We start from the raw sequence: 55,685 nt of genomic DNA on the forward strand, positions 1-55,685 counted from the left end.
AGCAGCCCGGGCGGGCGTCCTCGCGGCACCCGCCCCCGACAGGATCGGCAGCGATGACAAACCCGGCCGCGGCACCCCGCGCTTGACCGTCCCAAACGCCGCAGGCGCGCTCGTTCCCGGCCGATCCTGCGGATCCTGCACGGCCTGCTGCCGCATCCTGGAGATCAAGGCGCTGGCCAAGCCGGCGGGAACCCTGTGCCGGCACAATTCCGGCCGGGATTGCGGGATCTACCCCGAGCGTCCCGAGGCCTGCGTGCAATGGCACTGCCTCTGGCGTCGGATCGGCGCCCTGCCGGACGCATTGAGGCCCGATCGGGCGGGCGTCGTCTTCGCGCTGGAGCGTCGCAGTCCCGGCTCATCCCCAGACGCCCCGGAGGCCGCCTGTATCGTGGGTCGTGCCCTGGACGGCGCGGACGCGTTCGAGCGCTGGGAGGCGGTCGAGGCCTTCGCGATGTTCGTTCGGGAGGGTTCGTTGCCGGTGTGGAAGACGCATGACCGGCACGCGACCTTGCTCTACCGGGGTCCGGCGGTCGCCCATTCGTCCGGGGACGAGGCGTGACACGCCCCCCCGCGCCCGGATCCGATCACCGGGCAGCGGGGGGTCGTGGATCTCACCGGCGCGAGCCGATACGCAACGCGGCTCGCAGGACCGGTGATAGCCGGCTCCGGTTAGCCAAAGCGCAAGCGGATGCGCGCGCCTCGGTCCCGGATCGGGAAAGCTCAGTCGGCCTTGAGGTTGGCCGCGCTCTCCTTGCCGCTGCGCCGATCGGCCTCGACGTCGTAGGAGATCTTCTGTCCCTCGATCAGGTTGCGCATCCCTGCGCGCTCGACAGCCGAGATGTGGACGAACACGTCCTTGCCGCCATCATCGGGCTGGATGAAGCCGTAGCCCTTGGTCTCGTTGAACCACTTCACGGTACCGGTAGCCATAGAGTTGTCCTAGTCGTCTCCGGCTCGCCAAAGCGACGTGCCGCAGGGGCCGAACGAGCCGGCTTGGCCGACTGTTCCCAAAGTTCCGCACGCGCGTGGCGGCCGAGCCATCGGAAACCGCCCGTCACGGCGGCGCCCGCCGTCGCAGCCGGCCGCTGCGCGAGGTGCGCGACAGGCCGTGCGGCGTCTTGTTCCAGCGCACCGGCGCGCGGACCAGCTCGATCAGGGCGAGCCACGCCGCCAGGCTGACGAGCAGGAAATAGACCGGCATCCAGGGGGCCGACTGCGCCAGGTCGCCCCAGCCGCGCCGGGCGCAGCCGATCAGGGTCGGCAGCACCATGGCGGCGAACCCCACACCGAACAGCGTCATGGCGACCCCGGCCACGAGGTTGTCCGGGAAGGACGGGGCGGCCGGAATCTCCGCGACCAAGTAACGCCAGGCGGCGTAGGCGAGGCAGACGGGGTAGGCGAGCGCCGAGGCCACCGTGCCGGGCACCAGCGCCGCCGCGCAGAGCGCCTCCAGGGTGCCGAGGCGGCAGGCGTTGGCCAGGGGGCGGCGGCCATGGGCGAGGCTGGTCTGCATCAGGCCCTTCAGCCAGCGGGTGCGCTGGGCCAGCCAGGGGCCCAGCCGGGCCGGCGCCTCCTCGATCGTGGCGCTCGGCAGGTCGCCGACCGCGTAGCCCGCCAGGGCGAGCCGCATCCCGAGATCGGCATCCTCGGTGACGTTCCAGGGGTCCCAGCCGTGCAGCGCCCGCAGCACCCGGGTGCGCAGGTGCATCGATGTGCCCCCGAGGGGGACCGGCACGTCGAGGCGCGCGAGCGCCGGGTTCAGCACGTCGAACAGGCCCGCGTATTCCAGCGCGAAGGCCCGGGCCAGACGGGAATCGCCGGCATTGTCGATCACGAGGCGGCCCTGCAGGCAGGCGGTCCTTTCGGGCAGGCGCGCGAACAGCGACGCGGCCAGCCGCAGCTGCCCGGGATCGGGCACGTCCTCGGCGTCGTAGACCGTGAGCAGGGCGCCGCGGGCGAGCGGCAGCGCGGCATTGAGCGCCCGCGGCTTGGTGCGGGGCGCCCCCGGCGGCACCGTGATCACCTCGAATCGGGCCGGCAGGGCGATCGGCGCCAGGGCGGCCGCGGTCTCGGCGTCGTCCGCCTCGATCAGCAGCTTGATGTCGAGCTTCGCCGGCGGATAGTCGAGGGCAGCGAGTCCCCGGATCAGGTCGGGCACCACCGCCGCCTCGCGGTGGAGGGCGACGAGCACCGTGTAGACCGGCAGGTGGGCGTCGGCGAGCAGCTCGACGGCCTCGGCCGCCACCGGCGCCGCGATGATCGGCGCGGCGAGCCGGACCGTCGTCATGGCCAGGAACAGGGCCTGCCCGGTCAGGGTCACGGCACGGGCGAGGGGCGCCGGCAACACCGCGAACAGGCAGAGCCCCGCGATCAGCACGAGGACGAGGAGCAGCAGCCACCGGCTCGCCGGCTCGGAGGGCACGGACCGTTCGGGCGCGTGCCGCCGCAGATCCTGCGCGGCGTGATCCGCAACCGCCCCCGGGATCGCGGCGAACACCGCCTCGCGCAGATGCGTCGGGCTGGTGATCGCCGGCATCGCGGCGCGGCGCGGCCCGTCGAGCAGCTCGGCGATCAGCCGGCCACGGGGCGCCAGCACGCAGGCGGCGCCAGATCCGAGGGCGAGGGGCGCGAGCCCGGCGACCAGGCTGTCGGGGAAGCGTAGACCCAGGCCGAACGGGATCGGACCGCCGAGGAACGGGGCGCCGAGGCGTCGGGCCAGGGCGCGGTAATAGGCCGTCTCCTCCATCAGCCCGGCATTCAGCAGCGCGGTCGCCGCATCGGTCCCGGCGGCGGCGGCGTCCCGGGCCGCCCGGGTCAGGAGGTGGGCGTCGATCCCTTCGGCAAGCAGGAACGCGATCTCCGGCGGAAGGGACATCCTCGGGGCGATCGCGGCCGTGGGCAGGCGCTGCACCGACATGCCGACGCTCCCCCGGCAGCCCCAGGACGTGGTAGGGCAGGACGTGATAGGGGAGGGGCGTGAGCCAGACCCCGTTCCCGCCCTCCGAGAGGAGCATCGCCGCATTTCCGCCGTCAAGGGCGGGCGGAGCGCGATCCGCACGCGCTTTCGCCGTGCTCGCCTTGGCTGCGCTCGCCGCTCTCGTCTGGACCGGTCCGCTGCCCGCCCGTGCGGCGGCGACCGCCGCGCCGCAGGAGGCGACGCCCGCCGTGACGGTCCCGGATTTCTGGAATCCGCGCAGCCGCGGCGAGCGGATCGAGGCGCCCCAGACCGGCCGGGCCGTTCGATTCCTGACCGACGACGAGTTCCCGCCGCTGCACTTTGCCGGCACGGACGGCAACCCGACCGGCTTCGTGGTCGAGCTCGCCCGGGCGGTTTGCGAGAAGTTGACGATCACCTGCACGGTGCAGGCGCGCCGCTTCGACACCCTGCTGGACGCCCTGGACAGCCGCCAGGGCGACGTGATCGCGGCCGCCATCCCGCTGACCGCGCCCCTACGCGAGAAATTCCTGGCGACGCGCCCGTATTTCCGCTGGCCGGCGCGCTTCGCCGCGCGGGCCGACAAGGGCCTGCCGGTCCCCTCGGCGGCGGCGCTCGCCGGCCGCAGCGTCGGGGTGATGGGCGGCAGCGCGCATGCGGCCTACCTGAAGGCGTTCTTCCCCAAAGCCGTCCCGAAGGAGTTCCTCGACCTCGCGGCCGCCGAGGGCGCGCTCAAGCGCGGCGAGATCGACTACCTGTTCGCCGACGGCCTCAACCTCGCCCTCTATGTCGGCGGCCAGGAGGCGGAGAATTGCTGTGCCCTGATCGGCGGCGCCTACCTGGAGAACCGCTATTTCGGCGAGGGCATCGGGCTGATCACCCGCCCGGAGGACGCCGCCCTCTCCCGGGCGCTGGACGACGCGCTCCAGCGGGTCTGGGACGACGGGAAATACACCGAGCTGTACCTGCGGTTCTTCCCGGTGAGCCCGTTCTGAGGGCTTTCTTCCCGGCAGCGAGTCGGGGATCCTGCACCGCGCGGGGTCTCTCCGACAGGATCGAGGCATGACGGATCTGCTCGACAAGGCGGTGGCGCGGGCAAAAACTTTTGCCCCGGAAGTGCAGGACGAGATCGCACGCCTGATGCTGGCCTTCGTCGATGAGGACGCGCCGCTCTACCGGTTCACCCCGGAGGAGGAGGCGGAACTCGACGAATCCGAGGCAGCGGCTGCGCGTGGCAAGTTCGCGACGGAATCGGAGGTGCGCGCCATCTGGGCCAAATATGGCCTGTGAGGCTGCGCTCACCCAGCCCGCGGCATCGGAACTCGGCAAGGCTCTGGCCTACCTTGACCAGAAGAACCCGCAGGACGCGCGCAAGGTCCAACTGCGGCTTCGGGCGGCCATCGACCTTCTCCTGCGACATCCCTTTGCAGGCTCCGTGACGGCCCGGCCCGGTGTCCGACGTCTCCGGGTACGCCCATCCCCCTACGCGATCACATATCGCGTCGCGACGGATGAGATCGTCATCCTCGGCGTCCGGCATGCCGCGCGCCAGCCACAGTCCTGAAGGCCCACAGTCGCCCCGAACGCCGCCGGGACACCGGATTGCGCCGACGGGCGTTCCGCTGGGGCTCGAACCGCTCTAGGGTGCGCGATCCCAGCGTACCCTCAGTCCCCAGATCATGCCCGCCGCACCTGCCCTGACCCTCGACCCCGACCTGATCGAGGCGGCCGCCACCGCCGCCGCCTGGCCCTTCGAGGAGGCGCGCAAGCTCGTCGCGCGGCTGGAGAAATCCGGCACGACCGAGGTGGTGTTCGAGACCGGCTACGGGCCGTCGGGGCTGCCGCATATCGGCACCTTCGGGGAGGTCGCCCGCACCTCCATGGTCCGCCACGCCTTCCGGGTGCTGACCCGGGACGCGGTGCCGACCCGGCTGATCGCCTTCTCGGACGACATGGACGGGCTGCGCAAGGTCCCGGACAACGTGCCCAACCGCGAGATGCTGGCCGCGCATCTCAACCAGCCGCTCACCCGCGTGCCGGACCCGTTCGGCACCCACGACAGCTTCGGGGCGCACAACAACGCCGAGCTGCGCCGCTTCCTGGATGCCTTCGGGTTCGCCTACGAGTTCCGCTCGGCGACGGACTGCTATCGCTCGGGCGTGTTCGATGCGGCTTTGATGCGCGTCCTGGAGCGCTACGATGCCGTGATGGAGATCATGCTGCCGTCGCTGCGCGCGGAACGCTCGGCCTCCTATTCGCCGTTCCTGCCCCTGCACCCGGTCACCGGCCACGTCATGCAGGTGCCGATCGACGAGGTGCGGGTCGAGACCGGTACGCTGGTCTGGCGCGATCCCGCCACGGGCGAGCGCTACGAGACCCCGGTGACCGGCGGCCACGCCAAGCTGCAATGGAAGCCCGACTGGGCGATGCGCTGGGTCGCGCTCGGCATCGATTACGAGATGGCCGGCAAGGACCTGATCGATTCGGTCAAGCTGTCGGGCAAGATCGCCCGGGCGCTCGGCGGCGAGCCGCCGGACGGGTTCAACTACGAGCTGTTCCTCGACGAGAAGGGCCAAAAGATCTCGAAGTCGAAGGGCAACGGCCTGACCATCGACGACTGGCTGAAGTACGGCACGCCGGAATCTTTGGGTCTGTTCATGTACAACAAGCCCCGCGAGGCCAAGCGCCTGTTCTTCGACGTGATCCCGCGCAACGTCGACGAGTATATCGGCTTCCTCGACCGCTATTCCGGCCAGGACGCGAAGCTGCGCCTCGGCAACCCGGTCTGGCACCTGCATGCCGGGAACCCGCCCGAGCCGGAGCGGGTCGAGGGCGCGAGCCTGACCTTCGCGATGCTGCTCAACCTCGCCGCGGTGGCCAACACCGAGGATCCGGCGGTGCTGTGGGGCTTCATCCGCCGCTATGCGCCGCAGACCGGGCCGGAGACCCATCCGGGGCTCGACCGGCTGGTGGTCCACGCTCTCAAGTATTTTTCGGATTTCGTCCGGCCGGCCAAGACCTACCGGGCGCCGACGGAGGAGGAGCGGGCGGCCCTCGATGACCTGTCGGAGACCCTGGCGGCCCATGCCGGCTCCACCGATCCGGAGGCCCTGCAGGCGGCGGTCTACGAGGTCGGGCGGCGCCACTTCCCCGATACGTCCGGCAAGGCCAAGAGCCCGGACGGGCGTCCGGGTGTGTCGCAGGCGTGGTTCACGAGCCTGTACAACGTGCTGTTCGGCGAGGCGCGGGGGCCGCGCTTCGGCTCCTTCGTGGCCCTCTACGGGGTGGCGGAGACCCGGGCCCTGATCGCGTCGGCCCTGTCGGGGGCCCTGGTGGCGGAGCACGCCGCCTTCGTGGGCCGCCCCGCCGAAGGCGTCGCGTGAGCGCGGTGGTCGTCGACAGCATCGCGGCGCTGGAGGCGATCTACGCGCCGTCCCTGGCGCCCGCCTCCGTGGCCAAGGTCACGGCGACGATCATGCCGGACTACGCGGCGCTGATCGCCGCCGCGCCGTTCGCGGTGCTGGCGACCAGCGGCCCCGAGGGGCTCGATTGCAGCCCCCGGGGCGACCGGCCGGGCTTCGTGCGGGTGGCCGGCCCGCGCACGCTGATCCTGCCCGACCGGCGCGGCAACAACCGGATCGATTCCCTGCGCAACGTCGTGCGCGACCCGCGGGTGGCGCTGCTGTTCCTGATCCCGGGCTCGGGCACGACCTTCCGGGTGAACGGCACCGCCGTGATCTCGGCCGACCCGGATCTTCTGGATTCGTTCCGCGTAGACGGGCACGCGCCGCGCACGGCCCTCGTGATCACGGTCGAGGCGGCGTATTTTCAATGCGCCCGGGCGATCGTTCGCGCCCGGCTGTGGGAGCCCGAGGCCCGGGTCGATCCGGCGGACCTGCCGAGCCCCGGGGCGATCCTGGCCGCGCTCACCGCGGGGGAGGTCGGCGGCCAGGCCTACGACGCGGAATGGCCGGGGCGGGCCGCCAAGACGATGTGGTGAGGACGGCCGATCCGGTCGCCAAAACTACGCGAGACCGAGGAACAGCGCGAGGGAACGCGTCACCGCCAGCAGGGTCGCGTCATCGAGGCGGCCGATCGACGCCCCGACCTTCTCGCGCCTCACCGACATGCCCTTGTCGATCTGGATCTGAGACGGCTTGTTCAGGCCGTTCCCCGGCGTCGGCTGCACGGTCAGCCGGATCAGCGGCGCGTCCACCAAGGTCGCCGACAGCAGGAGGACCGTCACGGTGCCGGTCTGCGCGAATGCGTCGGACTGGATCACGAGGGCCGGACGCGGTTTCCCGAAATCGCCCGCCCTAGCGCGTTGATTCGCATCGTCCTTTTCCGAAAGCCGGAGGCCACCTTTCGGAACGATGCTTTAGCCACGGTGACGAGATCGCCGCGCCTCACGACTCGGCTAGGTCGTCCAGATCCGCGAGGGCGGCGTCGAGGATGGCGTTCAGCTCAGGGTCGGACGCATCGGCTGCCGCCACCAGCCGCGATTGCCGCCGGCATTCCTCGGCGAAGCCCGGCCGGCTCGTGTCCGGCACCCAGAACTGCACCGGCCGGAGCCCCGCCGCGCGCAAGGCATCCCGATGCTTCCGAACCTGCTGAGCGATGGGCGTGGCCATCGATGCCCCCCTGCGTAACAGGAAGCAGATGGGATGACGCCGCGAGGAACGTCAAGGCGAAGCGGGCAACCCCGACACGTCGCCGTCACGGCGCGCCGAGCGACGCGGCCGGGCCTGGTTTCACCCCACCAGGGCGAGACCGGCTTGGGAAAAATCCTGCGTCTCGGTCTCGGGGATCACGTCGACCTCGACCTTGAGGCGCTGCTTGCCCGAGCCGCTGACGATGCCGTCCACCGGCGCCACGTCGCCGTAGTCGCGGCCCCGGGCCACCACGATGTGGTCGTCCCGCACCGCCACGCCGTTGGTCGGGTCGAGGCCGAGCCAGCCGTTGCCGCACCAGACCGCCACCCAGGCGTGGCTCGCATCCGCGCCGAGCAGGCGCGGCCGGCCCGGCGGCGGCACGGTCCGCAGGTAGCCGCTGACATAGGCGGCCGGCAGCCCCATGCCGCGCAGGCCCGCGATCATCACGTGGGCGAAATCCTGGCAGACCCCGGCCCGGAGCGCGAAGGATTCGGCGAGCGGCGTGCGCACATTCGTGGCCTTGGCGTCGAACCGGAAGTCGGCGCGGATGCGCAGCATCAGGTCGTAGGCCGTCCCATAGGCGCTGCGGCCCGGCATGAAGCTGGCGCGGGCGTAGTCGGTGACAGCGGGGACGAGGGGGACCCGGCCGCTCGGGAACAGGAAATGGACCGGCGCCCGGCCGCGGAGGTCGCACCCGGCCACCACGGCGTCGCGGACCCGCTCCCACGGCTGGCCGGCCTCGGGCTCCGGCGGGACGCGGCGCTCGACCCGCACGGTGGAGAGCGCCTCGACGCTGAAGGTGGTGTGGGGGGTGTCGAGGGTGATCGCCACGGCCTCGATCCCGAAATAGTCACGCCGCATCACCGCGGTGGTGGGGCTCGGGTCGATGGTCACGGCGCTCGCCAGCACGCTCTGGCCCTCGCCGTCCTGCGGCTTGAGCCGCAGGGCGCAGCGGGCGAAGCGCACCGGCTTGCCGTAGCGGTAGGTCGTGCGGTGGCGCAGCGTGTAGATCATCCCGGCGGCCGCGCGATTTGACGTCTGTCGCAGGCATCATAGGCCGAAAGGATCACCGGTCTTGCGGCGATCCTGACGCAGGGCCGAGAATCCCACCGGGAATCCAAGCCGGAATCCACGGGGTCCATCATCACGCCAGACCCGTCAGCTTTTCCGGGCGCAGCGCGTTCGGCCCGGCCGGAAAGTAACGCACCGCGATGCCGTCGGCGAGGCGTTCGAGGTCGGTCTCCAGGGCGGTGAGGCGCACGGCGTCGAAATCGGCGGCCTCGCCGCTGCGCAGCTCCGCCAGGATCCGGGAAGCGATGCGGCGATGCGGCTCCGGGATGCCGTCGGCCGACAGGGCCGGCAGGTCGTCGAGGTGCCGGGCGATCGCCTCCGCCTGGAAGGCGATCGAGCGCGGGTTGTAGGGGTCGAGCAGCACCATGTCGCGGACCGGGTCGAGGGCCGCGCCCTGCATGTAGCGCCGGCCGTAGCTGATCTGCGAGTCGCTGAGCGAGAGCATCACCCCGAGGCAGCCCGGGGTCGCCTCGTCGTTGGCGAAGGACAGCGCGAAGGTGCAGGTGTTGATCGCCCGCTCGACGCGCCGGCCGAGCTCGACGAAGTGCCAGCCCTCCGCCCGGCTCATGTTCTCGTGGGTGAGCCCGGACAGGGCGGCGAGCTGGCTCAGCGCCCGCTCGGCGCGGCCGGCGAGCTGCGACTCGGTGAAGGCCCGGTCGGTGTCCAGCGACACGATCTCGATCAGGTCGGCCAGCACCCGCCAGGCCTCGCCGGAGAGGCGGGCGCGGAGCGCGGCGGCGTTGCGCCGGGCCGAGACGATGTGGGCGCGGGCCGAGCCCGAGCGCTCGCGCCCGGTCAGCGCCTCCTGGGCGAGCCGGGCCGTGGGCAGGTCGGTGGCGCCGGTGGCGCCCCATTCGTAGAGGAGCGCCCGCAGGGCCAGGGCGGCCGGCGTGTCGAGGGCCCCGGAGATGTCTGCCCCCACGGCGTCGCCGACGCTGCGCAGGTGCGCCAGGACCAGACGGATCACCGCCTCGGCGCGTTCGAGGTAGCGGCCGAACCAGAACAGGCCGTCGGCGGCACGCGACGGCAGGTGGCCGCCGACCCGGCGCACCCGCGGGGCCGCGTGGGAGCCGATCAGCGGCGCCTCGACGGGGCTCTCGGACAGCACCCACAGGTCGGCCGAGCGGATGCCGAGCCGCATCTCGATCGGGTCGACGTCCTCGCGCTCCGAGACCCGGCAGAAGCCCCCCGGCATGACCTGCCAGCCCGCGGGCGTCCGGGCCGCGAAGACGCGCACCACGAAGGGGCGGGGCACCAGGGAGAGGCCGTTGTCGCCGCGCTCCCAGCCCGGCATGGTCGAGAGCGGCGCGGCCTCCTGGGCGACGTAGTCGAACGGCCGGTCGCGCAGGGCCGCCACCACCCGCGCCCGCTCGGCCGCCAAGGCGTGCGGCGCCAGCATCGCGTCGCGGCCGGCCCCGCGCTGGGGCGTGGCTGCCGGGCGCAGGGTCAGGCTGTCGAGGTTCGCCTGGGCGTGGGCCAGGCCTTCGAGGTCGCCGCACCACCAGGCCCGGGGATGCCCGAGCCGCAGGGGCGCGCCCAGCAGCCGGCGGGCGATGCCGTCGAGATACGGGGCGAGCGCGGCGGATTCGACCAGCCCGGAGCCCGGCATGTTGGCCATCACCAGGGAGCCGTTGCGCAGGGCCTCGATCACCCCGGGCACGCCCAGGCGCGAGGCCGGGTTCAGCTCGAGGGGGTCGAGGTAGTCGGCGTCGATCCGCCGCCACAGGGCGTCGGCCCGCTTCAGGCCCGAGACGGTGCGCACGTGCAGCGCGCCGTCGCGCATGACGAGGTCGTCGCCCTCGACCAGCATCAGGCCGAGATACCGGGCCAACGCCGCCTGCTCGACATAGGTGCTGCTGTAGGGCCCCGAGGTCAGCAGGCAGATGCGCGGGTCGGAGCGCTCGGCCCCGAGCGCCAGCCCATCGCGAAACGCCTGGAAGAAGGCCGGCAGGCGCTCGACGTGGAGGTCCTGGAAGAAGTCCGGGAAGGTCCGGGCCAGGACCATGCGGTTCTCCAGCGCCCAGCCGAGGCCCGAGGGCGCCTGCGTCCGGTCGGCCAAGACCTGCCAGCGCCCGTCCGGCCCCCGGCCGAGATCGGCGGCGTAGAGCTTCAGGTAGTGGCCCCCGGGGGGCGCGACCCCGTGCAGGGGGTGGAGGAACTCGGGCGTCCCGGCCACGATCGCGGCGGGCAGCAGCCCGTCGGCGACCAGGCGGCCCTCGCCGTAGCAATCGGCGAGGATCGCCTCCATCAGTTCCGCGCGCTGGACGATCCCGGCGCTGAGGTCGCGCCACTCGGCGGCCTCGACCACCAGGGGCAGGCAGTCGAGCGGCCAGGGATGCTCGCGCTGGTCGCCGGAGATCCGGAACGAGATGCCGGCATCCCGGATGTGCCGCTCGGCCGAGACGAAGCGGGCCAGGATCTCCGGCTCGGTGAGCGCCCCGAGATGGTCGAGCAGGCGCGGCCACGCCCCCCGGGGGGCGCCGTCGCCGCCCAGGAACTCGTCGGGACGGCCGGAGACGGGCCGATAGCCCGCGGTCCAGCGCGCGACGCGCTCCTGCGGGCTCTCGCCCGCCTCGGTCCGGGCGGCGCCGGCCGCGAGCGCCGCCTCCATCACCGGGCTCCGGTCATGTCGGGGCCGGCGTGCGCAGGTCGAGGGTCAGCGGGAACTCGGGGTTCGTCTCCGCGCGGGGCATCTCGACCCGGCCCGGCGTGTGGCCGAGGGGCTCGAAGCGGGCGAGGCGGCGCCCCTCCGCCTCGTAGGCGTTGACCGGGTGGGTCTCGTAGTTCCGTCCGCCCGGGTGGGCGACGTGGTAGCGGCAGCCGCCGAGCGAACGCCCGCTCCAGACGTCGAGGATGTCGAAGGTCAGGGGCGAGTGCGCCGGGATCGTCGGGTGCAGCGAGGAGGCCGGCTGCCACGCCTTGAAGCGCAGGCCCGCCACGGCCTCGCCGCCGCGGCCGGTGCCGGTCATGGGCAGCCGGCGCCCGTTGCAGGCGATGACGTGCCGCTCGGGCACGAAGCCCTCGACCTTGACCTGAAGCCGCTCGACCGAGCTGTCGACGAAGCGCACGGTGCCCCCGCTGGTCCCTTCCTCGCCCATCACGTGCCAGGGCTCCAGCGCCTGGCGCAGCTCCATCCGGACCCCGCCCTGCTCGACCACGCCGAAGACCGGGAAGCGGAACTGGGCCTGCGCCTCGAAGGCGACCGGGTCGAAAGCGTAGCCCGCCGCCCGCAGATCCTCCAGCACCCCGAGGAAGTCGGCCCAGAGGAAATGCGGCAGCATGAAGCGATCGTGGAGGTTCGTGCCCCAGCGGACACAACCCCCGGTCTGCGGCTCGCGCCACAGCCACGCCACAAGGGCCCGCAGCAGCAATTGCTGCGCGAGGCTCATGCGGGCGTCCGGCGGCATCTCGAAGGCCCGGAACTCCAGGAGGCCGAGGCGCCCGGTCGGACCGTCCGGCGAGTACAGCTTGTCGATGCAGATCTCGGCCCGGTGGGTGTTGCCGGTGACGTCCACCAGGATGTTGCGGAACACCCGGTCGACCAGCCAGCGCGGGATGTTGGGCGCGTCGGCGGCCGGGATCTGGGCCAGCGCGATCTCCAGTTCGTAGAGCCCGTCGTGGCGGGCCTCGTCCATGCGCGGGGCCTGGCTGGTCGGACCGATGTAGAGGCCGGAGAACAGGTACGAGAGCGCCGGGTGACGCTGCCAGTAGAGCACGAGGCTCTTGAGCAGGTCGGGCCGGCGCAGGAACGGCGAATCGTCCGGGGTGACGCCGCCCATGACCACGTGGTTGCCGCCGCCGGTGCCGGTGTGGCGCCCGTCGACCATGAATTTCTCCGCGCCGAGTCGGGTCTGCCTTGCCTCGGCGTAGAGGTCGGTGGTGATCGCCACCGCCTCGCGCCAGGACGCGGCCGGGTGGACGTTGACCTCGATCACGCCGGGATCGGGGGTGACCTTGATCAGGCCGATCCGCGCATCGTAGGGCGGCTCGTAGCCCTCGACATGGATCGGCAGCCTCAGTTCGGCGGCGGCCGCCTCGAGGTGGGCGGCGAGTTCGAGATACTCGTCGGCCCGCTGGGTCGGCGGCATGAACACGCGCACGATCCCGTCCCGGGGCTCGATCGCCAGCGCGGTGCGGACCGCGACGCCGGTGATGCCGGCCCCGTTGACCACCGTCGCGGCCTTGGGATCGTCGGGGAGCGGCCCGCGGGGCTCCAGCGGGTCCTGCGGCTGGTAGTAGGGATAGTGCTCGGGCGGCACGTAGGGCAGGGACGACAGGGGCAACCGGAAGCCGAGGGGCGAATCGCCCGGCACCAGGAAGGCCTGGCCCCGGCGGAACGCCCACTTCTCGGAGATCCAGACCCGGTCGGAATCGCCGTCCTTGCCGGTGGGCAGGCTCGCCAGCGGCAGGACGTAGCCCGCCGGCTCCCCGAGGCCGCGGGCGTAGACGCGCCGGATCCGGGCGTCGAATTCCACCGAGCCGGACTTGGCGGCGGCCGGCGTGACGTTGACCGGCAGGTCAGCCGCCTTCTTCTCCCAGAGTTCGCCGTCCTCGAAGGTCGGGAACACGTAGTCGGACAGACCGAGCCGGCGGGCCAGCGCGTCGGCCAACGCCTTGGCCTGCGCGATCGTGGCGGTCCCCTCGGACCCCTCGCCCACCTCCGGGGCGATCAGGGCCGGGTCGCTCCAGATCGGCTTGCCGTCCTTGCGCCAGTACAGCGCGAAGGCCCAGCGCGGCAGGCTCTCGCCCGGGTACCACTTGCCCTGCCCGTAATGCAGCAGCCCGCCCGGGCCGAACCGGTCGCGCAGGCGCCGGATCAGCGTGTCGGCCATCCGCCGCTTGGTCGGGCCGACCGCGGCGATGTTCCATTCCGGCGCCTCGAAATCGTCCACCGACACGAAGGTCGGCTCGCCGCCCATGGTCAGGCGGACATCCTGGGCCACGAGGTCGGCGTCCACCCGCTCGCCGAGCGCGTCCATGGCCGACCAGACCGTCTCGGAATACGGCTTGGTGATCCGCGGCGTCTCGGCGACCCGGGTGATCCGCATCTCGAAGCCGAACTCGGTCTTGGCCGGCTCGGCCGCCCCCGAGATCGGCGCGGCCGAGCGGTAATGCGGGGTCGCGGCGAGCGGGATGTGGCCCTCGCCGGTGAGCAGCCCGGAGGTCGCGTCCATGCCGATCCAGCCGGCGCCCGGCAGGTAGACCTCGGCCCAGGCGTGCAGGTCGGTGAAGTCCGCCGACGCGCCGGCGGGGCCGTCGACCGCGGTGGTGTCGGGCACGAGCTGGATCAGGTAGCCGGAGACGAAGCGCGCCGCGAGCCCGATCCGGCGCAGCACCTGCACGAGCAGCCAGGCCGAATCGCGGCACGACCCGCTCTTGAGCCGCAGCGTCTCGGCCGGCGTCTGCACGCCCGGCTCCAGGCGCACGCCGTAGGCGATCTCGCGGGCGATCAGGCCGTTGAGAGCCACCAGGAACAGCACCGTGCTGGGCTCCTCGGGGAGCCGTGCGAGCAGCGCCTCGATCTCCGGCCCGTCCGCGTCCACGGGCATCAGGTAGGGGGCCAGCTCCTCCGACAGGTCCGGCTCGTACGAGAAGGTCCGGATTTGCGCGTAATCCTCCACGAAGAAGTCGAACGGGTTGATCACCGCCATCTCGGCGGTGAGGTCGACCTCGATCTTCAGCTCGTCGGTCTTCTCCGGGAAGACCAGGCGGGCGAGCCAGTTGCCGCTCGGATCCTGCTGCCAGTTCAGGAAGTGGTTGGCGGGCGTCACCCTCAGCGCGTAGGCCGGCACCTTGGTGCGCGCGTGCGGAGCCGGGCGCAGGCGCACCACCTGGGGACCGAGGCTGATCGGCCGGTCGTAGCGGTAATGCGTGACATGGTGCAGGGCGGCTTTGATCGACACGATGGCTCCGTCTGAAGGATCGAATGCGGTCTCGTAGCCGGCACCGGGCGCCGCGGCGGGTCGATCGCCGAGCCCACCGCGCGGTTATGTGCCAAGGATGGGGTCACAAGCAATTTTCGTGCGGCGCCCTCCGCGTCCGCGGAGCGCCGCCGACCTTGGCCGGAACTTTGCCGGTCGCGCTCATTTGATCGAAAGGTGGGCCGGTTACCGGTCCGGGACCGCGCGATGAAGCTCTTCCAGTGCCAGGCCTGCGACCAGCCGGTCACCTTCGAGGCGACCGCCTGCGAGAGCTGCGCGCGCAAGCTGGGCTATGTCTGCGCGGCACACGAGGTCTCGGCCCTGGAGCCCATGGGCCTCTCGGCCCATCCGGCGATGGGCGGCGCCCAGACCTTCCACGCCTACGCGGATTCCGGACGGCGCTACCGCTACTGCAACAACGCCCTGTCGGGGGCCTGCAACTGGCTGGTGCCGGAGGACGATCCCGACATCTTCTGTACCGCCTGCCGGCACAACCGGGTGGTGCCGGACCTGTCGCAATCCTGGAACCTCGCCCGCTGGCGCCAGATCGAGGCGGCCAAGCGCCGACTGTTCTACTCGCTGCTGCGCCTCGAACTGCCCCTGGCGACCCGGGCCCAGTACACCGACGGGCTGGCCTTCGATTTCCTGGTCGATCCGTCCGAGAGTTTTTCCTACGGGCCGCCGGTGCTCACGGGCCACATCAACGGCCTGATCACCATGAACATCGCCGAGGCCGACGACGTCGAGCGCGAGCGCCGCCGGATCCTGTTCGGGGAGCATTACCGCACCCTGCTCGGCCATTTCCGGCACGAGATCGGGCATTATTTCTGGTACCTGCTGGTGATGAACGGGCCGACCATGGGCGCGTTCCGGGCCCTGTTCGGGGACGAGAGCCTGAACTACGTCCGCGCCCTGCAGGATCACTACGCCCACGGCGCCCCGGCCGAGTGGGAGGATTCCTACGTCTCGGCCTACGCCACCGCCCACCCGTGGGAGGATTTCGCCGAGACCTTCGCGCATTACCTGCACATCGTCGACACGGTGGAGACCGCCTCGACCTTCGAGCTGCACGTGCGCCCACGCCTGCGCAACGCCACCACGGCGCCCACGGTGATCGATTTCGACCCCTACGACACCCACGACCTCGACCGGCTGATCGAGGCGTGGCTGCCGCTGACCTACGCGATCAACTCCCTGTCCCACAGCATGGGCCAGCCGGCGCTCTACCCGTTCAAGCTGACCCCCACGGTGATCGCCAAGCTCGCCTTCGTGCACGAGCGGATCTACGCCTCCCGCTCCGGAACCCTGCCGGATCCCGGCGAGGCAGGGGCGGAGATGCTCCGCGCGGTGATTTTGGGTTTGCGGCAGAAGGTGGCGGCGCCGACGGTATGAGTGCCGGACGGTCGGCCGAAGTGTTAACGCCGAACTCTCTTCGCGGGCGGCGGGAGTACTTTACCGTCCGGCCGACCGTAAACCTCTGGCGTCGCCGCAAGCACGTCCCTCGCCTCTGGTGCCAACCAGGGGAGATCAGCGGCCATGAAAGCCGCCGCTGCCTGCTCGATGTCGGGCAGGCGTCGATGCGCCTGCCTGAGGATACGGCCGCGGGTCACCTTGCGGTTGGTCACCGTCGGTTCCGTCACGGGCGCAGCTTTCGGCACTGAGATCACCTCCGGACCATATGATGAGAGTCAGCCAGATCGGGCGCAAGCGCAAAGCCTTGCCTTTTGTACAAGGGGATAAGGTCCGGGTCGACGTGATGAAGCCGTAGCTCCGGCACACCGATCAGCTGCCTGTAGGCTTCCGCCATAGTCAGGGCGATCGCGATCACCTGCCCTTTGAGCGGATGCGTCGGATCTGGATTGCCCTCAAGGAAATCCAAGGCAACGAACCTGTCTTGGTTCACGGCACCGATCGCCAACCCACACAGCGTCTCGTCGTGCCAGATCGCAGCGTTGAAGCACTTGGGATGGTTGTTCTGGAAGTCGGACGACAGCCCGGCCCAGTCCCAACCCACCGGTCGGTCTTGGTGCCCGAGCCAGGTATCCATGAACGCGGATCGCGCTGCACCAGCGATGATTTCACAGCGTACGTCCGGGCCGAGGCCCAACTTAGCCACCGCCAGCGCGCCGGCAAGCATCAGGCGTTTCGCGTGGGCGGATCTGACCACAGGGCATTGCATCAGGTGCCCTCAGCCACCCTGCCACCACCCGTCGATGCTTCTGAGCGCCATCGGCTCATCCGAATCAGCCCCGATAGGCGGCGGCACGTGCGACTTCGGAAGCCGAGCCCGCATGGCGCACACGGTGCTTCTCTGTCCCTCGGATGCAACGCGGTCCGTGCCCGATCACGTCTCCTGCCGCCCCTCCACGAAGGCGCGGAACGCCGCTAGGGTCTCGGCGCTGACATGGTGCTCGATCCCCTCGGCGTCCCGCCGGGCGGTCTCCGGGCTGACGCCGAGGGTGCACAGGAAGCGCTCGACGATGCGGTGGCGCTCGCGCGCCTGGGCGGCCAGCCGGCGGCCGGCCTCGGTCAGGAACACACCGCGATAGGGCCTCTGCTGGACGAAGCCGTCCTCGCACAGGCGCTTGAGCATCTTGGCGACGGTGGGCTGGGCCACGCCGAGGCGCGCGGCGATGTCGACCTGGCGGGCCTCGCCGCCGTCGCCGATCAGGTCGTCGATCAGCTCGACGTAATCCTCGACGAGTTCGGAACGCCGCGCCTCGCGGGCCTGGCGGAAGCTCTCCACGTGCCGCTCAGGATCGACCAGAGCGGTCTCGGGCAGGCCCTGGGTTTCGGAGGCACCCGGCTCGGACGGTTCCTGCATCGGCTCTCCCTCTCGCCGCCCCCCGGCGCCGCCCGACCCTTGTTAGCAAAATCCGCCCGGGAGAGGGGAGTCCCGCGACGCGGTCGCGCCCCCCCTTAAATGCCCCCTTGAAACGCGCGGCCGATCCCTTGAATATAGCCCAAGCTATATCTTTGAGAAAAGGGTGAGGCATGGCAACGCCGGATGCGGCGACGGTCCCGGGAGGGCAGATGCCCGAGGGACGTGCGCCCGAAGGAACGGCACCGGCGGGCCCTGCGCTCGGCAGGATGAGCCGGCGCACGGAGCAGGCGATCCGCGACACGCTCGACGGGCGGCCGGGCGGCCGGGGCCGGTTCCTGCTGTTCGTGGGCCCCGCCGTGACGGCGTCGATCGCCTACATGGATCCCGGCAACTTCGCGACCAACATCCAGGCCGGCGCGCGCTACGGCTACGGCCTGCTCTGGGTGGTGCTGCTCGCCAACATCACCGCGATGCTGTTCCAGGCGCTCTCGGCCAAGCTCGGGATCGTCACGGGCAAGAACCTCGCGGAGCATTGCCGCGACGCGACGCCGTTGCCGGTGCGGCTCGGCCTGTGGGGCATCAGCGAGGTCGCCGCCATGGCCACCGACCTGGCCGAGTTCCTGGGCGGCGCGATCGGGCTGTCGCTGCTCACCGGCATGCCGCTGATGGCCGGCATGGCGGTCACCGCGATCGTCACCTACGCGATCCTGCTGCTGGAACAGGAGGGGTTCCGACCGCTGGAGATCGCGATCGGCGTGATGGTCGGCACGATCGGCCTCTGCTACGCGGTCGAACTCGCCATCGCCCCGGTGGACTGGGCGGACGCCGCCAAGGGGCTCGTCACCCCGCGGATTCCCGACGCCCAGGCGCTGACCATCGCGGTCGGCATCATCGGCGCCACCGTGATGCCCCACGCCCTGTTCCTGCATTCGGGCCTGACCCAGGGGCGGGGCAGCCCCCGCGACGATTCCGACCGGCGCCAGCTGGTGCGCTTCTCGAACCGCGAGGTGGTGGTGGCGCTGCTGCTGGCGGGCCTCGTCAACATGGCGATGGTGATCATGGCGGCCGCCGCCTTCCATGCCGGCCACAGCGAGGTCGCCGAGATCGACCAGGCCTACCGCACCCTGACCCCCCTGCTCGGGCCGGCGGCCGGGGCCGCCTTCCTGGTGTCGCTGCTCGCCTCCGGGATCTCCTCCTCGGTGGTGGGCACGCTCGCCGGCCAGATGGTGATGCAGGGCTTCACCGGCTGGCACATCCCGCTCATCGTCCGCCGATTGGTGACCATGCTGCCGGCCTTCGCCGTGGTGGCGATCGGCGTCGACCCGACCCGGGCCCTGGTCCTGTCCCAGGTGGTGCTGTCGCTCGCCCTGCCGGTGCCGATGGTGGCTTTGGTGGTGTTCACCCGCCGCCGCAGCGTGATGGGCGCCTTCGCCAACGGCCCCCTGACCCAGGCCGCCGCCATGGCCGGGGCGGCCCTGGTGCTCGGCCTCAACATGGTGCTGCTGGCCGCCGCCTTCGGGGTGCCGATCCCGGGGCTGGAATAGAGCCGCCCCGGGTCCCTTTCCTTGCCCTGCCCGCCAGAGGGGGCGGCCCTCTCGCAAGGGGTTGAGCAGCGTCGCGCCGGTCGCCGTGTCGATCGGCAGAATGCGGGCAGGACACCTTCGTGCAGCCAGAGCCGCAAAGCAGAGGCCTGGCGGGGGTCGCGGCGGTCCAGTTGAGTGATGCCGAGTTCGACCTCCATGACCGCGATGGCGGAGCGGTGCAGGCTGCTTGGGTCGACCTGCGTAGACTACCTCTCAACCACAGAACTGATCCTGCCGCTGCGCCGCCTGCGGCGTTCGGACAGGCCGTCGGTGTCCAGAAGGTACATCGGTCGCCGGGCGCGGGAACGTGGCTGGCCGGGTGAAGTCGATGTCGATGTCGCCGACACCCTCCATGTCGAGGGCATCGAGAATGGTGCCGGGGGCAGCCTTCAGGCGTTCGTAGGCGTCGTAGGGCGGGACAGCCATGATCGGCCGACCGCGCTCGGTGATGTTCACGGGGCCGTCCGCGGCGGCGCGCTTGATGCGTCCGGGTTCGCGATCGAACGCGCGGCTGGTGAAGGTCGGCATGCTCATGCCGAACCCCGCATGTCCGTCCATACAGACATTGGAGGTCCGGCAGGCGACGTGAATCGGCCGCCGGGCCCTCGGAAACCGCCCGTGTTCTGGGTCGATGCCCCCGGGCGCTCCCCGGTCAGCTCGCCCGGACGATCACCTCCACGAGGTTGGCGCCCCCCGACCGGATCCCGGCCTCGATCGCCGGGGCGATGTCGGCGGCCCGGGTCACCCGCCGGGACGGCACGCCCATGGAGGTGGCCAGCGCCAGGTAGTCGACGCGCGGGTCGGTGAGATCCATGGCGATGAAGCGGTTGGCGCGCACCGAGGCGTAGTGCGCCTGGCCCTTCATGAAGTTTTTCAGGATGTTGTACTCGGCGTTGTTGATCACCACGAAGGTGACCGGCAGTTTTTCGTGCGCGGCCGTCCAGAGCGCCTGGGGCGAGTACATGGCCGCCCCGTCGCCGACGACGCAGACCACGGGGGCCCGGTCGATGCCGAGCGAGAAACCGACCGCGGCCGGCATGCCCCAGCCGAGGACGCCGCCACGCATCGCGGCGTATTGGTGGACGGAGTTGCTGTTCAGGAACGTGCGCAGGTGGGTCAGCGTCGCGGGCGCCTCGTCGATGATCGTGGTCTGCGCCCCCACGGCCCGGGCCACCTCGCGGGCGGCGACCAGGGGGGCGATCACCGGATCGTCGAAGGCGGCATCCGCCGAGGCGGCGAGCTGCGCCCGGCGCTCGGCCCGGGCCGTCGTCGCCGCCGCGCGCACCTCCGCGAAGGCACCGGCCCGGTCGGCCACGCGCGGGGCCAGCAGCGGCAGCAGCGCGTTCAGGGACGCCTGGATGTCGCCCACCGTCGACAGACTGGTGGCGTAGGTGCGCCCGAGGTCGCGGACATCCGCGGAGAGCTGGAACACCTGCGTCCCCGGCGGCACCGCCGAGACCTCCGAGTACAGGATGGTGATCAGCGACTTGCCGCCGAGCGCGAAGATCGCGTCGTAGCGCCCGAGGATGTCGGCGATGGCGTCGGCCCGGGTCGGCAGGTTGCCGGCCCAGAGCGGGTGGGCGGTGGGGAACGGGATGTGGGCCGGCCAGGACGAGCCGTAGACCGGCGCGGCCAGCAGGTCGGCGAGCGCCACCATCTGGGCGGAGGCGTCCGAGGCGTCGATCTCGTCGCCGGCGATCAGGGCCAGGCGGCCGGGCGCGATGGCGGCGAGCTTTTCGGCCAGGCGATCGAGGGAGCCCGCCACCGCCCGCTGGTCGATGGTCGAGGTCTCGCCCGCCGGGATCGTGGTCATCGCCTCCATGACGTCCATCGGCAGGGACAGGAAGACCGGGCCGGACGGGGCGGCGCCGCAATCGTGGAAGGCCCGGCGCAGGAGCACCGGGATCTGGTCCGGGCTCGTGACCTCGCGCGCCCACTTCACCACCGGGTCGGCGATGGCGACGAGGTCGCCCATCAGCAGCGGGTCGGAGAGGGCGTGGCGCAGGTCCTGCTGCCCGGCCGTCACCACCAGCGGCGTGCCGCTGACCTGCGCGTTCCACAGCGCGCCCATGCCGTGGCCGAGGCCGCCGGCGGTGTGCAGGTTGAGGAAGGCGGGCCGGCGCGCGCCCTGCGCGTAGCCGTCGGCCATCGCCACCGCGGTGGCCTCCTGCAGGGCCAGGATGTAGCCGATGTCCTGCGCCTCGGTGAGCGCGTCGATCAGCGGCAATTCGGTGGTGCCGGGATTGCCGAAGATGTAGCGCACGCCCTCCGAGCGCAGCACATCCAGCAGCAGGTCGGCGCCCCTCCGGCTCCCTGCGGCGTCCACGGTCTCGATCGGCATGCGCAACCCTCCTCCGCCCCCCGGCGGAATCAGCGCGACGCTACCCCATGGCCGCGCCGCGACGAAGACCTGCGGCGCGGGATCGGGTTTCCAAAGGGCGAGCCCTTCGGCGGGTTGTCAGGGCGGAGCCTTGATGCAGCCGAACGTTAGAGCCCGATCGGCAGCAGTCCGGGCGCCAGGGCCGCGGCGGCCCGCGGCCCGTCCTTGACCAGGCGAATCGCCGTGCGGGCGACGCGGTTGCGCAGGCGCCGGGCTCGCCAGAGCGCCCCCGTCTCCACGGCGAGGCCGCGGGCGTAGACGCTAGTGCGCAGGCTGCGGGCGTCGCAGGCCTGCTTGACCGGGTCGGCGTAGAACGCCGCGATCTTGTCCCGGCCCATGCCGGGGGTGGCGAGCCAGGCCGGCACGTGGACCCGGGCGAGCCGGTCGGCATCGGTGAGCAGCTTGCCGATCCCGGTGCCGGGGATCGGGCAGGCGGTCTGGAAGGCGTCGCCGATCAGCACCAGCCCGTCGCGCTCCACCCCGTCGGCCCGGGCGAGGTCGATCGGCCGGACCTCGAGGGGGCCGGACACCGACAGGTCCGGGCAATGCCGCGCCAGGTGGGGCATCATCGCCCGCAGGGTGGCTTCCGGGTCCCGGCGCAGGGAAGCGACCCAGGGCTCGCCGGGATCGCGGTAGCAGAACAGGTTGGCGCGCATCACCTCCCCGATCGGGAACAGGGTCAGGTAGGCGTCGCGCCCGCCGAACCCCTCGGCGAAGTAGGTCATGGCCGGGAACGGGAAGGCGGCCCGCGGCGCCGCCATGTCGAAGCCGACCGCCAGGGAGTGGCGCGGGCTCAGTGCCCGCTTGGCGATGCCGGCCTTGGCGAGCAGCGCATGGCCGAGCCCGGTGGCGAGCACGACGAGGCGCGCCTCGATCCGGCGGCCATCGCTCAAGGCGAGAATCTGGCGATCCGGCCCGAGCTCGAAATCGGCGACCCGGCCGGGGGTCAGCAGCCCGTCGGGCAGGGCGGCCCGGGCGGCCCCGACCAGGACGGGATAATGCGCGCCCCATTCACGGGCGGCCTCCCGGTAGGCGAGGCGGCCATAGCGGACCACCGCGACCTCCTCGGTCGCCGTCGTGCAGGCGGCCAGAGCCGCCCCGAAGCCGAGGCCCTCGAACAGCGCCATCTGGTCGGCCCCGAACTTCTCCGCCCGGAAGTCGCGGCGTGCCTCACCGCGTTCGGCCTGGGCGTCGATCAGCGTGACCCGGGTCCCGGCGCGGGCGAGCGCCCCGGCCAGGCAGCTCCCGGCCAGCCCGGCGCCCACCACGGCTACGTCGCAGGTTTCCGCCTCGCTGCCCATTGCTGTCATCTCAAAGTCGTCCCGCATCCGCGTCAGAGCCTGAACGCGCGAAAACGCATGAATGGTAGCGATCGGGAGTTCTGTAAAGCACGTACGTAATTTTTCGCGGCCGTGGAAACATACGGTTACGCTGCCGCGCCGGCTCCGGTGGGATGCCTCATCTTCTGATTGAATTTCTGTATCTCATCGGATCTATCGCCCGGCCCGGATCTTCCTCGGATCGACGGTAGCAGCCGCTCCGGCCGGGCTTTTTACTTGCCGGGCCCTACTTGCCGGATCGGGCTTCCGTGCAGGTGAGAGGTGGCTTGCCTGCCTCCGTCCAGGTGACGGTGCGACCCTTGCCGCGCAGCTCATGGCGCGCGTCACCGTACTGGATCCCATCCGCGTGCGGCTCGACCGGCAAGGTGACCGAGGGGCCGGCGGGCGGGTGAACGACGGCCGGCGCGTTCAGGTCGGCGGTGTCGAACTCGACCGTGAGCGTCTGCCCCGCGGGACAGGCGAAGGCGACCCGGTTGATCGCGGACGCCGCGGCGTGCGCCTGGTCCACCGCGACCGGAAGTCCCGCGGCGAGAAGGAGGGCGATGCTGCCCCGGGAAAGCAAACGGTTCACGGTACCTCCTGCTGTGCTGATCCGGGCACCGCTCCGATGTGCGGGACATCGGAGAATCGGCCTTCGAAGCCCGGGCACGAACTCTACCGCGATTCCGCCGATCACATCAGGATCGCTGGAATCGGGACGACGCTTCAGCCTCTCAGCTGCGCCACGAAGGCCCGCATGAACGGCGGCAGGCCGTCGAGGTCGCGCAGGCACAGGGTCAGGTCGCGGCGGGCCCACGGATCGGAGAGCGGCACCACCGCGATGGCGAGACCCTGGGCCGCCCGGGCGGCGGCGCTCTCGGGGAGCACCGCGAGCCCGACCCGGGCCTGGACCAGGCGGCAGACGGCATCGAAGCCGCGCAACTGCACCCGCAGACGCATCGGCCGCCCCTCCCGCACCGCCTGGGCGACCAGGAACCGGCTGATGGCGCTGCGCCGGTCGAGGCCGACCAGGTCGTGGCCGAGCACCTCCACGAAGGGGATCTCGGCCCGCGCCGCCAGGGGATGATCCCGGGCCGCCACCAGCACGAACCGGTCCTCCCGGAACGGGAAGGTCTGGAGCGAGCCGGTATCGACCGTGCCGGACAGGATGCCGAGATCGGCCGCGCCCTCGGCCACCAGCCCGACGATCTCCTCGGAGGTGCGCTCGTCGATCTCGACGCCGATCCCAGGATGGCCGGCCAGGAAGGCCGACAGCGCGTCGGGCAGGAACTCGGTCAGCGCGTTGGTGTTGGCGAGCACCCGGATCTGCCCGGCCGCGCCACCGGAGAACACCGCCATCTCCTCGCGCAGGCGCTCGACGCCGGCCAGGATCTCCCGGGCATGGGCCAGGAGCGTGCGCCCCGCCGGGGTCGGGCTGACGCCCTGCCGCCCCCGGGTCAGGAGCGCGGCGCCCAGCGAATCCTCCATGATCCGGATCCGCGTCGAGGCGGCCGCCAGGGCGAGGTTCGCCCGCGCCGCCCCGTGGGTGATCGAACCGGCCTCGACCACGTGCCGGAACAGGCCGAGATCGGTGAGATCGAACCGCATCATCGCCGAAGGCCCCTCCCGGCAGCGGCACCGCCGGGCGCTTTGGTCCTGCAGCGACGGCGCGGGACGGTAGCGTCGCCCGGCCCGCGTGTCAGCGGCCGCCAGAGGCCGCGTCGCCCGAAGCCGCCCCGGCAACCGGAGCAGCGCAGGATAGGGCACCGCAGAATCAGCATAGACACCGGATTGATATATTTCCCGATCCATATCATTTGTAATTCTGGGACTATATCTATAATATATTACACTCTACTAAGTATTATATTACAAAAATTAGAAAATTTACTGCAGATATTTTCTAAAAAGTAAATAATTATCTTTGGTCGCGAGTGCGTAATCATTTACTCCCCTTTAACGTGCAATATTCCAAATGTATCGCATCGCCGACGAGACTTTCCCGATCGCGCACGGCACCGTCACCCGCGAACGTCACCGGATCGGATCATGACCGCTTCCAGCCCTCCGGATCCGACGTCGGAGACCCGCGGCTCCCGACGCCCACGGGCTGCCAGGATCGCGGCGCCGACGCCCCGCCCGTCCTGCATCCGGCCCGCCGGGCGAGGCGAGACGCCATGATGGACGCGCTCCTGGTTGACGACAGCGCGACCATGCGCCTGCGCCTGCGCCAGATGCTGGAGGCCAAGCCCGACGTCAGCGTGACCGACTACGCCGACCCGGCCGCCGCCCTCGTGGAGGCGCAGATGCGCGCCTTCGACATCGTGCTGGTCGACTACCACATGCCGGCCATGGACGGGATCGCGTTCATCCAGCGCATGCGCACCATCCCGCACTACGCGCAGGTGCCGATCGCGATGGTGACCAGCGACATCTCCGACGCGGTGCGGCTCGCCGCGCTCGAGGCGGGGGCGACGGACTTCCTCGACAAGTCCATGCGGGGCGTCGAGCAGACCGTGCGGCTGCGCAACCTGATCCGCCTCGCCAAGGCGGTGCGGCGGCTGGCCGAGCAGGCCGCCTGGCTCGACGGCGAGGTCGAGGCCGCCCTCCGGCACATGCGCGAGCGCGAGGAGGAGATCATCTTCCGCCTGTCGCTGGCCGTGGAGTACCGCGACAACGACACCGGCGACCACACCTGGCGGGTCGCCCGCTACAGTCAGATCGTGGCCGAGGCGCTCGGCCTGCCGGCGGAGGCCTGCCGCAACCTGTACCTCGCCGCGCCGCTGCACGATGTCGGCAAGGTCGCCATCCCGGACGGCATCCTGCTGAAGCCCGGCCGGCTCGACCCGGACGAGTTCGCCCTGATCAAGACGCATGCGACCATCGGCCAGCGCATCCTGGGCGGCAGCTCCTCCGAGCTGATCCGGCTGGCCGCCGAGATCGCCGAGGCGCATCACGAGAAGTGGAACGGCAGCGGCTACCCGAAGGGGCTCGCGGGCGACGCGATCCCCCTGGCGGCCCGGATCGTCGCCGTGGCGGACGTGTTCGACGCCCTGACCACGCAGCGCCCCTACAAGGAGGCGATGTCGTTCGAGGCGGCCCTGGCCTGCATCCGGGCCGATAGCGGCCGCCATTTCGACCCGGCCTGCGTGGAGGCGTTCTGCGCGCGCTGGCCGGATGTCCTCGTGGCCGGCGGCCAGGAGAGGGCCACCGGCCGGCGGGGCACCCACGCCGTCACCGAGCCCTGGGCCCGGGTGCCGACCCTGCTCCGCGAGATCGCGGCCGAGACGCCCATCCTGGCGGGCCGGCTCGTCGACAGCCCCGACGAGCCGCCCTACAGGCGCCACGGATGAGGCGGCCTACGGCCTGACCCCTGAAAATCCCGGATTCGAAAGGTCGAGACCTTTCGCGGGTCCAGCGCGGAGCCCTGGTGCATCGGGCTTGCCCCGATACCCCGCCAAAGGGCTGAGCCCCTTGGAAACCCGGCCCCCCTCGATCCGAGCCGGGGTGACGCGGCGCGGGGCTGCGCCTAACCTGCTCCCATGCGCGTCTTCCACACCGCCGCCTCCGCCCGGCACGATCCCGACCAGTACCTGCGGCGGGGCACGCCGATCCCGCACCCCGAGCAGGCCTCCCGCTACGCCATCCTGCACGCGGCGGCCCGGGATGGCGGCCATGCCCTCGCGGAGCCTGCCGATCACGGCCTCGACCCGATCCGGGCGGTGCACGCTCCCGGCTACCTCGCGTTCCTGGCCGAGGCCTGGGCACGCCGGTCGGAGATCCCGGGGGTCGCCGACGAGATCCTCACAGGCAGCTTCGCCCGGCCGCAGATGCACCGGACGCCCACCGGCCTGCTCGGGCTCGCCGGGCTCTACACCGCCGACACCTCGACGCCGATCCGGGCCGGGACCTGGGCGGCGGTCTACGGCGCGGCCCAATGCGCCGTCGCGACCGCCGACGCGGCCCTGGAGACGGGCCACGCCTACGCCCTGTGCCGGCCGCCCGGCCACCACGCCTACGCGGATTCGGCCGGCGGCTTCTGCTTCCTCAACAACAGCGCGATCGCGGCGGAGCGGATGCGGGCGGCCGGGGGCGGCCCCGTGGCGATCCTCGACATCGACGTCCACCACGGCAACGGCACGCAGGGGATCTTCTATACGCGCGGGGACGTGCTCACGGTCTCGGTCCACGCGGACCCGTCGGACTACTTCCCGTTCTTTGCCGGCTATGCCGACGAGACCGGGGCGGGGGCCGGCACCGGCCTCAACCGCAACCTGCCGCTGCCGCCGGGTTCCGGCGACGCGCCCTGGCTCGCCGCCGTGGAGGCCGGACTCGCGGCGATCGCGGCGTTCCGGCCGCGGGGCCTGGTGGTGGCCCTGGGCCTCGACGCCGCGGCGGACGATCCGATCGGCGTCCTCACGGTGACCGGAGCGGGTTTTGCCGCGGCGGCGCAGAGGATCGCGCGCGCCGGGCTGCCAACCGCGATCGTCCAGGAGGGCGGCTACCTCTGCGCGGCCCTGCCGGAGAACCTGACGACCTTCCTGGCGGCGTTCGACGCGACGCGCTGAGCCGGGGCTCGGGGCAGCCCGGATACCGCGCGGCGTGATGCGAATATGGCGCATCGGGACGCGAATGTCGTCGTCGGAGCAACTGCTTCCGCCGACGCGGCGCGGACGACCTGTATACCAGCCTGAAGAGGGCCCGCCCGGGTTGCGGCCCGGCCGGGAGGACACGAGCGATGCGTGCGGGCGATGTCCGGCGACCCGATGGGGCCAGCGCACCCTGGCACGCCGGCCTGACACGGCGGCACTGGCGCATTCTCTGGGGCAGCTATCTCGGCCGGATCTTCGACGGCTACGAGGCGGTCGCCCTGGTCTACGCGCTCCGCCCGGCCCTCGGATCTCTCCTCACTCCCGAGCAGGCCCAGGCGCCGGCCTTCTACGTGGGGGCGGCGATCGGGATCACCCTCCTGGGCTGGGGGCTCGGCGGGCTGATGGGTGGCATCGCGGCCGACTACATCGGCCGCAAGCGCATGATGATGCTGTCCATCCTGGGATACGCCCTGTTCACGGGGCTGACGGCGTTTGCCGGAAGCTTCGCTCAGCTCGCGATCCTACGGTTCATAACCGGACTCGCCATCGGCTCCGAATGGTCCACCGGCATCGCCCTGGTCGCCGAGACCTGGCCGAACCGGGCCCGGCCGAAGGGCTGCGGCTTCCTGCAATCGGGCTTCGGCGGCGGCGCGGTGCTCGCCGCGATCGTCTGGGCGCTGCTCGCCGCCTTCGAACCCCTCGGCCCGGAATCATGGCGGATCATGTTCGCGCTGGGCGCGCTTCCGGCCCTCGTCTGCCTGTACCTGCGGCGCGCCCTGGAGGAATCCGAGCAGTGGATGCAGGCCCTGCGGGAGCAGCGCTGGGCCGCCACCGCCGAGGACGCCGCGAGCACGCAACCCATGGGACGGCGTCCGTTCTCCCTGACGGAGATCTTCCGGGAACGCGAGAGCCGCCGGCGGGTCCTGCTCGCCACCCTGATGTCGTTCGCCACGACGGTCGGCTGGTGGGCGGTCTCGTCGTGGTTGCCGGCCTACACGGAGGGGCTGGCCAAGGTCGCAGGCGAACCTGCCAACGTGTGGGGCCCGCGCATGGGCATCATCTACAATGTCGGGGCGATCATCGCCTACCTGCTCTCCGGCTTCGTGGCGGATGCGGTCGGGCGGCGCGCCTTCCTGCTGATCACGTATGCCGGCTGTATCGTCACCTCGCTCGCCTGCTATCTCTGGACGGGCGGGCTGGTGCCATTCATGGGGCTCGCGTTCCTGAACGGGTTCTTCACCCTGGGCTTCGCCTTCTCGTGGATGGCGATCTACTTGGTGGAGCTGTTCACCCCGGCGGTGCGGGCGACGGCAGCCAGCGCCGTCTTCAACGGCGCGCGACTGATCGCCTGGATCTTCCCGATCATCGCCGGGCAGATCGTCACCCTGTCGGGCGGCGTGGCCGCCGCGGCCCTGACCATGTCGAGCGTCTACGCGATCGGGCTGATCGTGCCGTGGTTCATGCCGGAGACGACCGGGAAGCCGCTGCCGGATTGACGGCTTCGGCCGGCTTGCCGGAAAGGGGGAGGGGCGTCGACGCACCTGCCGAGACGCACATTGCGGATGCGCCCCTCGCCCGAGTCGGACGTGGGGCGCGGATCGCCGATCCTACGCCTCGTCGTCCTCGTCCTGATGCCGGCCCTTGAGCTTGGCGAAGACCGAGTCGGCGTCGATCCGCTCCTCGCGGCCGCCATGCTCGCCCGCCTCCTCGGGCTCGGGGGCCGTCGAGACCTCGGTGGGCAGGAGCGAGGCGCCGGATTCGGCGGCCAGGGCGGCCGGGCGGTCGGCCGCGGCGCGCTGGACCTCGAAGTCGAGGTTGATCTGGGTGGCCAGGCCCAGGGTCACCGGGTCCATCGGCTGGAGCGAGCCGGAATTCCAGTGGGTGCGCTCGCGGATCTGCTGGATCGTCGACTTGGTGGTGCCGACGAGGCGAATGATCTGCGAGTCCTTCAGCTCGGGGTGGTTGCGCAGCAGCCACAGGATGGCGTTCGGCCGGTCCTGGCGGCGGGAGAGCGGCGTGTAGCGCGGGCCCTTGGTGGTGCGCTTCACCTCCGGCAGCTTCACCTTCGAGACGGCCGGCTTGAGCTTGTAGTGCGGCGCCTTCTGGGCCTTCTCGATCTCGTCGCGGGTGAGCTGGCCGGTGGAGACCGGATCGAGCCCCTTGATGCCGGCCGCGACCTCGCCGTCGGCGATGCCCTTCACCTCGAGCGGGTGCAGCTTGCAGAAGTCGGCGATCTGCTCGAAGGCCAAGGAGGTGTTCTCGACCAGCCAGACGGCGGTCGCCTTCGGCATCAGCGGACCCTGGGACATGTGCTCTCGTGCTCCGGCCTGGCGGGACGGGGGCCGGGCACCGGGCACCGGGCTCCGGATGCAGATCCGGAAGTCCCGTCTCACGCTGTCGAATGGGGATGGCTCACTATAGGGCCGCCCGGGGAACGGCGCAATCGCGGGTTCGGCGGTTCGGGACGCCTGGCGCCGATTAAACGGCGCACGAGGCCGGGCTACAAACCGGATGTGAGCCCGACCGACTCACCCGCGAAGGCCGCACGCGGCCGGTTGCGGCCGGGAGTGCAGAGGATGGTCATCCTTCTGGCAGTCTCCAGAAAAGCAGACGGCGAGTGGAGCTTCCGACTCCGACTCGCCGTCCACCCGCTGTTCTGGAGTTGGCTAAACCCTAACGGGTAATTGCCAGGGATCGGCGGTAGCCGTCGCCGATCCCACTCCCCAATATAGCGCGGCCCAGGACGAGCAACAACGGCCGCGCGGGGACGAGCAAGCCCCCTACTTCCCCGGCAGCCCGTGGACGATCGGGAAGAACGTGTCCTTCCAATCCTTGGGCTCGGCCTTGATGGTCTTCATCGCGTAGAAGTGCCGGGCCTGGAGCATGATCCCGTACGGGGTCGTGGAGAAGTTCGTGCCCGGCTCCTTCATGATCGCCACCAGCGTCTCGGGGGGCGTCTTCTCGTTGGTGGCCGCGACGTAGTCCTTGGCGGCCTGGAGCGGGTCCTTGGCGATCTCGGCATTCGCCTCGTCGATGGCGGCCACGATGGCGGCGGCGAGCTTGGGGTTGCGGGTGAACCAGCCGGTCCGGGCATAGAAGATCGCGTTGCTCACCGGCTCGCCGACCAGCTCGTAGGAGTTGAGCACCGCGTGGATCGCCGGGTCCTGCAGCTCGCGCTGCTGGAACGGCGGCAGCGAGAAGTGGCTGTTGACCTCGTTCTGGGGGCTCGCCAGCGCCGCCACCGCGTCGGGATGGCCGAGCTGGACGGTGAGCGGGTCGAGCTTGGTCGCCCCGTCGGGGCCGAAGGCCTTCTTGGCGGCGATCTGGAGCAGCACCGCCTGGGACGAGACCTTCACGGAGGGCAGGGCGATCTTGTCCTTGCCGGAGAAGTCGCTGACCGTCTTCACGTCCGGGTTGCGGGTGAGCAGCAGCATCGGCGTGCTGCCGACCCCGCACAGGCCCTTCACGTCGCCCCGGGTGCGGTCGTTGAGCAGCAGCATGTTGGTGGAGCCGCTGTCGACGATGTCGATGTTGCCCGACAGCAGCGCGTCGTTGCCGGCCGCGCCGCTGGTCAGGTTCACCCACTCGACCGTGACGTCGCCGAGGCCGGCCGCCTTGGCCTGCTTCTCGATGAGCTTGTGCCGCTCGGCGAGCACCGCCGGCAGGTAGACGAAGCCGGGCTGCCGGCTGATCCGGACCTTGGAATCGTCGGCCTGCGCCGGGACGGCGAACGGGGCGGCGAGCGCCAGCCCGGCCAGCAGCAGGGCGGCGGGGCCGCCCTGGAAGAGGTGACGGCAGAGTCCCGGAATCGCAGTCGCCCGCAACGCACGCACCATGTCTGTCCTCCCTGGCCCGCCGGCTTCATGTCCGGATCCGGGCTTTATTGGCGGCAAGTGGACAGCCTCATGCCGATAAGCGCAAGGCCCGGCGCGGTCTTCACGGCGCGGTAACGGTAACGTCGCACAGTCTCTCCGCGTGAAATTTTCGTTCCGGGGGCGGGCTCGTGAAGATCGGCATCGGAGCGAGGCTCCACACCATCACGGCCACCGCGCTGCTGGGCATCGCGGCAGTCTCTTGCATCGGCCTGCTCAACCTGAAATCGCAGGTTGAGCAGGATCGCATGGCCAAGACCCGCAACCTGACGGACGTGGCTCACGGCGTGGCGGCCTATTTCGAGGGCGACGAGCGGGACGGCCGGATGTCCCGGGCCGACGCCCAGGGCGCGGCGATCCGGGCCATCAAGACCCTGCGCTACGACGCCCAGGAATACTTCTGGATCAACGACCTGCAGCCCCGCATGGTCGCCCATCCGATGAAGCCCGAACTCGAGGGCAAGGACCTCTCCGGCGTCCAGGATCCCACCGGCAAGTACCTGTTCCGCGACTTCGTCGCGCTCGCCAAGGGGCAGGGCCAGGGCTTCGTCGACTATCACTGGCCTAAGGCCGGGTCCGAGGCGCCGGTGCCGAAGCTGTCCTACGTGCGCGGCTTCGCCCCCTGGGGCTGGGTGATCGGCACCGGCATCTACGCCGACGACACCGCGGCGATCCTGTGGGATGCGGCCTGGCGGGCGGCGGCCGGGATGCTGGTGGTGATCGCGCTGATCGGCTTGCTGGCGGCCGTGATCGGCCGCCGGGTGACCCGGCCGCTCCTGGCCCTGAACCAGGCCATGCACCGCCTCGCGGCGGGCGACATCGCCGCCGCGGTCCCGGAGCGCGGGCGCGGCGACGAGATCGGCACGATGGCCGGCGCCGTGCAGGTGTTCAAGGACGCGCTTGTCGCCAAGGCCGAGGCGGATGCGCGCGCCGCCGAGGGGGCCGAGGGGGCCTCTCGGCGGGCCGCCGCCCTCGACCGCCTGACCCGGGCCTTCGAGACCCGGGCGGGCGACCTGAGCCGGGGCCTCGCGGCGGCGGCCTCCGAACTCGAGGGCACCGCGCAGGCGATGACCGCCACGGCCGCCCGCGGCACCGAGCGCTCCGGCGCGGTCACCGCCCAGGCGGCCGGGACCTCGGCGGACGTCCAGACCGCAGCGGCGGCCACCGAGGAGATGTCGGCCTCGGTCCAGGAGATCGCCGGGCAGGTGCATCGCACACCTCGGAGATCGCCGGACGCGCGGCCGAGACCACCCGCCAGGGCGAGGCGACCGTGCGGGCGCTCGCCGACGGCACCGAGCGGATCGGCAACGTGGTCGCCCTCATCTCGGGCATCGCCGCGCAGACCAACCTGCTGGCCTTGAACGCCACCATCGAGGCGGCCCGCGCCGGCGAGGCCGGCCGCGGCTTCGCGGTGGTCGCCACGGAGGTGAAGGAGCTGGCGAGCCAGACCGCCAAGGCCACCGACGACATCGCCGCGCAGATCGCCCGGATCCAGGGCGAGACCCGTCAGGCCGTGGCGGCGATCGGCGAGGTCGGCCAGACCATCGAGGAGATGCGCAGCATCGCGGTCGGGGTCGCGGCCGCCATGGAAGAGCAGAACGCCGCGATCCAGGAGATCGTGCGCGGGGTGGTGAGCGCCGCCTCCGGGGCCGAGGCGGTGTCCGGGAGCATCGCCGACCTGCGCCGGGGCGCCGACGAGACCGGGTTCGCCTCCGAGCAGGTGCTGGCCGCCGCCCGGGACCTCACCCGCGGCTCGGACGACCTCGACCAAGCGGTCAAGGGCTTTTTGGCCGAGGTGAAGGCCGCTTAGCGCCGTCGATACAACGCGCTCGCTTGTACCGAACCGGTTATCCATTCCGGCGGCGCGCGCCAGGCGACCGGAAGTATCGGGTTCCCAAAGGGCTCAGGACTTCGGCGGGGCTTCGGGGCGGAGCCCCGACCGTTCGAGCCAGACCCTGCCCGCGGACGAGTTCAGGCGGACGGAAAGCCCCGCACCGCCGCCCGCACCAGGGCGTCGATCATCGGGCGGACATCCGCCGCCCCGAGGGGCCCGAGGCCGCCGAGATCGGCCAGGTAGGTCATGCCGTGGACGCTCGACCAAAGCGCCCGGGCCATCACCGGGATCGCGGCCTCGGCGAGTTGGCCGCCATCGCGCAGCACACCCTCCAGGACCCCGAACAGGGCCGCGATGTCGGCTTGGACCGAGGCGGGCGCCGCCACCGTGCGCCGCTCGAAGATCGCCACCCAGGCGGGATGGTGCTCGGCGGCGAACGCCAGGTAGGCGTCGGCCAGGCACAGCAGCCGGGCGTCGGTCTCCCGGGACGGGCAGGCGGAAAGCGCCGCCGCCAGGGCGTCCCGCAGGCGCCGCATCGTGATGGCGTTGGCCTCCAGCCGCAGCAGTTCCAGGCTGTCGAACTGCGTGTAGACCGAGCCGACCGCGGTACCCGCCCGCTCGGCGACCGCCCGGGCGGTGAGCGCCCCCGGCCCGCCCGCGTCCAGGATCGCCACCGCGGCCGCGATCAGGGTCTGACGATCCGCCTGGCGGTCGGTCTGACCCTTGCGCGGGCGGCCCCGCAGTTTTTTCTGAACGTCGTTCATTTAATGCCTTGCCGAGTCCGTCCGGCCGTGCTTATGTCTTTTATGAACGGCGTTCAACAAATTCCGGACCGGGTCCGGTGCGCCGCTCCCCGAGGTGAACCGTGATGAGGACCCTCTCCCTCCTGATGCGCGGCGTGATCGCCGACAACGCCCAGGCGATCCACGACGCCAACGCGGTGACGATCCTGCGCCAGCAGATCCGGGAGGCGGCCGGAGCCCTGGCGACGGCCCGGCGCGAGCTCGCCGTCGCCATGGCCTACCACGCCGCCGAGGCCCGCGCGCTGGACGGGATCGACGCCCGGATCGAGACCCTGTCGGACGGGGCGCGCCGGGCGCTCGCCGACGGACGCGAGGATCTCGGCAGCGAGGCGGCAATCCACATCGCCGCCCTGGAGGACGAGCGCTCCGACCGGCAAGCCGCCGCGGCCCGCTTCGCCGCCGAGATCGAGCGGCTGAAGCGCCTGGTCGGGCAGGGCGGCGAGCGCCTGCGGGACCTCGACCGCGGCCTTCAGACCGCCCGGACCACCGAGGCGCTGCGGCGGGCGGGGATCCAGGGGCGCCGGGTCACGGCCCCGTCGGCGGGCGCCCTCGGGGAGGCCGAGCGGACGCTGGCGCGCCTGCGCGAGGCCCAGGCTGCCGAAGCGGATGCCGCCGAGGCCCTGGCGGCCCTGGAGGCCGAGGCGGCGTCCGGGATCGAGGCCGTCCTCGACGCCGCCGGCTACGGCCGCCCCCGCACCGACCCGCGGACGGTGCTCGACCGCCTCCGGGCCCAGGCCTGACCCGTCGTTCCGTTCGCCACCCGAGCAACTACCCAAGCGATCACCCGAGCCACAGGAGCACGACCGATGATGCCGCAGATGCCCCACACCGCCGCCTGGAAGACCTTCACCCTGGTGAGCTTCACCGCCGCCGCCGCCATGCTGGCGATCGGGATCTTCTTCCTGCCCGCCGATATCTGGATCAAAGGCTACCTCGCCATGGCGGCGCTCTTCCTCACCGGCACGACCTTCACCCTGGCCAAGACCCTGCGCGACGAGCACGAGGCGAGCCGGCTGATCAACAAGATCGAGGACGCCGCCGCCGAGCGGGTGCTGCGCGAGGCCGTGCCGGGCCGGTTGTGACGGCGGCCCCCGCCCTGTCTCAGGCCGTGGCGGCCAGGAACGCCGCCACGGCGTCCGAGAATTCCGGGGTGCGCAGGTAGCCGTAGGATTTGTGTCGGTTCTCGGTGCCGTCCGGCCTGCGGTAGGCGTTGATCACCGGCAGGTCCCGCACCCGGACCCCGGCGGCGTTCGGCGGGTAGGTCTCGGCGAGGTCGTCGCCCACCGTGGCGATATCCTGGCGGTCCATCAGGTTGGTCCAGGCCGTGACCGCCGCCGGCACGCGCAGGTCGCCGTGCTCGCCCGCGAGCTTCAGCTTCAATTCGGCGAGCCCCAGGGGCGAGCCGAGGGTGACCAGGGTGCAGCGGGGCAGGGGAGTCCCGTCCCGCTCGGCGGCCCGGAGCACGTCGTAGGCGATCAGCCCGCCCATCGAGTGCGCGGCGATCAGCACGTCGCGGTCGGCCGCCTCGGTCAGGGCCTCGCGCAGGCGCGCGCGGGCGGCGGCCCGGAACGCCGCGTCCGCGTGATAGCCCCAGAGGTCGTCGAGGCGGTATTCGAGGATCAGGTCGTCGACCGGCGTGAACCCGGTGGCCTCCTCCAGGTAGGAGAGGCCACGGTAGATCCGGTCCGTGAGGGTCGGCTCGGCCTGCTCGGGGGCGTCCGCCGGGGACGGGAACGGGCCGGTGCCGGAATCGGCATCGTAGGGCTCGCGGTTGCGCCCGCCCGCCAGGGGCTCCGGGTAGCGCAGGTCCGCCCAGTACACGAAGGTGAACGGCACCTCCGGCGGCGCGGCGCCGCGATTGCGGGCGAGGCCTTCCAGGATCGCCGCACGCCACCAGGCGGCCTTCTCATCCCGGGGCGGCTTGTTGGCGAGCCCGTGGATGCCGATGAGTGTCGTCCGGCCCAGGGCCCGCCCTCCCGGATCGCGATGCGTCCGCAGACGGGAGGTAGCGCCGAAATCCCGCGCCGGAACTGCGACGAATGCTGCGCCGGCTCTCCAGCGCGTCGAAGGAGTGCCGCCCGTCCCCGCGAAGAAACCGCGCGGTCAGTCGAACAGGCTCGAGACGCTGGCCTCGGTGGCGGTCCGGCCGATCGCCTCGCCGAGCAGGGGCGCGATGGTCGCCACCCGGATGTTGCGGGCGAGCTTGACGGCCTGCGTCGGCTGGATCGAATCGGTGATCACCAATTCCTTCATCCGCGAGGCGGCGATGCGCGAGACCGCGCCGCCGGAGAGCACGCCGTGCGTGATGTAGGCCGACACGTCCTTGGCGCCGGCCTTGAGCAGGGCCTCGGCGGCGTTGACCAGGGTGCCGCCGGAATCGACGATGTCGTCGACCAGGATGCAGGATCGGCCCTCGACCTCGCCGATGATGTTCATCACCTCGGATTCGCCCGGGCGCTCCCGGCGCTTGTCGACGATGGCGAGCGGGCAGTCGATCCGCTTGGCGATGGCCCGGGCGCGCACGACGCCGCCGACATCCGGCGAGACCACCATGCGGTCGGCACTCGGCAGCCGCTCCTTGATGTCGCGCACCATCACGGGGGCGGCGAACAGGTTGTCGGTGGGGATGTCGAAGAAGCCCTGGATCTGGCCGGCATGGAGGTCGAGGGTCAGGACGCGGTCGGCCCCGGCCTCGGTGATCAGGTTCGCCACCAGCTTGGCCGAGATCGGGGTCCGGCCCGAGGTGCGCCGGTCCTGCCGGGCGTAGCCGAAATACGGGATCACCGCCGTGATGCGCCGGGCCGAGGATCGACGCGCGGCGTCGATCATGATCAGCAGCTCCATCAGGTGGTCGTTGGCCGGGAACGAGGTCGACTGGACGATGAACACGTCCTCGCCGCGCACGTTCTCCTGGAGTTCGACGAAGATCTCCATGTCGGCGAAGCGCCGGACCATGCACTTGGCCAGCGGCAATTCGAGATAGGCGGCGATCGCCTCGGCCAAGGGCCGGCTCGCGTTGCCGGCGATGATCTTGATCGAGGATTTCATGACGTCCGCCCACTCGCGGCCGAGCTTCGCGCCGCGCTCCGAATACCGGCCCGCACCGGGCCGGATGGATCTGATGACGGGCGAGGCTCTTAGCAGCGGGCCGAAGGTGTCACAATGCCTTCACGGGCGCGCCGCACAGGCGCGCGCCCGGACCGGCCGGTGCCGGAGTCCGGCTCAGGCGACCGGCGGCTCCAGCAGCCGGTGCAGGTGGACCACGAAGTAGCGCGTCTGCGCGCTGTCGACGGTGGCCTGCGCCTTGGCCCGCCAGGCGGCCTGCGCGGTGGCGTAGTCCGGGAAGATGCCGACGATGTCGAGGCCCTTGATGTCCCGGAACCGGACGCCGTCGAGATCCTGCAACTCACCACCGAAGACCAGATGGAGCTTCTGATCGCTATCGATCGTCGTCGCCATGACCTCTCCTCTTGGATGTCCCGCCCGCGGCGCTCGCAGATGGCAGCCGCCCGGTCAAGCCCGAATGTCCGTCCCGCGTCGCGGAACAACCGGGGGCAGGTATGCCCCCGGGACGGCTCCACCAGCGGTTCAGGATCCGGCCGCTCGGGGCGCTCTTGGGGGAACCCGGACGCGGCGATGCGGCGGGTACGACACCACCCCGCGCCCATGCTAGGGGCGGGACATGACACGCATGCTCCTCCGCGTCGCCGCCCTCACGCTCGGGCTCTGCGCCGTGCCGGCGCTGGGGCAGCCGGCGGCCAAGGCGCCGGCCCGCTCCGGCCCCGACAAGGCCGCCGGCCCGGACCGGAAGGCCCTCGGGCAGGTGATCGGCTGCCCGTCCCTGGCCAATTACCGGATGCTGCTGCACGACGGCACCGCCGCGGCGGCGGCCGTGCTGGCCGATCCCAAGGCGGACCATCTCGGCTGCACGCTGGTGACCCGCAGCGAGATCACCGGCCTGGTCGACCGGGTGACGCTGGGCGACCGGAGCTACGAATGCGCCGGCCTGCCGACGACCACGGCCTGCCACTGGATGGAGGCCGGGGCGGCCGCGCGGCCCGCCCCGGCGGGCGCCCCCAAGCGCTGAGGCGCGCAGCGCCGCGAGGGTCTGAATTCAACCTGCTTGGCCGTTTGAAGGGCCGCCTTGGATCGCAACCAGCCATGCAAATGGTCAAGTTGGTGACGTTCAGACCCGAAGACGGTCTCAGCGCAGATGGCCGCTGGCGCGCAGGTCCTGCTCCACCGCCTCGTGGACGCCCTGCAGCGGGTTGTCGTTGAGCGCGGCCGGCGGGAGCAGCGGCGTCATCGGGCCGGGCCGCGGATCGTGATCGAGCCGGACCACCGGCTCCGCGCGGGCGGGGCGCGACGGCCAGCGGGCGGCGAGCCTGCGCAGGGCCGCCTGCGCGCCGGGCGGGAGGAGGGGGAGGACCTTGTCGATCATGGCATGCGGGACGGCGCGGACCGACGCGGCAGCACCCGGCGCGTCGATCGGGTCCCGGGGAAACGGGCCGGGCGATCCGCCGTTCCGCTGCGGCGCCGTCATCGGCGGCCCCGTCCGAGGCGCGACAGGTCGGGCAGGAACGCGGGATCGGTCAGCGCGGCGGCCAGCACCGCCAGCAGCCCGAGATGCAGGCAAGCCGCCGCGAGCGGGAGCGCCTGGCCAGACCAGAGCCCGATCGCGGCCGCCGCCATGAGCGGCGGACCGACGACGTAGATCGGCGTGCGCCACGGGCCGGCGGGCCGGGCGAGGCGCCAGAAGCAGCCCGCGAAGGCCGCCAACGCGAAGCCGCCCTTCATCAGCGCCATGAAGCGGAGCACCCGCACGAGATCGGGATCGACGGCCGTGCCGGCCCCCCGCGCCGCGATGGCGGCGGCGCCCAGGACGGCCAGGGCCGTCAGCAGGCCGAGCAGGCCCCGCGCGCGGCCGGAGGCGTGATCGAAGATCTGGCCGGCCGCGGCCGGTCGGCCGATCCGTGCTCCGGCCTCGCCCCGGACGACGGATCCCGGCCCGAACCGGCGGTCCCTGCGTCCGCGGGGATCTGTCCCGAATGCCGGCCACCGGCGTTCGGGACGATGCTCCAGACCCTGCATCGCGGTCTCCTCCAGGGCGCACGGCCAGGCGGGCGATGCCGGGACCGGGTTCTCGGTCCGGGTGTATCTGTCACCGCACGTTTCTCTCAGAAGTCGTATAACCGCTTGGGATTCTCGACAAGGATCCTGTCACGGGTGGCGCGGTCGGGCACCCAGGTGGCGAGCAGGTCGAGCAGGCGGCCGTCATCGATGTCCTGCGCGGGCGCGAGGTCCGTGGGCTTGCGGCCGGGCTTGGGCGTGCTGTCCGGATGCGGCCAGTCGCTGCCCCAGACCAGCCGCTCCGGGTTCGCCGCCACGAGGGCCCGGGCCAGCGGCGCCACGTCGGGATAGTCGGGCGCCCGGGTCGAGGCGCGGTAGGCGCCCGACAGCTTCACCCAGGCCTGGCCGCCGCGCACGAGGTCGAGCACGTCGCCGAAGCCGGGCTGATCGGGCCCGAGGGCAGCCTGCGCGCCGGCGAAGTGGTCGAACACCACCGGCACCGGCAGGGCGGCCAGCTGCGGCTTCAGCGGGCCGATCACCGACAGGCGGGCATAGACCTGGAGGTGCCAGGGCCGCTGCCCGATCAGCTGGACGGCGCTCTCCAGCGCCTTGGCCGAGGCCGCCGGATCGAACACGCCGGCCTGCTCCAGGTTGACCCGAATGCCGCGGATGCCGGCCTGGGCCAGGGCATCGAGCTCGGCCGGGCCGGTCCCGGGCCCGATCACCGCAACGCCGCGGGCGCGCTGGGGGCCGAGAAGGCGCAGGCCGTCGAGGGTGGCCGCGTTGTCGGTGCCGTAGACGCTGGGCGTCACGATCACCACCCGGTCGAGCTTGAGCGCGTGCTGGAGCGCGAGCAGGCTCTCCGGCGGATCGACCGGCGGGGTGTAGCCGCGCCCCGCCCAGAACGGGAACCTGGCCGGATCGGGGATGACGTGGACGTGGCAATCGCAGGCCCCCGGCGGGACCTCGAACGAGACCGGGCTCCTGACGGTGGGCACGGCGGCCTGTCCCGCAGCCCGGGCCGCCGTGTCGGTCAGGGCGAGGCCGTTGGCGAGGGCCAGGGCGAGGGTTTGCCGGCGTGACAGCATGGCGGGTCTCCTCCGGATTTTTGGGCGAACTTCTGCGAGAGCCTCACCCGGATCGGACCACCCTTGCGCGAGGCGCGCAAGCCGGTCCGGTGTCAAAGAGCCCGCGACGCTGGGCGACACGGCCGGGGTCGGGTGCGTCCGGGAGCCAGGCTACGGGCGGGGCCGCCGGATGCGCCGTAGGGTTTGGGTTGGAGAGGCGCCGATCAGGCCCCTCGGAGCCGCCGTCGAGACCGTGCCCACCTGCGGACAGGATTGCGGGCGCCGGCGCGGCGAAGTCGGTTCTGGCTGCAAGGGGTGCGGGGGCTTGGCGGAAGCGGATGGGAATCGAACCCACCGTACGCTGTTGGCGTACCACTGGTTTTGAAGACCAGGGGGGCCACCAGACCCCGTTCGCCTCCACGGGCGGGGGTACGGGGCCGTGCCGGTGGGGTCAAGGGATGAGCGGGGTCGTCACGGTCGCGACGGCTCGAAAACCAGTCTCGTCCGACCGAGGTTTGACCTACGATGCGCTGATATGAAGCACCTGCCTTGAGGGCGGTGCCGAAATCCTAGCGCTCGCGCTCCGACGCGTCGCGCCGATCCTGCCGGCTCGTGAACCAGTAAACGAAGCCGGCGGTCGCCGCGAGCATCAGCGGGGTTATGATCGCAGCGGACAGAAACCCGTCGCTCATTCCTCAATCCCCCGCAGAACTTTTCGTGCAGCTCAATGTAAGCTGACACTCAAGAAAAACCGAGCACCCACCAGCAGATTGAGATTTCTCAACGGGATGTGTGCAGTCGAGGTGACGAAGGCCACGATCGGCGCGAAGCACCCGACCGCCAAGGCCGCGACAGCCGCACCGTTGAACCACGTGGCCGTGATCTTGATGCGCTCGTTCCGGGCAGCCTTGTTCACGACCAAGTCCATGCGACGGCGTTCGGGTATGACCTCGATGTTAAGGCTCAGCTTGCCCGGCGGCCAAGTCCGTCTGCGGCACCGGGCCTGACGATCACCGTGAAACTCCGCTCGCGCTGCGCTGACGTCGGCCCCTGCGGCGGAATGGATCACCCGCCGCCTCCGGGGTGCCGCGATTCGTATTAATTCCGCCACACTGTTGTGGCCCTGCACCAGTCATGCCGTTTCTGCGACGCTCACCGCCTGTGGAAGGCCCTGCGCCGGACCCCGAGGAGGGTGTCCAGCCGCCTGCCGAGCCGGTGGGCGAGGGGACAAGCCAGGCGGCCGAAGAACCCGCTCAGGCAGAAACGCTCCAGGAGCCGAGCACGCCGCTCGCGGACTCGCTGAAGCCCGGGCCGCGCGGGCCGGGCTGGATCGGCGCCGCCGTGGTGGTGACCGCGCTGATCTCGGCGCTGGCGACCTTCCTGATCCTCGCCGGGGTGATCCGGGTGACGCCGACGCCGGCCTACGGCGTCACGCTGCTCGGCATCAACGCCGTCCTGGTGCTCGGGCTGGTCTTCGTGATCGCCTGGGAGGCGCGGGTCTTCCTGCACGCCCGCAAGGCCAACGCCGCGGTGGCCCGGCTGCACTCGCGCATCGTCGGCCTGTTCTCGCTGATCGCGATCCTGCCCACCGTGCTGCTGGCCGTGGTGGCGTCGGTGACCATCGACCGGGGCCTGTCGCTCGGCTTCACCGACCGGGTCCGGGACGTGGTGCTGAAATCCGTCGAGGTGGCCGACGCCTACCAGGAGAACCAGTGCCAGTCGCTCGCCCGGGAAATCCGCATCCTGGTGGACGACCTGACCCGGGCGCGCCCGAACTTCGACCGGGACCGGGCCTGGTTCGAGAACTTTTTGACCACGCGGGCGACCAATCTCGGCCTGCCGGTGGCTCAGATCATGCGCGGACCCACCGACGTGGTGGCCCGGGCCAAGATCGACGTGCTCAAGCAGGTGCGGCTCCCCTCGGCGGCGGCCTTCGAGGAGGCGGCGACCTCCACCGACCCGATCTGCCTGCTGCCCTCGGAGGGCCGCGTCTTCGCCGCGCTGCTTCGGATGCCGGCCTACGACGACGCGGTGCTGATGGTGCAGCGGGAAGTCAGCCAGCTGGCCATCGACTTCCCGGGCGTCTCGCGGGCGGCGGCAGCCGAGTACCTGACCTACGATTCGCTCCGGCGCTCGATCCAGATCACCTTCGCGTCGGTGTTCCTGCTGATCGCCCTGATCGCGCTCTTGTCGGCGGTGTGGTTCGGCATGAACTTCGCCAACCGGTTCGTGGCGCCGATCCGGCGGCTGATCAACGCCGCCGACCAGGTCGCGTCCGGCAACTTCTACGCCCAGGTGCCGACCAAGAAGACCAGCGGCGACCTGGCCCATCTCGGCGAGGCCTTCAACAAGATGACGCAGGAACTGCGCCGCCAGCATACCGGGCTGATCGCCGCCAACGACCTGATCGACACCCGCCGCCGGTTCACGGAGGCCGTGCTGTCGGGGGTCTCGCCCGGGGTGATCGGCCTCGACGCGGCGGGCTTCGTCACCATCGCCAACCCGGCCGCCGAGCGGATGCTCGACCTGGAGAGCGAGGCCCTGATCGGCCAGCCGCTGGCCCGGGCGGTGCCGGAACTCGCCCCCGTGCTCGCCGAGAGCGAGAGCCGTCCGCGCGCCCTCCAGCAGCAGCAGCTCCAGCTCACCCGGTCCCGGGGCGAGCGCACCGTGACCGTGCGGGTCACGAGCGAGCAGGCCCAGGGGACGTCGCGCGGCTCGGTGGTGACCCTTGACGACATCACCGACCTCGTCCAGGCGCAGCGCAGCTCCGCCTGGGGCGACGTCGCCCGCCGCATCGCCCACGAGATCAAGAACCCCCTGACCCCGATCCAGCTCTCCGCCGAGCGCATCCGGCGCAAGTACGGCAAGGTCATCACCGCCGACAAGGAGGTGTTCGACCAGTGCACCGCCACGATCGTGCGCCAGGTGGACGAGATAAAGCGCATGGTCGACGAGTTCTCGGCCTTCGCGCGGATGCCGAAGCCGGCCATCGCGCCGAACGACCTCACCGAGATCGCCAAGCAGAACCTGTTCATGATGCGCGTGGCGCACCCGGACATCGACTTCGCGTTCTCGGCTCAAGGGGGGGCGGGCAGCGCGGAGAAGATCGTGGCGGCCTTCGACATCCGGCTGCTCAGCCAGGTGATCACCAACATCCTGAAGAACGCCGTTGAGGCGGTGGCCGAGGTGCCGGCGGACGAACTCGGCAAGGGCAAGATCGCGCTCGGTCTCGCGGTCGAGGACGGCTTCGCGGTCATCACGGTGACCGACAACGGCAAGGGTTTTCCGGTGGAGGGGCGCCAACGGCTGCTCGAGCCCTACATGACCACACGCGACGGTGGCACCGGGCTGGGACTTGCTATCGTCAGCAAGGTGCTTGAGGAGCACGGCGGCGGGATCGCGCTGAACGACAACCCCGCCGGCCGTGGCGGGCAGGTGCAGATGCGGGTTCCGCGCGAGCACGGGCCCGAGCCTTCCGGCCCCGAGACCAGCCCCGTCACGACAGAGGAGAAGGGCGCCGCACCGACGGCCCCCCGGATCGCGGAGATGCACGCATGAGCGCCGATATCCTGATTGTCGACGACGAGGCCGACATCCGCGACCTCGTGGCGGGCATCCTCGACGACGAGGGCCACCGCTGCCGCACGGCCGGCGGCTCCGACGAGGCGCTGGCCGCCATCGAGGCGCGCCGGCCGCACCTGGTGTTCCTGGACATCTGGCTGCAGGGCTCGCGCCTCGACGGCCTGCAGGTGCTCGACCTGATCAAGGCCGCCAACCCCGACCTGCCAGTGGTGATGATCTCGGGCCACGGCAACATCGAGACCGCGGTCTCGGCCATCAAGGCGGGGGCCTACGACTTCATCGAGAAGCCGTTCAAGGCCGACCGGCTGATCCTGGTGGCCGAGCGGGCGCTGGAAGCCTCCCGGCTCCGGCGCGAGGTCCGCGACCTGACGGCGCGCTCCGGCAACCCGAACCGCATCGTCGGCGGCTCGCTGGCGATCAACCAGCTCCGCCAGACCATCGACCGGGTCGCGCCGACCAACGCCCGGGTGATGATCACCGGGGCGCTGGGCTCTGGCAAGGAGCTCGCGGCGCGCAGCCTGCACAAGGCCTCGGCGCGGTCGAACGGCCCGTTCGTGCTGCTCAACGCGGCCGCAATCCTGCCCGAGACCATGGAGTCGGAGCTGTTCGGGGTCGAGGGCGAGTCCGGCCGGCGGGTCGGCGCCCTGGAGGAGGCCCATGGCGGCACCCTCTACCTCGACGAGGTCGCCGACATGCCGCGCGAGAGCCAGAACCGGATCCTGCGCGTCCTGGTCGATCAGAACTTCCAGCGCGTCGGCGGCACCACCCGGGTCCACGTGGATGTCCGGATCATCTCGTCCTCGTCGCGGGATCTCGCCGAAGAGATCGCCGCGGGCCGCTTCCGCGAGGACCTGTTCCACCGGCTCTCGGTGGTGCCGGTGCGGGTGCCGGCCCTGTCGGAGCGCCGGGAGGACGTGCCCGAGCTGATCCAGTTCTTCATGGACAATATCTCGTCCCAGACCGGCCTGCCCAAGCGTGTGATCGCCGAGGACGCGATGGCGGTGCTCCAGTCGCACAACTGGCCGGGCAACGTCCGCCAGCTCAAGAACAACGTCGAGCGGCTGATGATCCTGACCCAGGCCGACCCGGACCAAGAGGTCACCTCGGAGATGCTGCCCTCCGAGATCGGCGCCCTGGTGCCGACCACCCCGGGGGGCGCCGGCGGCGAGAAGCTGATGAGCCTGGCGCTGCGCGAGGCGCGCGAGATCTTCGAGCGCGAGTATCTCGTGGCGCAGATCGCGCGGTTCTCGGGCAACATCTCGCGCACCGCCGAGTTCATCGGCATGGAACGCTCGGCGCTTCACCGCAAGCTGAAGTCCCTGGGCATCGGCCCGTAGCACGCCGGGGCGCGAGGGGGGCGCAGACGGGGGACGACCCGTGAAACTGACGCCGATCCGTCACGGATCGGGCGGAACGGGGCTTGCTTGCCCCCGGGCTTTCACGCCGTCATGCTGTAGACTCGGTCCGTGCGGGATGATCGGACGATCCCGCACGTGACGGCCCCAACCACGTGACAGATTCCGACGTCGCGTACCCAACCCGAGCCCTTCGCGCCGGGATAACGAAAAGGCAAATAAGATGGCGGGCGAACGCGCACAAAACCTTCAGGACACGTTCCTCAATCATGTCCGCAAGAACAAGATCCCGCTGACCATCTTCCTCGTCAACGGCGTCAAGCTCCAGGGCGTGGTCACCTGGTTCGACAATTTCTGCGTGCTGCTGCGCCGGGACGGCCATTCGCAGCTCGTGTACAAGCACGCGATCTCCACGATCATGCCCGGCCACCCGGTGCAGCTGTTCGAGCCGGACGAGACCGCCGAGAAGGCGTGATTTTTTTGGGGGGAAGGGCGATCGGTTCGCTTTCTCCGGGGCCGCGATGCCGCCAGCGGGCCGCCTCGCCGCACGGGCAGCGGCGAATCCCAGGACGATCCCGCACTCTCCCCTCATCCTGAGGTGCGGCGGAGCCGCCTCGAAGGAGGCCTCAAGGGATCGCGCGGCCAGCTGGAGGGCTCCTTCGAGGCCTCCGCTGCGCTCCGGCGCCTCAGGATGAGGGCGCGGGTGGGATAGGCCGAATCCAGCTGGCTGCCGGATTCGGATCTCCCCAATCCCAACCTCCTGACTCCCGGCATCTTGGCCCGGCCCCGCCGAATCCCCATGTCGAAACAATCCGAGTTCTCGAACGAAGCTGCCGGCGCGCGGGCGGCGTTAAAGGTTGCATGAGCGAGACGCTGACGTCCGGCGAGGCCCGGCTCCAGGCACAGGCCGCGCCCGAGGGCGAGATCGCCGCGGCGACCCACACCCTGGTGATCGGGCCCTATCTGGCCCGCGGTGCCCCCGGGCCCGGAGGACCGGGCCACGGGCCCGCCCAGCCGACCCGCTCGGTGGAGGCGCGCCTCGACGAGGCGACCGGACTCGCCGCAGCCATCGAGCTCGACGTGGTCGAGAGCGTCGCGATCAGCCTGCCGCGCATCCGCCCCTCGACCTATCTCGGCAAAGGCCGGGTCGAGGAGATCGCCGGGATGATCCGCGCCCGCGAGATCGGCCTCGTGGTGATGGATTGCGCGCTCTCGCCGGTGCAGCAGCGCAACCTCGAGAAGGCCTGGGGCGCCAAGGTCATCGACCGCACCGGTCTGATCCTCGAGATCTTCGGCCGGCGCGCCTCGACCCGCGAGGGCACGCTCCAGGTCGAGCACGCCCACCTCGCCTACCAGAAGTCCCGCCTCGTGCGCTCCTGGACCCACCTGGAGCGCCAGCGCGGCGGCTTCGGCTTCCTGGGCGGCCCCGGCGAGACCCAGATCGAGGCCGACCGGCGCATGATCCAGGAGCGCATGACCCGGATCGAGCGCGACCTCGACGCGGTGGTGCGGACCCGCGGCCTGCACCGGCAGAGCCGGGCCCGGGTGCCGTACCCGATCGTCGCGCTGGTGGGCTACACCAATGCCGGAAAATCGAGCCTGTTCAACACCCTGACCAGCGCCGAGGTCACCGCCAAGGACATGCTGTTCGCCACCCTCGACCCGACCGCGCGGGCGACCAAGCTGCCGCACGGCGAAAACGTCATCCTGTCCGACACGGTGGGCTTCATCTCCGACCTGCCGACCGCTTTGATCGCGGCGTTCCGGGCGACCCTGGAGGACGCGATCGAGGCCGACGTGCTGCTGCACGTGCGCGACGTCAGCCACGTCGATTCCGAGGCCCAGGCCGAGGATGTCGGCGATGTGCTGCGCGAACTCGGCATCGAGACCACGGCCGAGCGGATCATCGAGGTCTGGAACAAGTCCGACCTCCTCGACGACGACGAGCGCACCCGGCTGATGAACCTCAGCGGCCAGGCCAAGGCCCGCAACGACCGTGACAGCGACGCGCCGGTACTGGTCTCTGCGCTGACCGGGGAGGGGCTCGCCGCGCTCACCGCCCGGATCGAGGCGCGGATCGGCCGCCACCGGACGAGCTTCGCGGTGTCGCTGCCCCCCGAGGACGGGGCGGCGCTCAACTGGCTCTACGAGAACGCCGAGATCCTGGACCGACGCGCGGAGGCCGACGGCACCGTGCACCTCGCGATCCGGATCGCCCCCGAGAAGGAGCCGCGCTTCCTCAACCGCTTCAGCGCGGCCCGGCGCCTCGACCGGGGCGCGTGATGGCCACGGGCGGCGCCCGGACCCAGCCGCTCCGCGCCCCCAGGCCCGCCCGGGACCTCTCCGCGCGCAAGGCGGAGGCGGCCCAGGACGACGCCGCGGTCCTGCGCGCCATGCAGGCGGGCGGCGGCCTGCGACTGCTCGGGCTGCGGATCGTGATCGTGCTGGTGCTGCTGATGGCGGCGCAGGCCTATGACGGCTCGCTGCACGCCTTCAGCCACTGGTTCATCCTCGGCCTCTACGGCGTCGGCACGATCTGGTTCGGGCTCGGGGAGCGGGGCGGCGGCCCCGCCGCGGCGGCCTACAGCTGGGCCGGGACGCTGCTCAATGCCGGGCTCGCCGTCTACGTGATCATCGAGCACATGCTGGCCGGCGGCGGGGCCGGCCTCGGCGCCGACGCGGTGAGCCGCCTGCCGGCCTTCCTGCTCCTGCTCCAGACCGGCCTGAGCATGCGGGTGGCCCAGACCATGCTGTTCTGCGGGGTGGTGACGGCGTGCTGGAGCGCGGCCTTCCTGGTCGGGCTGGTTGATCCCGGCCTGTTTCCGGGGCCGGATTCCTTCCCGACCGCGCAGGTCACCGGGCTCGCCACCTTCGTGGCGGCCGGGCTGCTCGTGGTGGACGGCATGACCCGCCTGCGCGAAGCGGTCACCCGGGCCCTGCGCATGGAGCACGAGCGCGCCCAGCTCGCGCGCTTCGTGCCCGACACGGTCGCCCTCGACCTCGCCGCCGAGGACGCCAACGCCGCCATGGGCATCCACCGGCGCCATGCCTGCCTGATGGTGCTCGACATCCGCGGCTTCTCCAGCTTGAGCCGGGAGCATCCGCCCGAGGCGATGGTGACCGCCTTGCTCGCCGTCCGGGCGGCCGCCCAGGCCGCGGTGGCCGAGCAGGGCGGCCTGGTGGACAAGTATGTCGGCGATGCCGTGCTGGTGCAGTTCGTGGTCGGCCGCCCGCGGGCGCAGGCCCGGGCGGCGCTGGCCTGCGCCCTGTCGCTCCAGGACCGGATCGCCACCCTCAACGAGGCCCGGGCCGAGGCGGGGCTGTTCACCCTCCGGGTGGTGGTCGCCCTGCACGCCGGCGACCTCCTGGTCGGGGTGTTCGACGACGGGGTGCGGGCCGAGTACACCGTGCTGGGCCCCGCCATGAACGCCCTGTCGCGTCTCGAGGCCCGGGCCAAGACCGCCGAACTCCAGATCGCCGCCTCGGGGGATTTTCTGGATCTGCTCGGGGGGCCGCTGCCGCCGAGCATCCGGGCGGTCCCGGTGCCGGACGCCAAGGCCGTGCAGCCCGCCCTGTTCGCGATCGTGGAGGGTCCGTCCGCCTGAGGGCCCGGAACCTGCGCATCACTGATCCGTTCGGTCGGCGCGGCGCAGGGTCGCGAAGGGACCGGAACCGATGAACAAGATCCTCCTCGGCGCGACGCTCGCGCTCGGCCTTGTCCTGGGCGCCGCCAGCCCGAGCCTCGCCGCCCCGGGCGACGGCCTCGACCGGAACGCCGCCGCCACCGGCAACGGAAATTTCGGCGGCATGCACCGCGGCGCCCGGATGTCTTCCCGCGGCGTGATGCGCAGCCGCCATCACATGATGCGCCGGCACCATCGCGGCCACATGATGCGCCGCCACGACCGCTGAGCCCGGGGCATCGGCCGCTCCCGGTCTGGATCGCCGCGCGTGGCTCAGGCCGCGCGCGGCGGGCGCCTCACCACTTGTAGCTCACGCTCGCCAGGACCCGCCTTGCGTCGCCGTAGAAGCAGGACGTGGTCGTCTGGCAGGACGAGACGAAGCGGCGGTCGCCGATGTTCGTCGCGTTGACCTGCAGGCGCCAGCGCTCCCAGTCGTAATGGACCTGGGCGTCGAACAGCACGTAATCCGGCACCCGGAAGGCGTTGGCCACGTCCGCGAAGGAGCGGCCGACATAGCGCACGCCGCCGCCGAAGCCGAAGCCGCGCAGGTCGCCGGTCGGGATGGTGTAGTCGACGAACAGGTTGGCGAAGTTCTCCGGGATGTTGACCGGGACCTTGCCGATCAGGTCCGGGCCGCCCCGCTCGTTGGTCAGCCCGTAGATCGTGTACGAGGCCGCCACGTTGAGGCCGTCGAACAGGTTCGCGACCAGCTGGGCCTCGAAGCCGGTGGACCGCACCTCGGCCAGCTGGGCGTTGAACAGCGGGTTGGCGGGGTTGGCGGTCAGTACGTTCTGGCGGTGGATGTCGAAGCCCGCCAGGGTGACGAAGTAGCCCTGGCCCGGGGGCTCGAACTTGACGCCGCCCTCCACCTGCTTGCCGGTCTCGGGCTTGAAGGTCTGGTTGTTGAGGCCGGTGCCGATCAGCGGCTGGAACGAGGTCGAGTAGCTGACATAGGGGGCGAGCCCATTGTCGAAATTGTAGATCAGCGCCGTGCGGTAGGTGGTGCCGTTGTCGCTGCGGCCGTTGTTGCCCGCGCCGTTGGTGAGCTTGTCGACCACCCGGTTGTCGGCGAAATCCTGGCGGCCGCCGACCAGCAGGGTGAGCCGGTCGGTGACCTTGATCTGGTCCTGCAGGTAGAGGCCGAGCTGCTTGAATGCGTCGGAGTTGATCAGGTACGGCGACGGCGTCCCGGTCGGCAGGCCGTAGACCGGGGCCAGGATGTTCAGGTCGCTCGCCGGGAACAGCGACGCCTGGTTGTCGTTCAGGCGGTAATCCTTGTAGTCCAGGCCCATCAGCAGGTCGTGACGGAAGTATCCGTCGAAGAACCGCGCCTCGGCCTGGTTGTCGACCTGGAACAGGTTGACCTTGGCGCTGTCGCGGAACTGGTAGCGCGCGAGCAGCGTCTGGGCCGGGTTGCTGTAACCGAGCTGGCCGATATCCGAGTTCTGGAAGCTCTTCAGGAACGAGTACCGGAGGTTCTGCCGGAAGGTCCACGTCTCGTTGAAGTCGTGCTCGAACTCGTAGCCCAGGAAGGCCTGGTCGCGCTGGAAGGTGTTGAAGCCGGCATCGCCGACGTTCAGCGAGCGCGGGATGCGCAACCCGGAGGCGTTGGGCCGCACGGTCCCGAGATACGGCAGGAAGTTCGACGTCACCGCGGTGTTGTCGTGCTGGAAACTCGACAGGAAGGTGAAGCGCGTCGCCCCGTCCGGCTTATAGGTGACGGCCGGCGCGATGTAGAAGCTGTCGTCCGGGGCCCCCTCGACCTGCGTCCCGCCCTGGCGGCCGTAGCCGGTCAGCCGGTAGAACCAGTGGCCCTCCCGGTCGGCCGGGCCGCCGAAGTCGAAGGCGGCGTATTTCTGGCCGAACGAGCCGCCGCCGACCTCGGCATAGCCGAACGGGTCGAGCGTCGGGCGCTTGGTCACCTGGTTGACGATGCCGCCGGGGCTGCCGGCCCCGAACAGGACCGCCGCCGGGCCGCGCAGCACCTCGATGCGCTCGAGCCCGAACGTGTTGGTCTTGAAGTAGCCGAAGCCGTAGTTCAGCTGCTGCAGCCCGTCCCGGTAGATGCCGAAATCACTCACCACGAAGCCGCGCAGGGTGAGGTAGTCGATGCGCGAATCCGCGCCGAACACGCCGCCATAGGCGCCCGCGACGTACTGGGTGGCCTGGGTCAGGGTCTGGGCGTTCTGGGCGTCGAGCTGCTGGCGCCCGATCACGGTGATCGATTGCGGCGCCTCGATCAGCGGGGTGTTGGTCTTCGTCGCGGTGTTCGATCGCTTCGCCACGAACCCGTCGATCGGGCCGGTCGGGCTCTCCACGCTGCGCGAGGCCGTGCTGGAGCGCCCCGCCTGGACGGGGCCGCCCCCACGGCTCTCGACGCTGATCTCGTCGAGCTGCACGCTGCCCCCGGCGGGGGGATTGGCGATGCCGCGACGCGGCGGCGTCGCGTCCTGGGATAGGGCCGGGACGACCTGCGCCAGCACGGCGAGGGAGGCGCCGGCCAGGAAGGCGCCGGCGCGGCGGGGGCGCCGGGCGCGGGGACGGGGGTGAACGACTCGCATCTGACTGGGCCCTGCACGACGCTCCGGGCAGCCGCCCGCATGCGCCGGGACGGGGCCCGGCGGGGCTGCCCCGCTCTTTAGAATTGTGATAAACTGCTGTTATTATTGAGGTTTCTGCTACTTGCAGTACGGGCCGCCAGGCTCGGCTGCAAGCGGGTCGCGCGCGGAAGGCGAGCGCTGTTGCGGTTTCAACACGCAGCGATGGACGGGCCGCCACAGCGGGGAGGGCGCTGTCGCGAACGACGCGGCGGAAATGCCTGTGGACGCAGCGGGACGGACCGCGGCGCCCGGTCCCGAGGCGCTACTTCACGCGGCCCGCGATCCAGGCCGCCACGGCATCCGCCACGGCGTCGCTGTTGGTCTCCAGCATCACCATGTGGCCGTTGCCGTGCAGACCGCGCTCGGCCAGCCGGATCGCGTCGGGCTTGGCGCCGGCCTGGGCCAGGAACGCGACCGTGCAGGCATCGTAGGTGGCGTGGAACGAGGCCTCGGCGGTCACCACTGCGGCCGGCACCTTGGCGAGGTTCGGCAGGGTCCGGGCCGGCTCGGCCTGCAGCCAGCAGCGGATCTGGCCCTCCGCCGCCTTGGCATCGGATCCTTTCGCCTGCTGCGCCACGATCAGATCCTCCGGCGCCTTGACCGGCGGGTCGAAGGTCAGGGGCATGCGGGTCAACCCGTAGGCGCGGGCGCGGCCGTCCCCGGACTTCTCCCAGAACTCCTTGCCGCCGCGGAACTGCACGTCGAAGAAGGGCGGCCCGTTCGGCTCCACGGTGACATGGGCCTTCACCAGGTCGGGCCGCGCATCCGAGGCCGCCCAGCCGAACAGGGCGCCCTGGCCGTGGGTGAGCAGGATCGCCGGCCCGACCTTCTCCAGGAGCGCCACCAGGGCCGGGGCGACGAGTTCCTCGGTCTGCTGGCTGTTGGCCAGGAACGGGACCTGGCTGGCGAAGAACTGGTCGAACCCGGCATTGCCCTGCACGCCGGTGCCGCCCGGCCATTGCGTGTGGAGCTTGGCCTGCGGGAACAGGTCGTAGACCTCCGGGGCCGTGTAGGTCTTCTCGAGGGTGCGGGTGCCGAGCCGGTCGTAGGGGCCGTAGACCTCCGGGTTGGTGCCCGAGCGCCCGCGTCCGACCTGATCGACCACGTAGACCTGATAGCCCTTCTCGACGAAGCGCTGCACCCAGCCCGGCCGGCCGTCCGCGGTGGCGAGGAAGTTCACGCCGGTCTGGGCGAGCCCGTGGACCATCACCACCGGGTAGGGCTGGGTGATCTTGGCCGGCGCGCGCGCCTGCACGAACATCTGGCCGACCATCACGGTCTTGTCGCCGAGCTTCTGATACCGCCCGCCGATATAGAAATAGCTCGCCCGGGTGACCGGCTCGGCGGCGGGCTCCTCGGCCCGCACCGGCAGCGCGGCCAGGATCGCGCCCTGAACGGCCAGCAGCGCGCCCAGAATGCCGCCCGCGATCCCTGCTGCGATCCCGTTACCGGCCATACGTCTCTCCCCGGATGCGCGTCGCATCGCGCGGGCTTATTGCGGGAATCGGGGCGTACGGCCAGCACCTCCGGTTGACGCAGGAGCCGGCCCCGGGCCCGAGAGCCCGAACCCACACGCATGCCAGGTCCACCACTGCAACGCTGGTGAAACCCCGCCCGCGCGCCCACCTTCCTGTCATCGTAGGCGCCGGGATCGGCGCCCCTCGCCCGGGCAGCCCGCGGCGAGATGAGCTGAGGACGTCACGCCGTGGACCCCGCTACCGCCAAGATCCTGGTTTCCGCAGCCCTGGTCGCCTCGATCGCCCTGTTCAGCCTCGTGTCGATCCAGGCCTTCATCGCCCAGGTCGCGTCCGATCTACGAGCCGCCAAACCCGTGCGCGTCCCGGCCCGCGCGGAGCCTCGGCAGCCCCCGCAGGCCTGATACGGAGTCCTCAGGCCTCGTCCTGGCGGGCCCGCTCGCGCAGGATGAATTTCTGGACCTTACCCGTGGAGGTCTTCGGCAGCTCGCCGAAGATCACGTGACGGGGCAGCTTGTAGGCGGCCAGCCGCCCGCGGCACCACTGGATCAGTTCGTCGGCGCTGGGCGAGGCGCCCGGCTTCAGCTCCACGAAGGCGCAGGGCGTCTCGCCCCATTTCGCGTCGGGCTTGGCCACCACCGCGGCGGCCGACACCGCCGGATGCTTGAACAGCGCGTCCTCCACCTCGATCGACGAGATGTTCTCGCCCCCCGAGATGATGATGTCCTTCGAGCGGTCCTTGAGCTGGATGTAGCCGTCCGGGTGCTTCACCCCAAGGTCGCCGGTGCGGAACCAGCCGCCCTTGAAGGCGGCCTGCGTGGCCGCCGGGTTCTTGAGGTAGCCGCGCATCACCACGTTGCCGCGCATCATCACCTCGCCGATCGTCGTGCCGTCTGCGGGCACCGGCACCAGCGTGTCCGGGTCGCGCACGTCGAGCGCCTCCAGGACCGGGTAGCGCACGCCCTGGCGGGCCTTCTTGGCCGCCCGCTGGTCGGCCGCGAGCGCGTCCCAATCCGCGTTCCAGGCGTTGACCACGGCGGGGCCGTAGCTCTCGGTCAGGCCGTACAGGTGGGTCACGTCGAACCCGGCCTCCGACATGCCGGCCAGGATCGCCTCGGGCGGCGGTGCGGCGGCGGTGAAGAACGCCACCCGCCGGGGCAGGTCCCGGCGCTCGGCATCGGGGGCGTTGATCAGCATCTGCATCACGATCGGCGCGCCGCAGAGATGCGTGACCCCGTGCTCGGCCATCAGCCGGTACATCGCCTCCGCGCGGACCTGGCGCAGGCAGACATGGGTGCCGGCCACGATCGACAGGGTCCAGGGGAAGCACCAGCCGTTGCAGTGGAACATCGGCAGCGTCCAGAGATAGACCGGGTGCTGCCCGAGCCCCCCGGTGATGACGTTGCCGAGCGCCAGCAGCGCCGCGCCCCGGTGGTGGTAGACCACGCCCTTCGGGTCGCCGGTGGTGCCCGAGGTATAGTTCAGCGTGATCGCGTCCCACTCGTCGTCGGGCAGCGCCCAGTCGTGCTCCGGGTCCCCGCCCGCCAGGAACGCCTCGTAGTCGGTCTCGCCGAGGCGTGCGCCGGGGCCGTCGTAGTCCGGGTCGTCGACGTCGATGACGAACGGTTTCGTCGCCAGGCCCTCCAGGGCCGCCGCGGCGGTCTTCGAGAACTCGCGGTCGGTGATCAGCACCTTGGCCTCGCCGTGCTCCAGGCAGAACCGGATCGCGGCGGCGTCGAGGCGGGTGTTGAGGGTGTTGAGCACCGCCCCGGTCATCGGCACGCCGTAATGGCACTCGACCATTTCGGGGGTGTTGGCCAGGAAGGCCGCCACGGTATCGCCGCGGCCGAGCCCGCGCCGGGCCAGCGCCGAGGCCAGGCGCCGGGCGCGGGCGTAGAGGTCCCGGTACGAACGCCGCAGCGGGCCGTGGACCACCGCGACCTGGTCGGGAAACACCCGCGCCGCCCGGTCGAGATAGAGCAGGGGGGTCAGCGGCTGGTGGTTGGCCGGCACACGGTCGAGATCGCGGTCGTAGATCGTGTCGCGAGCCATCGGAATCCTCCCGGCAAAGTCTTGCCGGGACCGTAGCTTGGGGGCGTGGGCGCGATCAATCGCACGTCGCGGATGCGCGGGGGCTCGGATCGGGCATCGTCTCCGGCCGAATGCCGGAAACCACCGTTCGGTACGATGCGCTCAGTGGCGCGGCTCGTCCTCGGGCTCCGGCAGGAACCGGGCGAGTTCGAAGCCGATCTCGATCATCAGGCGCTCGATCCGCTCGACCAGCGCCGGCCGCTGCAGGACGTGGGCGAGGTCGCGCAGGGCGATGACGTGCTCGGCCATCCGGTTCACCACCCGCTCGCTCTGCATGAGGTTGGCCGCCTGCACCTCGGTCCGGTCGATGGCGATGCCGCGGCCCTGGAGCGTGCGACCCGAGGGGTCGCGGTCGATCCGGCCGCGCATCAGCAGGGTACGGACGCCGCTGCGGGTGTCGCGGGTGCGGAACTCCGCCTCCAGGGTGCCGCCGGACTCCGACACCGCGTGCAGGTAGCTCTCGATCCGGATGCGGTCCTCCGGATGGGTGCGGTCGAGGAACGCCGCGAGGGACACCCCCGTGGCGGCCGCCACCGGGTCGAGGCCGAGCAGACCCGCCAAGGAGCCCGAGAGCGCCAGCCGATCAGCCCAATGATCGTGGACCCACGTCCCGACCACGCCGGAGGCGTCCAGGACGGATTGCGGGATCGGGGCGTCGGCCATGCCATTCCTCGGCGGGATTTCGAACGCCGCTAAACCTGAGGTAATAAAATCCATCGCAGCTCCGGCGCTGGCGACCTAGACGCTACGGCATCCTACAGCGGCTGAAAAGGCCGTTCAGGAAGCAGACAGCATAGATATTAACCTGAGGTTTAGATTGCGTCGGACGACCCGACAACCTGGCCGGTCCGGTCGCATGCTGGCGGCAGGGCATCTTAACGGCTCGTTAACCATGTCGGACGCACCGTGCCGCTCGACATCCTTGGGTCACAGGATCGCGGCAGCCCGTGATTGCGCACCTGAGGTTGCCCGACGA

General features: G+C 71.1%; 51 protein-coding genes, 1 tRNA gene and 1 pseudogene. 23 read left to right on the forward strand and 30 right to left on the reverse strand.

The features are described from left to right. Positions 1-82 precede the first annotated feature (82 nt). Positions 83-559 (forward strand): hypothetical protein, encoded by a 477-nt coding sequence (locus tag MFF40_RS04200; RefSeq protein WP_238259751.1) that lies wholly within the window; start codon positions 83-85, stop codon positions 557-559. Positions 560-720: 161 nt separating this feature from the next. Here MFF40_RS04200 and MFF40_RS04205 read toward each other — a convergent pair whose 3' ends face one another. Both MFF40_RS04205 and MFF40_RS04210 read right to left on the reverse strand, forming a co-directional pair. Continuing rightward, entirely contained in the window at positions 721-930 is a 210-nt protein-coding gene (locus MFF40_RS04205; protein WP_007563113.1) for a cold-shock protein, read from the reverse strand. A gap of 124 nt (positions 931-1,054) precedes the next feature. Beyond that, positions 1,055-2,917, reverse strand: coding sequence for a glycosyltransferase family 2 protein (locus tag MFF40_RS04210; protein ID WP_147854608.1), 1,863 nt, complete (start codon positions 2,915-2,917; stop codon positions 1,055-1,057). A gap of 197 nt (positions 2,918-3,114) precedes the next feature. On the opposite strand from MFF40_RS04210, the gene MFF40_RS04215 reads away from it, so the two are divergent. From MFF40_RS04215 to MFF40_RS04235, 5 genes are all read left to right on the forward strand, one after another. Beyond that, positions 3,115-3,930, forward strand: a complete 816-nt coding sequence (locus tag MFF40_RS04215; RefSeq protein ID WP_238259783.1) for a transporter substrate-binding domain-containing protein — start codon at positions 3,115-3,117, stop codon at positions 3,928-3,930. 67 nt (positions 3,931-3,997) lie between these two features. Continuing rightward, positions 3,998-4,225, forward strand: a complete 228-nt coding sequence (locus MFF40_RS04220) for a hypothetical protein (RefSeq protein ID WP_147854607.1) — start codon at positions 3,998-4,000, stop codon at positions 4,223-4,225. Beyond that, the gene (locus tag MFF40_RS04225; protein ID WP_147854606.1) at positions 4,215-4,499 is read left to right on the forward strand and encodes a type II toxin-antitoxin system RelE/ParE family toxin; all 285 of its coding nucleotides are present in this window, start codon (positions 4,215-4,217) and stop codon (positions 4,497-4,499) included. Before MFF40_RS04220 ends, MFF40_RS04225 begins: the two co-directional genes overlap by 11 nt. Before the next feature lie 115 nt (positions 4,500-4,614). Next, positions 4,615-6,318 carry a lysine--tRNA ligase gene (locus tag MFF40_RS04230; protein WP_147854605.1) on the forward strand — a complete coding sequence of 568 codons (1,704 nt, stop codon included), beginning with the start codon at positions 4,615-4,617 and terminating at the stop codon, positions 6,316-6,318. A 5-nt stretch (positions 6,319-6,323) separates the two neighbouring features. Then, a complete protein-coding gene (locus MFF40_RS04235) occupies positions 6,324-6,935 on the forward strand; it encodes a pyridoxamine 5'-phosphate oxidase family protein (protein ID WP_147854611.1) in 612 nt (203 codons plus the stop codon). A 24-nt stretch (positions 6,936-6,959) separates the two neighbouring features. Here the strand turns inward: MFF40_RS04235 and MFF40_RS04240 are convergent, their stop codons facing one another. From MFF40_RS04240 to MFF40_RS04260, 5 genes are all read right to left on the reverse strand, one after another. Beyond that, positions 6,960-7,310, reverse strand: coding sequence for a type II toxin-antitoxin system PemK/MazF family toxin (locus MFF40_RS04240; protein WP_147854604.1), 351 nt, complete (start codon positions 7,308-7,310; stop codon positions 6,960-6,962). 31 nt (positions 7,311-7,341) lie between these two features. Continuing rightward, the gene (locus tag MFF40_RS04245) at positions 7,342-7,566 is read right to left on the reverse strand and encodes an antitoxin MazE family protein (protein WP_147854603.1); all 225 of its coding nucleotides are present in this window, start codon (positions 7,564-7,566) and stop codon (positions 7,342-7,344) included. A gap of 120 nt (positions 7,567-7,686) precedes the next feature. Further along, positions 7,687-8,601, reverse strand: a complete 915-nt coding sequence (locus MFF40_RS04250) for a transglutaminase family protein (RefSeq protein WP_147854602.1) — start codon at positions 8,599-8,601, stop codon at positions 7,687-7,689. Positions 8,602-8,731: 130 nt separating this feature from the next. Further along, positions 8,732-11,269 carry a circularly permuted type 2 ATP-grasp protein gene (locus MFF40_RS04255; protein WP_238259755.1) on the reverse strand — a complete coding sequence of 846 codons (2,538 nt, stop codon included), beginning with the start codon at positions 11,267-11,269 and terminating at the stop codon, positions 8,732-8,734. A gap of 13 nt (positions 11,270-11,282) precedes the next feature. Continuing rightward, a complete protein-coding gene (locus MFF40_RS04260; RefSeq protein WP_147855022.1) occupies positions 11,283-14,561 on the reverse strand; it encodes a transglutaminase family protein in 3,279 nt (1,092 codons plus the stop codon). A 225-nt stretch (positions 14,562-14,786) separates the two neighbouring features. On the opposite strand from MFF40_RS04260, the gene MFF40_RS04265 reads away from it, so the two are divergent. Continuing rightward, positions 14,787-15,971 carry a zinc-binding metallopeptidase family protein gene (locus MFF40_RS04265; RefSeq protein ID WP_147855023.1) on the forward strand — a complete coding sequence of 395 codons (1,185 nt, stop codon included), beginning with the start codon at positions 14,787-14,789 and terminating at the stop codon, positions 15,969-15,971. Positions 15,972-16,242: 271 nt separating this feature from the next. On the opposite strand, the gene MFF40_RS04270 is transcribed toward MFF40_RS04265, so the two are convergent. Then, positions 16,243-16,716 (reverse strand): hypothetical protein, encoded by a 474-nt coding sequence (locus tag MFF40_RS04270; protein ID WP_147855024.1) that lies wholly within the window; start codon positions 16,714-16,716, stop codon positions 16,243-16,245. 207 nt (positions 16,717-16,923) lie between these two features. Beyond that, complete coding sequence (gene mntR / locus MFF40_RS04275; RefSeq protein ID WP_147855025.1) at positions 16,924-17,403, reverse strand: manganese-binding transcriptional regulator MntR; 480 nt, start codon at positions 17,401-17,403, stop codon at positions 16,924-16,926. Between the two features lie 170 nt (positions 17,404-17,573). Here mntR and MFF40_RS04280 point away from each other — a divergent pair, with 170 nt between their 5' ends. Beyond that, a complete protein-coding gene (locus MFF40_RS04280) occupies positions 17,574-18,947 on the forward strand; it encodes an Nramp family divalent metal transporter (RefSeq protein ID WP_147855026.1) in 1,374 nt (457 codons plus the stop codon). Between the two features lie 252 nt (positions 18,948-19,199). Here the strand turns inward: MFF40_RS04280 and MFF40_RS04285 are convergent, their stop codons facing one another. The 5 genes from MFF40_RS04285 to MFF40_RS04305 all read right to left on the reverse strand — a co-directional run bounded on the left by MFF40_RS04285 (position 19,200) and on the right by MFF40_RS04305 (position 24,296). Continuing rightward, positions 19,200-19,520: a type II toxin-antitoxin system prevent-host-death family antitoxin gene (locus tag MFF40_RS04285; RefSeq protein ID WP_187278131.1), complete on the reverse strand. Its 321-nt coding sequence runs from the start codon at positions 19,518-19,520 to the stop codon at positions 19,200-19,202. A gap of 118 nt (positions 19,521-19,638) precedes the next feature. Next, entirely contained in the window at positions 19,639-21,327 is a 1,689-nt protein-coding gene (locus tag MFF40_RS04290; RefSeq protein ID WP_147898165.1) for a thiamine pyrophosphate-binding protein, read from the reverse strand. A gap of 146 nt (positions 21,328-21,473) precedes the next feature. Continuing rightward, positions 21,474-22,676: an FAD-dependent oxidoreductase gene (locus MFF40_RS04295; protein ID WP_147898164.1), complete on the reverse strand. Its 1,203-nt coding sequence runs from the start codon at positions 22,674-22,676 to the stop codon at positions 21,474-21,476. 256 nt (positions 22,677-22,932) lie between these two features. Next, positions 22,933-23,277, reverse strand: a complete 345-nt coding sequence (locus MFF40_RS04300; protein WP_147857143.1) for an MliC family protein — start codon at positions 23,275-23,277, stop codon at positions 22,933-22,935. A gap of 134 nt (positions 23,278-23,411) precedes the next feature. Then, positions 23,412-24,296: a LysR family transcriptional regulator gene (locus tag MFF40_RS04305; protein WP_147857144.1), complete on the reverse strand. Its 885-nt coding sequence runs from the start codon at positions 24,294-24,296 to the stop codon at positions 23,412-23,414. Between the two features lie 569 nt (positions 24,297-24,865). Between MFF40_RS04305 and MFF40_RS04310 the strand changes: the two genes are divergently transcribed. The 3 genes from MFF40_RS04310 to MFF40_RS04320 all read left to right on the forward strand — a co-directional run bounded on the left by MFF40_RS04310 (position 24,866) and on the right by MFF40_RS04320 (position 28,773). Then, the gene (locus MFF40_RS04310) at positions 24,866-26,038 is read left to right on the forward strand and encodes an HD domain-containing phosphohydrolase (RefSeq protein WP_238259785.1); all 1,173 of its coding nucleotides are present in this window, start codon (positions 24,866-24,868) and stop codon (positions 26,036-26,038) included. A gap of 189 nt (positions 26,039-26,227) precedes the next feature. Next, on the forward strand, positions 26,228-27,253 hold the full coding sequence (locus MFF40_RS04315; protein ID WP_238259757.1) for a histone deacetylase family protein: 1,026 nt from the start codon (positions 26,228-26,230) through the stop codon (positions 27,251-27,253). A gap of 170 nt (positions 27,254-27,423) precedes the next feature. Further along, on the forward strand, positions 27,424-28,773 hold the full coding sequence (locus MFF40_RS04320) for an MFS transporter (protein WP_238259759.1): 1,350 nt from the start codon (positions 27,424-27,426) through the stop codon (positions 28,771-28,773). 111 nt (positions 28,774-28,884) lie between these two features. Here the strand turns inward: MFF40_RS04320 and MFF40_RS04325 are convergent, their stop codons facing one another. Together MFF40_RS04325 and MFF40_RS04330 are read right to left on the reverse strand one after the other, a co-directional pair. After that, positions 28,885-29,586: a DUF1013 domain-containing protein gene (locus MFF40_RS04325; RefSeq protein WP_147856223.1), complete on the reverse strand. Its 702-nt coding sequence runs from the start codon at positions 29,584-29,586 to the stop codon at positions 28,885-28,887. 471 nt (positions 29,587-30,057) lie between these two features. Then, positions 30,058-31,113, reverse strand: a complete 1,056-nt coding sequence (locus MFF40_RS04330) for an ABC transporter substrate-binding protein (RefSeq protein WP_238259761.1) — start codon at positions 31,111-31,113, stop codon at positions 30,058-30,060. Between the two features lie 284 nt (positions 31,114-31,397). Here MFF40_RS04330 and MFF40_RS28790 point away from each other — a divergent pair. Both MFF40_RS28790 and MFF40_RS28795 read left to right on the forward strand, forming a co-directional pair. After that, positions 31,398-31,994: pseudogene (locus tag MFF40_RS28790) on the forward strand (cache domain-containing protein); the annotation flags it as partial. Positions 31,995-32,374: 380 nt separating this feature from the next. Then, positions 32,375-32,959 (forward strand): methyl-accepting chemotaxis protein, encoded by a 585-nt coding sequence (locus MFF40_RS28795; protein WP_283206085.1) that lies wholly within the window; start codon positions 32,375-32,377, stop codon positions 32,957-32,959. A gap of 161 nt (positions 32,960-33,120) precedes the next feature. On the opposite strand, the gene MFF40_RS04340 is transcribed toward MFF40_RS28795, so the two are convergent. Continuing rightward, the gene (locus MFF40_RS04340) at positions 33,121-33,747 is read right to left on the reverse strand and encodes a TetR/AcrR family transcriptional regulator (RefSeq protein WP_147857482.1); all 627 of its coding nucleotides are present in this window, start codon (positions 33,745-33,747) and stop codon (positions 33,121-33,123) included. Positions 33,748-33,851: 104 nt separating this feature from the next. Here MFF40_RS04340 and MFF40_RS04345 point away from each other — a divergent pair, with 104 nt between their 5' ends. Together MFF40_RS04345 and MFF40_RS04350 are read left to right on the forward strand one after the other, a co-directional pair. Next, entirely contained in the window at positions 33,852-34,526 is a 675-nt protein-coding gene (locus MFF40_RS04345; protein WP_147899265.1) for a PspA/IM30 family protein, read from the forward strand. 66 nt (positions 34,527-34,592) lie between these two features. Then, positions 34,593-34,868, forward strand: coding sequence for a YiaA/YiaB family inner membrane protein (locus tag MFF40_RS04350; RefSeq protein WP_007563059.1), 276 nt, complete (start codon positions 34,593-34,595; stop codon positions 34,866-34,868). Positions 34,869-34,887: 19 nt separating this feature from the next. On the opposite strand, the gene MFF40_RS04355 is transcribed toward MFF40_RS04350, so the two are convergent. The 3 genes from MFF40_RS04355 to MFF40_RS04365 all read right to left on the reverse strand — a co-directional run bounded on the left by MFF40_RS04355 (position 34,888) and on the right by MFF40_RS04365 (position 37,245). Further along, a complete protein-coding gene (locus MFF40_RS04355) occupies positions 34,888-35,622 on the reverse strand; it encodes a hypothetical protein (protein ID WP_415623833.1) in 735 nt (244 codons plus the stop codon). Positions 35,623-35,889: 267 nt separating this feature from the next. Further along, entirely contained in the window at positions 35,890-36,834 is a 945-nt protein-coding gene (locus MFF40_RS04360) for a ribose-phosphate pyrophosphokinase (protein WP_147857021.1), read from the reverse strand. A 174-nt stretch (positions 36,835-37,008) separates the two neighbouring features. Next, positions 37,009-37,245, reverse strand: a complete 237-nt coding sequence (locus MFF40_RS04365; protein ID WP_238259763.1) for a DUF4170 domain-containing protein — start codon at positions 37,243-37,245, stop codon at positions 37,009-37,011. Between the two features lie 223 nt (positions 37,246-37,468). On the opposite strand from MFF40_RS04365, the gene MFF40_RS04370 reads away from it, so the two are divergent. Further along, on the forward strand, positions 37,469-37,873 hold the full coding sequence (locus MFF40_RS04370; RefSeq protein WP_238259764.1) for a hypothetical protein: 405 nt from the start codon (positions 37,469-37,471) through the stop codon (positions 37,871-37,873). A 117-nt stretch (positions 37,874-37,990) separates the two neighbouring features. Here MFF40_RS04370 and MFF40_RS04375 read toward each other — a convergent pair whose 3' ends face one another. The 6 genes from MFF40_RS04375 to MFF40_RS04395 form a co-directional block, all read right to left on the reverse strand. Then, positions 37,991-38,329, reverse strand: coding sequence for a hypothetical protein (locus MFF40_RS04375; RefSeq protein WP_238259765.1), 339 nt, complete (start codon positions 38,327-38,329; stop codon positions 37,991-37,993). Then, positions 38,326-38,877, reverse strand: a complete 552-nt coding sequence (locus tag MFF40_RS04380) for a hypothetical protein (protein ID WP_238259766.1) — start codon at positions 38,875-38,877, stop codon at positions 38,326-38,328. Before MFF40_RS04380 ends, MFF40_RS04375 begins: the two co-directional genes overlap by 4 nt. An 86-nt stretch (positions 38,878-38,963) precedes the next feature. Continuing rightward, positions 38,964-39,944, reverse strand: a complete 981-nt coding sequence (locus MFF40_RS04385; RefSeq protein ID WP_238259767.1) for an amidohydrolase family protein — start codon at positions 39,942-39,944, stop codon at positions 38,964-38,966. Positions 39,945-40,249: 305 nt separating this feature from the next. Continuing rightward, positions 40,250-40,342 (reverse strand) — tRNA-Sec (locus tag MFF40_RS04390). A 150-nt stretch (positions 40,343-40,492) separates the two neighbouring features. Further along, entirely contained in the window at positions 40,493-40,615 is a 123-nt protein-coding gene (locus MFF40_RS28800; RefSeq protein ID WP_279601572.1) for a hypothetical protein, read from the reverse strand. Positions 40,616-40,647: 32 nt separating this feature from the next. Beyond that, a complete protein-coding gene (locus MFF40_RS04395) occupies positions 40,648-40,992 on the reverse strand; it encodes a hypothetical protein (protein ID WP_238259768.1) in 345 nt (114 codons plus the stop codon). A 65-nt stretch (positions 40,993-41,057) separates the two neighbouring features. Here MFF40_RS04395 and MFF40_RS04400 point away from each other — a divergent pair, with 65 nt between their 5' ends. From MFF40_RS04400 to MFF40_RS04425, 6 genes are all read left to right on the forward strand, one after another. After that, positions 41,058-43,481: a sensor histidine kinase NtrY-like gene (locus MFF40_RS04400; protein WP_238259769.1), complete on the forward strand. Its 2,424-nt coding sequence runs from the start codon at positions 41,058-41,060 to the stop codon at positions 43,479-43,481. Then, positions 43,478-44,842, forward strand: coding sequence for a nitrogen assimilation response regulator NtrX (gene ntrX, locus MFF40_RS04405; RefSeq protein ID WP_147855299.1), 1,365 nt, complete (start codon positions 43,478-43,480; stop codon positions 44,840-44,842). The genes MFF40_RS04400 and ntrX overlap by 4 nt, the downstream gene beginning before the upstream one ends. A gap of 241 nt (positions 44,843-45,083) precedes the next feature. Next, entirely contained in the window at positions 45,084-45,335 is a 252-nt protein-coding gene (gene hfq / locus MFF40_RS04410) for an RNA chaperone Hfq (RefSeq protein ID WP_007563033.1), read from the forward strand. 386 nt (positions 45,336-45,721) lie between these two features. Further along, entirely contained in the window at positions 45,722-47,143 is a 1,422-nt protein-coding gene (gene hflX / locus MFF40_RS04415) for a GTPase HflX (protein ID WP_147855298.1), read from the forward strand. After that, positions 47,143-48,465: an adenylate/guanylate cyclase domain-containing protein gene (locus MFF40_RS04420; RefSeq protein WP_238259770.1), complete on the forward strand. Its 1,323-nt coding sequence runs from the start codon at positions 47,143-47,145 to the stop codon at positions 48,463-48,465. The genes hflX and MFF40_RS04420 overlap by 1 nt, the downstream gene beginning before the upstream one ends. 70 nt (positions 48,466-48,535) lie before the next feature. Beyond that, complete coding sequence (locus tag MFF40_RS04425) at positions 48,536-48,772, forward strand: hypothetical protein (RefSeq protein ID WP_147857057.1); 237 nt, start codon at positions 48,536-48,538, stop codon at positions 48,770-48,772. A gap of 67 nt (positions 48,773-48,839) precedes the next feature. Here MFF40_RS04425 and MFF40_RS04430 read toward each other — a convergent pair whose 3' ends face one another. Continuing rightward, positions 48,840-51,104, reverse strand: a complete 2,265-nt coding sequence (locus tag MFF40_RS04430; RefSeq protein ID WP_238259772.1) for a TonB-dependent siderophore receptor — start codon at positions 51,102-51,104, stop codon at positions 48,840-48,842. A gap of 301 nt (positions 51,105-51,405) precedes the next feature. Further along, positions 51,406-52,599 carry an alpha/beta hydrolase gene (locus MFF40_RS04435; RefSeq protein WP_147856069.1) on the reverse strand — a complete coding sequence of 398 codons (1,194 nt, stop codon included), beginning with the start codon at positions 52,597-52,599 and terminating at the stop codon, positions 51,406-51,408. Positions 52,600-52,848: 249 nt separating this feature from the next. On the opposite strand from MFF40_RS04435, the gene MFF40_RS04440 reads away from it, so the two are divergent. Beyond that, the gene (locus MFF40_RS04440; RefSeq protein WP_187277814.1) at positions 52,849-53,022 is read left to right on the forward strand and encodes a hypothetical protein; all 174 of its coding nucleotides are present in this window, start codon (positions 52,849-52,851) and stop codon (positions 53,020-53,022) included. A gap of 10 nt (positions 53,023-53,032) precedes the next feature. Here MFF40_RS04440 and MFF40_RS04445 read toward each other — a convergent pair whose 3' ends face one another. Both MFF40_RS04445 and MFF40_RS04450 read right to left on the reverse strand, forming a co-directional pair. Further along, positions 53,033-54,670, reverse strand: a complete 1,638-nt coding sequence (locus MFF40_RS04445; RefSeq protein WP_238259773.1) for an acyl-CoA synthetase — start codon at positions 54,668-54,670, stop codon at positions 53,033-53,035. 141 nt (positions 54,671-54,811) lie between these two features. After that, positions 54,812-55,372 (reverse strand): PAS domain-containing protein, encoded by a 561-nt coding sequence (locus MFF40_RS04450; RefSeq protein WP_147856071.1) that lies wholly within the window; start codon positions 55,370-55,372, stop codon positions 54,812-54,814. Positions 55,373-55,685 lie beyond the last annotated feature (313 nt).

Origin of the sequence: Methylobacterium mesophilicum, assembly GCF_022179445.1 — a bacterium.
GTDB classification, from domain to species: domain Bacteria; phylum Pseudomonadota; class Alphaproteobacteria; order Rhizobiales; family Beijerinckiaceae; genus Methylobacterium; species Methylobacterium mesophilicum.

What these genes read in the sequence shown, in the direction of transcription:
- MFF40_RS04435 (WP_147856069.1), bottom strand. Translation starts at nt 52,599, where the DNA reads ATGGCCGGTAACGGGATCGCAGCAGGGATCGCGGGCGGCATTCTGGGC.
- MFF40_RS04360 (WP_147857021.1), bottom strand. Translation starts at nt 36,834, where the DNA reads ATGAAATCCTCGATCAAGATCATCGCCGGCAACGCGAGCCGGCCCTTG.
- MFF40_RS04280 (WP_147855026.1), top strand. Translation starts at nt 17,574, where the DNA reads ATGGCAACGCCGGATGCGGCGACGGTCCCGGGAGGGCAGATGCCCGAG.
- MFF40_RS04220 (WP_147854607.1), top strand. Translation starts at nt 3,998, where the DNA reads ATGACGGATCTGCTCGACAAGGCGGTGGCGCGGGCAAAAACTTTTGCC.
- MFF40_RS04380 (WP_238259766.1), bottom strand. Translation starts at nt 38,877, where the DNA reads ATGCAGGGTCTGGAGCATCGTCCCGAACGCCGGTGGCCGGCATTCGGG.
- MFF40_RS04310 (WP_238259785.1), top strand. Translation starts at nt 24,866, where the DNA reads ATGGACGCGCTCCTGGTTGACGACAGCGCGACCATGCGCCTGCGCCTG.
- MFF40_RS04255 (WP_238259755.1), bottom strand. Translation starts at nt 11,269, where the DNA reads ATGGAGGCGGCGCTCGCGGCCGGCGCCGCCCGGACCGAGGCGGGCGAG.
- MFF40_RS04425 (WP_147857057.1), top strand. Translation starts at nt 48,536, where the DNA reads ATGAACAAGATCCTCCTCGGCGCGACGCTCGCGCTCGGCCTTGTCCTG.
- MFF40_RS04420 (WP_238259770.1), top strand. Translation starts at nt 47,143, where the DNA reads ATGGCCACGGGCGGCGCCCGGACCCAGCCGCTCCGCGCCCCCAGGCCC.
- MFF40_RS04350 (WP_007563059.1), top strand. Translation starts at nt 34,593, where the DNA reads ATGATGCCGCAGATGCCCCACACCGCCGCCTGGAAGACCTTCACCCTG.
- MFF40_RS04345 (WP_147899265.1), top strand. Translation starts at nt 33,852, where the DNA reads ATGAGGACCCTCTCCCTCCTGATGCGCGGCGTGATCGCCGACAACGCC.
- MFF40_RS04245 (WP_147854603.1), bottom strand. Translation starts at nt 7,566, where the DNA reads ATGGCCACGCCCATCGCTCAGCAGGTTCGGAAGCATCGGGATGCCTTG.
- MFF40_RS04285 (WP_187278131.1), bottom strand. Translation starts at nt 19,520, where the DNA reads ATGAGCATGCCGACCTTCACCAGCCGCGCGTTCGATCGCGAACCCGGA.
- MFF40_RS04265 (WP_147855023.1), top strand. Translation starts at nt 14,787, where the DNA reads ATGAAGCTCTTCCAGTGCCAGGCCTGCGACCAGCCGGTCACCTTCGAG.
- MFF40_RS04330 (WP_238259761.1), bottom strand. Translation starts at nt 31,113, where the DNA reads ATGGTGCGTGCGTTGCGGGCGACTGCGATTCCGGGACTCTGCCGTCAC.
- MFF40_RS04320 (WP_238259759.1), top strand. Translation starts at nt 27,424, where the DNA reads ATGCGTGCGGGCGATGTCCGGCGACCCGATGGGGCCAGCGCACCCTGG.
- MFF40_RS04250 (WP_147854602.1), bottom strand. Translation starts at nt 8,601, where the DNA reads ATGATCTACACGCTGCGCCACCGCACGACCTACCGCTACGGCAAGCCG.
- MFF40_RS04230 (WP_147854605.1), top strand. Translation starts at nt 4,615, where the DNA reads ATGCCCGCCGCACCTGCCCTGACCCTCGACCCCGACCTGATCGAGGCG.
- hfq (WP_007563033.1), top strand. Translation starts at nt 45,084, where the DNA reads ATGGCGGGCGAACGCGCACAAAACCTTCAGGACACGTTCCTCAATCAT.
- MFF40_RS04365 (WP_238259763.1), bottom strand. Translation starts at nt 37,245, where the DNA reads ATGGCGACGACGATCGATAGCGATCAGAAGCTCCATCTGGTCTTCGGT.
- MFF40_RS04295 (WP_147898164.1), bottom strand. Translation starts at nt 22,676, where the DNA reads ATGACAGCAATGGGCAGCGAGGCGGAAACCTGCGACGTAGCCGTGGTG.
- MFF40_RS04205 (WP_007563113.1), bottom strand. Translation starts at nt 930, where the DNA reads ATGGCTACCGGTACCGTGAAGTGGTTCAACGAGACCAAGGGCTACGGC.
- MFF40_RS04290 (WP_147898165.1), bottom strand. Translation starts at nt 21,327, where the DNA reads ATGCCGATCGAGACCGTGGACGCCGCAGGGAGCCGGAGGGGCGCCGAC.
- mntR (WP_147855025.1), bottom strand. Translation starts at nt 17,403, where the DNA reads ATGCAGGAACCGTCCGAGCCGGGTGCCTCCGAAACCCAGGGCCTGCCC.
- MFF40_RS04450 (WP_147856071.1), bottom strand. Translation starts at nt 55,372, where the DNA reads ATGGCCGACGCCCCGATCCCGCAATCCGTCCTGGACGCCTCCGGCGTG.
- MFF40_RS04225 (WP_147854606.1), top strand. Translation starts at nt 4,215, where the DNA reads ATGGCCTGTGAGGCTGCGCTCACCCAGCCCGCGGCATCGGAACTCGGC.
- MFF40_RS04370 (WP_238259764.1), top strand. Translation starts at nt 37,469, where the DNA reads ATGACACGCATGCTCCTCCGCGTCGCCGCCCTCACGCTCGGGCTCTGC.
- MFF40_RS04270 (WP_147855024.1), bottom strand. Translation starts at nt 16,716, where the DNA reads ATGCTTGCCGGCGCGCTGGCGGTGGCTAAGTTGGGCCTCGGCCCGGAC.
- MFF40_RS04305 (WP_147857144.1), bottom strand. Translation starts at nt 24,296, where the DNA reads ATGATGCGGTTCGATCTCACCGATCTCGGCCTGTTCCGGCACGTGGTC.
- MFF40_RS04325 (WP_147856223.1), bottom strand. Translation starts at nt 29,586, where the DNA reads ATGTCCCAGGGTCCGCTGATGCCGAAGGCGACCGCCGTCTGGCTGGTC.
- MFF40_RS04340 (WP_147857482.1), bottom strand. Translation starts at nt 33,747, where the DNA reads ATGAACGACGTTCAGAAAAAACTGCGGGGCCGCCCGCGCAAGGGTCAG.
- MFF40_RS04400 (WP_238259769.1), top strand. Translation starts at nt 41,058, where the DNA reads ATGCCGTTTCTGCGACGCTCACCGCCTGTGGAAGGCCCTGCGCCGGAC.
- MFF40_RS04210 (WP_147854608.1), bottom strand. Translation starts at nt 2,917, where the DNA reads ATGTCGGTGCAGCGCCTGCCCACGGCCGCGATCGCCCCGAGGATGTCC.
- MFF40_RS04445 (WP_238259773.1), bottom strand. Translation starts at nt 54,670, where the DNA reads ATGGCTCGCGACACGATCTACGACCGCGATCTCGACCGTGTGCCGGCC.
- MFF40_RS04315 (WP_238259757.1), top strand. Translation starts at nt 26,228, where the DNA reads ATGCGCGTCTTCCACACCGCCGCCTCCGCCCGGCACGATCCCGACCAG.
- ntrX (WP_147855299.1), top strand. Translation starts at nt 43,478, where the DNA reads ATGAGCGCCGATATCCTGATTGTCGACGACGAGGCCGACATCCGCGAC.
- hflX (WP_147855298.1), top strand. Translation starts at nt 45,722, where the DNA reads ATGAGCGAGACGCTGACGTCCGGCGAGGCCCGGCTCCAGGCACAGGCC.
- MFF40_RS04385 (WP_238259767.1), bottom strand. Translation starts at nt 39,944, where the DNA reads ATGCTGTCACGCCGGCAAACCCTCGCCCTGGCCCTCGCCAACGGCCTC.
- MFF40_RS04375 (WP_238259765.1), bottom strand. Translation starts at nt 38,329, where the DNA reads ATGACGGCGCCGCAGCGGAACGGCGGATCGCCCGGCCCGTTTCCCCGG.
- MFF40_RS28800 (WP_279601572.1), bottom strand. Translation starts at nt 40,615, where the DNA reads ATGAGCGACGGGTTTCTGTCCGCTGCGATCATAACCCCGCTGATGCTC.
- MFF40_RS04430 (WP_238259772.1), bottom strand. Translation starts at nt 51,104, where the DNA reads ATGCGAGTCGTTCACCCCCGTCCCCGCGCCCGGCGCCCCCGCCGCGCC.